General features: G+C 71.1%; 55 protein-coding genes (2 of these 55 only partly in view). 22 read left to right on the top strand and 33 right to left on the bottom strand.

Annotated elements, in window-relative coordinates; translation table 11 throughout:
- From paaC to paaA, 3 genes are all read right to left on the bottom strand, one after another.
- On the bottom strand, window positions 1–14 hold the 5' end (the start) of the coding sequence (gene paaC, locus O7631_RS06855) for a 1,2-phenylacetyl-CoA epoxidase subunit PaaC (RefSeq protein WP_278143499.1). It extends 712 nt beyond the left edge of the window; the window shows 14 of its 726 coding nt (coding positions 1–14); the start codon lies at window positions 12–14; its stop codon lies off the left edge, out of view.
- Between the two features lie 67 nt (window positions 15–81).
- Window positions 82–402 (bottom strand): 1,2-phenylacetyl-CoA epoxidase subunit PaaB, encoded by a 321-nt coding sequence (gene paaB, locus O7631_RS06850; RefSeq protein WP_278143498.1) that lies wholly within the window; start codon window positions 400–402, stop codon window positions 82–84.
- Window positions 399–1475 (bottom strand): 1,2-phenylacetyl-CoA epoxidase subunit PaaA, encoded by a 1077-nt coding sequence (gene paaA, locus O7631_RS06845; protein ID WP_278143497.1) that lies wholly within the window; start codon window positions 1473–1475, stop codon window positions 399–401. The genes paaB and paaA overlap by 4 nt, the downstream gene beginning before the upstream one ends.
- 368 nt (window positions 1476–1843) lie before the next feature.
- On the opposite strand from paaA, the gene O7631_RS06840 reads away from it, so the two are divergent.
- Together O7631_RS06840 and O7631_RS06835 are read left to right on the top strand one after the other, a co-directional pair.
- Complete coding sequence (locus O7631_RS06840) at window positions 1844–2833, top strand: hypothetical protein (RefSeq protein ID WP_278143496.1); 990 nt, start codon at window positions 1844–1846, stop codon at window positions 2831–2833.
- Window positions 2833–3795, top strand: a complete 963-nt coding sequence (locus tag O7631_RS06835) for a hypothetical protein (protein ID WP_278143495.1) — start codon at window positions 2833–2835, stop codon at window positions 3793–3795. The genes O7631_RS06840 and O7631_RS06835 overlap by 1 nt, the downstream gene beginning before the upstream one ends.
- 72 nt (window positions 3796–3867) lie before the next feature.
- Here O7631_RS06835 and O7631_RS06830 read toward each other — a convergent pair whose 3' ends face one another.
- The 3 genes from O7631_RS06830 to O7631_RS33260 form a co-directional block, all read right to left on the bottom strand.
- Window positions 3868–4719, bottom strand: a complete 852-nt coding sequence (locus O7631_RS06830) for a menaquinone biosynthesis protein (RefSeq protein ID WP_269681517.1) — start codon at window positions 4717–4719, stop codon at window positions 3868–3870.
- The gene (locus tag O7631_RS06825) at window positions 4671–5426 is read right to left on the bottom strand and encodes an MFS transporter (RefSeq protein ID WP_278143494.1); all 756 of its coding nucleotides are present in this window, start codon (window positions 5424–5426) and stop codon (window positions 4671–4673) included. The genes O7631_RS06830 and O7631_RS06825 overlap by 49 nt, the downstream gene beginning before the upstream one ends.
- 281 nt (window positions 5427–5707) lie before the next feature.
- Entirely contained in the window at window positions 5708–6304 is a 597-nt protein-coding gene (locus O7631_RS33260; RefSeq protein WP_347403496.1) for a hypothetical protein, read from the bottom strand.
- On the opposite strand from O7631_RS33260, the gene O7631_RS33255 reads away from it, so the two are divergent.
- Together O7631_RS33255 and O7631_RS06815 are read left to right on the top strand one after the other, a co-directional pair.
- Complete coding sequence (locus O7631_RS33255) at window positions 6297–6878, top strand: DUF222 domain-containing protein (RefSeq protein WP_347403495.1); 582 nt, start codon at window positions 6297–6299, stop codon at window positions 6876–6878. The genes O7631_RS33260 and O7631_RS33255 overlap by 8 nt on opposite strands.
- A 623-nt stretch (window positions 6879–7501) precedes the next feature.
- Window positions 7502–9742, top strand: coding sequence for an AAA family ATPase (locus tag O7631_RS06815; protein ID WP_278143493.1), 2241 nt, complete (start codon window positions 7502–7504; stop codon window positions 9740–9742).
- A gap of 231 nt (window positions 9743–9973) precedes the next feature.
- Here O7631_RS06815 and O7631_RS06810 read toward each other — a convergent pair whose 3' ends face one another.
- From O7631_RS06810 to O7631_RS06795, 4 genes are read right to left on the bottom strand one after another with little or no spacing between them, the layout of a single operon-like run.
- Entirely contained in the window at window positions 9974–10576 is a 603-nt protein-coding gene (locus O7631_RS06810; RefSeq protein WP_278143492.1) for a hypothetical protein, read from the bottom strand.
- Between the two features lie 4 nt (window positions 10577–10580).
- Window positions 10581–10994, bottom strand: a complete 414-nt coding sequence (locus O7631_RS06805) for a YbaB/EbfC family nucleoid-associated protein (protein WP_278143491.1) — start codon at window positions 10992–10994, stop codon at window positions 10581–10583.
- A 10-nt stretch (window positions 10995–11004) separates the two neighbouring features.
- Complete coding sequence (locus O7631_RS06800) at window positions 11005–11931, bottom strand: WXG100 family type VII secretion target (protein WP_278143490.1); 927 nt, start codon at window positions 11929–11931, stop codon at window positions 11005–11007.
- Window positions 11928–12347: a type VII secretion target gene (locus O7631_RS06795; protein WP_278143489.1), complete on the bottom strand. Its 420-nt coding sequence runs from the start codon at window positions 12345–12347 to the stop codon at window positions 11928–11930. The genes O7631_RS06800 and O7631_RS06795 overlap by 4 nt, the downstream gene beginning before the upstream one ends.
- Window positions 12348–12482: 135 nt before the next feature.
- Here O7631_RS06795 and O7631_RS06790 point away from each other — a divergent pair, with 135 nt between their 5' ends.
- The 5 genes from O7631_RS06790 (at window position 12483) to O7631_RS06770 (ending at window position 16002) form a co-directional block, all read left to right on the top strand.
- The gene (locus tag O7631_RS06790; protein ID WP_278143488.1) at window positions 12483–13127 is read left to right on the top strand and encodes a transporter; all 645 of its coding nucleotides are present in this window, start codon (window positions 12483–12485) and stop codon (window positions 13125–13127) included.
- Window positions 13124–13435 (top strand): transcriptional regulator, encoded by a 312-nt coding sequence (locus O7631_RS06785; RefSeq protein WP_278143487.1) that lies wholly within the window; start codon window positions 13124–13126, stop codon window positions 13433–13435. Before O7631_RS06790 ends, O7631_RS06785 begins: the two co-directional genes overlap by 4 nt.
- Entirely contained in the window at window positions 13432–14394 is a 963-nt protein-coding gene (locus O7631_RS06780; protein ID WP_278143486.1) for an ABC transporter ATP-binding protein, read from the top strand. The genes O7631_RS06785 and O7631_RS06780 overlap by 4 nt, the downstream gene beginning before the upstream one ends.
- Before the next feature lie 10 nt (window positions 14395–14404).
- Window positions 14405–15142 carry an ABC transporter permease gene (locus O7631_RS06775; RefSeq protein ID WP_278143485.1) on the top strand — a complete coding sequence of 246 codons (738 nt, stop codon included), beginning with the start codon at window positions 14405–14407 and terminating at the stop codon, window positions 15140–15142.
- A gap of 95 nt (window positions 15143–15237) precedes the next feature.
- Window positions 15238–16002 carry a VOC family protein gene (locus tag O7631_RS06770; protein WP_145785895.1) on the top strand — a complete coding sequence of 255 codons (765 nt, stop codon included), beginning with the start codon at window positions 15238–15240 and terminating at the stop codon, window positions 16000–16002.
- Here the strand turns inward: O7631_RS06770 and O7631_RS06765 are convergent.
- The 4 genes from O7631_RS06765 to O7631_RS06750 all read right to left on the bottom strand — a co-directional run bounded on the left by O7631_RS06765 (window position 15952) and on the right by O7631_RS06750 (window position 21208).
- Window positions 15952–16800, bottom strand: coding sequence for an ABC transporter ATP-binding protein (locus O7631_RS06765; RefSeq protein ID WP_278147864.1), 849 nt, complete (start codon window positions 16798–16800; stop codon window positions 15952–15954). The genes O7631_RS06770 and O7631_RS06765 overlap by 51 nt on opposite strands.
- Window positions 16801–16937: 137 nt before the next feature.
- Window positions 16938–18035, bottom strand: a complete 1098-nt coding sequence (locus O7631_RS06760) for an iron ABC transporter permease (RefSeq protein WP_278143484.1) — start codon at window positions 18033–18035, stop codon at window positions 16938–16940.
- Between the two features lie 13 nt (window positions 18036–18048).
- Entirely contained in the window at window positions 18049–18978 is a 930-nt protein-coding gene (locus O7631_RS06755) for an ABC transporter substrate-binding protein (protein WP_278143483.1), read from the bottom strand.
- A gap of 352 nt (window positions 18979–19330) precedes the next feature.
- Window positions 19331–21208 carry a M14 family zinc carboxypeptidase gene (locus O7631_RS06750; protein ID WP_278143482.1) on the bottom strand — a complete coding sequence of 626 codons (1878 nt, stop codon included), beginning with the start codon at window positions 21206–21208 and terminating at the stop codon, window positions 19331–19333.
- Window positions 21209–21419: 211 nt separating this feature from the next.
- On the opposite strand from O7631_RS06750, the gene O7631_RS06745 reads away from it, so the two are divergent.
- Entirely contained in the window at window positions 21420–22757 is a 1338-nt protein-coding gene (locus O7631_RS06745; RefSeq protein WP_278143481.1) for a C39 family peptidase, read from the top strand.
- A 102-nt stretch (window positions 22758–22859) separates the two neighbouring features.
- On the opposite strand, the gene O7631_RS06740 is transcribed toward O7631_RS06745, so the two are convergent.
- The 3 genes from O7631_RS06740 to mqnE form a co-directional block, all read right to left on the bottom strand.
- Complete coding sequence (locus tag O7631_RS06740) at window positions 22860–23141, bottom strand: DUF4229 domain-containing protein (protein ID WP_278143480.1); 282 nt, start codon at window positions 23139–23141, stop codon at window positions 22860–22862.
- A gap of 73 nt (window positions 23142–23214) precedes the next feature.
- Window positions 23215–23652: a hypothetical protein gene (locus tag O7631_RS06735; RefSeq protein WP_278143479.1), complete on the bottom strand. Its 438-nt coding sequence runs from the start codon at window positions 23650–23652 to the stop codon at window positions 23215–23217.
- A 23-nt stretch (window positions 23653–23675) separates the two neighbouring features.
- A complete protein-coding gene (gene mqnE, locus O7631_RS06730) occupies window positions 23676–24845 on the bottom strand; it encodes an aminofutalosine synthase MqnE (RefSeq protein WP_269681535.1) in 1170 nt (389 codons plus the stop codon).
- 239 nt (window positions 24846–25084) lie between these two features.
- Between mqnE and O7631_RS06725 the strand changes: the two genes are divergently transcribed.
- From O7631_RS06725 to O7631_RS06710, 4 genes are all read left to right on the top strand, one after another.
- Window positions 25085–26641 (top strand): C40 family peptidase, encoded by a 1557-nt coding sequence (locus tag O7631_RS06725; protein ID WP_278143478.1) that lies wholly within the window; start codon window positions 25085–25087, stop codon window positions 26639–26641.
- A 114-nt stretch (window positions 26642–26755) separates the two neighbouring features.
- Complete coding sequence (locus tag O7631_RS06720) at window positions 26756–28492, top strand: hypothetical protein (protein WP_278143477.1); 1737 nt, start codon at window positions 26756–26758, stop codon at window positions 28490–28492.
- Between the two features lie 197 nt (window positions 28493–28689).
- Window positions 28690–30582, top strand: a complete 1893-nt coding sequence (locus tag O7631_RS06715) for a DEAD/DEAH box helicase (RefSeq protein WP_278143476.1) — start codon at window positions 28690–28692, stop codon at window positions 30580–30582.
- 110 nt (window positions 30583–30692) lie between these two features.
- Window positions 30693–31322 (top strand): putative glycolipid-binding domain-containing protein, encoded by a 630-nt coding sequence (locus O7631_RS06710; RefSeq protein ID WP_278147863.1) that lies wholly within the window; start codon window positions 30693–30695, stop codon window positions 31320–31322.
- A gap of 36 nt (window positions 31323–31358) precedes the next feature.
- On the opposite strand, the gene O7631_RS06705 is transcribed toward O7631_RS06710, so the two are convergent.
- Genes O7631_RS06705 through O7631_RS06695 form a run of 3 tightly spaced genes read right to left on the bottom strand, consistent with a single transcriptional unit; the run spans window position 31359 to window position 33822 of the window.
- On the bottom strand, window positions 31359–32450 hold the full coding sequence (locus tag O7631_RS06705; protein ID WP_278143475.1) for a PLP-dependent cysteine synthase family protein: 1092 nt from the start codon (window positions 32448–32450) through the stop codon (window positions 31359–31361).
- A 32-nt stretch (window positions 32451–32482) separates the two neighbouring features.
- Window positions 32483–33313: an SDR family NAD(P)-dependent oxidoreductase gene (locus O7631_RS06700; RefSeq protein WP_278143474.1), complete on the bottom strand. Its 831-nt coding sequence runs from the start codon at window positions 33311–33313 to the stop codon at window positions 32483–32485.
- 50 nt (window positions 33314–33363) lie between these two features.
- Complete coding sequence (locus O7631_RS06695) at window positions 33364–33822, bottom strand: Lrp/AsnC family transcriptional regulator (protein WP_278143473.1); 459 nt, start codon at window positions 33820–33822, stop codon at window positions 33364–33366.
- 270 nt (window positions 33823–34092) lie between these two features.
- Here O7631_RS06695 and O7631_RS06690 point away from each other — a divergent pair, with 270 nt between their 5' ends.
- Entirely contained in the window at window positions 34093–34359 is a 267-nt protein-coding gene (locus tag O7631_RS06690; RefSeq protein WP_007454516.1) for a BldC family transcriptional regulator, read from the top strand.
- 104 nt (window positions 34360–34463) lie between these two features.
- Here O7631_RS06690 and O7631_RS06685 read toward each other — a convergent pair whose 3' ends face one another.
- Window positions 34464–35093 carry a UbiX family flavin prenyltransferase gene (locus O7631_RS06685; RefSeq protein ID WP_269681541.1) on the bottom strand — a complete coding sequence of 210 codons (630 nt, stop codon included), beginning with the start codon at window positions 35091–35093 and terminating at the stop codon, window positions 34464–34466.
- A gap of 150 nt (window positions 35094–35243) precedes the next feature.
- Here O7631_RS06685 and O7631_RS06680 point away from each other — a divergent pair, with 150 nt between their 5' ends.
- On the top strand, window positions 35244–36233 hold the full coding sequence (locus O7631_RS06680) for a terpene synthase family protein (protein ID WP_278143472.1): 990 nt from the start codon (window positions 35244–35246) through the stop codon (window positions 36231–36233).
- On the opposite strand, the gene mqnP is transcribed toward O7631_RS06680, so the two are convergent.
- On the bottom strand, window positions 36222–37133 hold the full coding sequence (mqnP, locus tag O7631_RS06675; RefSeq protein ID WP_278143471.1) for a menaquinone biosynthesis prenyltransferase MqnP: 912 nt from the start codon (window positions 37131–37133) through the stop codon (window positions 36222–36224). The genes O7631_RS06680 and mqnP overlap by 12 nt on opposite strands.
- Complete coding sequence (locus tag O7631_RS06670; protein WP_145785880.1) at window positions 37133–38593, bottom strand: menaquinone biosynthesis decarboxylase; 1461 nt, start codon at window positions 38591–38593, stop codon at window positions 37133–37135. The genes mqnP and O7631_RS06670 overlap by 1 nt, the downstream gene beginning before the upstream one ends.
- A 213-nt stretch (window positions 38594–38806) precedes the next feature.
- On the opposite strand from O7631_RS06670, the gene O7631_RS06665 reads away from it, so the two are divergent.
- Window positions 38807–39682 carry an alpha/beta hydrolase gene (locus O7631_RS06665; RefSeq protein ID WP_278143470.1) on the top strand — a complete coding sequence of 292 codons (876 nt, stop codon included), beginning with the start codon at window positions 38807–38809 and terminating at the stop codon, window positions 39680–39682.
- A gap of 145 nt (window positions 39683–39827) precedes the next feature.
- Here O7631_RS06665 and O7631_RS06660 read toward each other — a convergent pair whose 3' ends face one another.
- Complete coding sequence (locus O7631_RS06660; protein ID WP_278143469.1) at window positions 39828–40382, bottom strand: carboxymuconolactone decarboxylase family protein; 555 nt, start codon at window positions 40380–40382, stop codon at window positions 39828–39830.
- An 82-nt stretch (window positions 40383–40464) separates the two neighbouring features.
- Here O7631_RS06660 and O7631_RS06655 point away from each other — a divergent pair, with 82 nt between their 5' ends.
- The 3 genes from O7631_RS06655 to O7631_RS06645 all read left to right on the top strand — a co-directional run bounded on the left by O7631_RS06655 (window position 40465) and on the right by O7631_RS06645 (window position 43023).
- Entirely contained in the window at window positions 40465–40941 is a 477-nt protein-coding gene (locus O7631_RS06655; protein WP_278143468.1) for a MarR family winged helix-turn-helix transcriptional regulator, read from the top strand.
- Between the two features lie 380 nt (window positions 40942–41321).
- On the top strand, window positions 41322–41546 hold the full coding sequence (locus tag O7631_RS06650; RefSeq protein ID WP_278143467.1) for a hypothetical protein: 225 nt from the start codon (window positions 41322–41324) through the stop codon (window positions 41544–41546).
- Window positions 41547–41673: 127 nt separating this feature from the next.
- Window positions 41674–43023, top strand: coding sequence for a hypothetical protein (locus O7631_RS06645; RefSeq protein ID WP_278143466.1), 1350 nt, complete (start codon window positions 41674–41676; stop codon window positions 43021–43023).
- Between the two features lie 75 nt (window positions 43024–43098).
- Here O7631_RS06645 and O7631_RS06640 read toward each other — a convergent pair whose 3' ends face one another.
- The 7 genes from O7631_RS06640 to hemL all read right to left on the bottom strand — a co-directional run bounded on the left by O7631_RS06640 (window position 43099) and on the right by hemL (window position 50381).
- Window positions 43099–44157, bottom strand: coding sequence for an IS110 family transposase (locus O7631_RS06640; protein WP_278143465.1), 1059 nt, complete (start codon window positions 44155–44157; stop codon window positions 43099–43101).
- Window positions 44158–44407: 250 nt separating this feature from the next.
- Entirely contained in the window at window positions 44408–45376 is a 969-nt protein-coding gene (gene ccsB, locus O7631_RS06635; RefSeq protein ID WP_278143464.1) for a c-type cytochrome biogenesis protein CcsB, read from the bottom strand.
- Window positions 45376–47004, bottom strand: a complete 1629-nt coding sequence (locus O7631_RS06630; protein ID WP_278143463.1) for a cytochrome c biogenesis protein ResB — start codon at window positions 47002–47004, stop codon at window positions 45376–45378. Before O7631_RS06630 ends, ccsB begins: the two co-directional genes overlap by 1 nt.
- Window positions 47004–47822 (bottom strand): cytochrome c biogenesis protein CcdA, encoded by an 819-nt coding sequence (locus O7631_RS06625; RefSeq protein WP_278143462.1) that lies wholly within the window; start codon window positions 47820–47822, stop codon window positions 47004–47006. Before O7631_RS06625 ends, O7631_RS06630 begins: the two co-directional genes overlap by 1 nt.
- Entirely contained in the window at window positions 47822–48391 is a 570-nt protein-coding gene (locus tag O7631_RS06620; RefSeq protein ID WP_278143461.1) for a TlpA disulfide reductase family protein, read from the bottom strand. Before O7631_RS06620 ends, O7631_RS06625 begins: the two co-directional genes overlap by 1 nt.
- Window positions 48391–49038, bottom strand: a complete 648-nt coding sequence (locus tag O7631_RS06615; RefSeq protein ID WP_088986809.1) for a histidine phosphatase family protein — start codon at window positions 49036–49038, stop codon at window positions 48391–48393. Before O7631_RS06615 ends, O7631_RS06620 begins: the two co-directional genes overlap by 1 nt.
- 5 nt (window positions 49039–49043) lie before the next feature.
- The gene (gene hemL, locus O7631_RS06610; RefSeq protein ID WP_278143460.1) at window positions 49044–50381 is read right to left on the bottom strand and encodes a glutamate-1-semialdehyde 2,1-aminomutase; all 1338 of its coding nucleotides are present in this window, start codon (window positions 50379–50381) and stop codon (window positions 49044–49046) included.
- A 199-nt stretch (window positions 50382–50580) separates the two neighbouring features.
- On the opposite strand from hemL, the gene O7631_RS06605 reads away from it, so the two are divergent.
- Window positions 50581–50916: an STAS domain-containing protein gene (locus tag O7631_RS06605; protein ID WP_088951070.1), complete on the top strand. Its 336-nt coding sequence runs from the start codon at window positions 50581–50583 to the stop codon at window positions 50914–50916.
- A gap of 12 nt (window positions 50917–50928) precedes the next feature.
- On the opposite strand, the gene O7631_RS06600 is transcribed toward O7631_RS06605, so the two are convergent.
- Together O7631_RS06600 and O7631_RS06595 are read right to left on the bottom strand one after the other, a co-directional pair.
- The gene (locus tag O7631_RS06600; protein ID WP_088986812.1) at window positions 50929–51483 is read right to left on the bottom strand and encodes a response regulator; all 555 of its coding nucleotides are present in this window, start codon (window positions 51481–51483) and stop codon (window positions 50929–50931) included.
- Window positions 51480–55847, bottom strand: a complete 4368-nt coding sequence (locus O7631_RS06595) for a HAMP domain-containing protein (protein WP_278143459.1) — start codon at window positions 55845–55847, stop codon at window positions 51480–51482. The genes O7631_RS06600 and O7631_RS06595 overlap by 4 nt, the downstream gene beginning before the upstream one ends.
- Before the next feature lie 319 nt (window positions 55848–56166).
- Here O7631_RS06595 and O7631_RS06590 point away from each other — a divergent pair, with 319 nt between their 5' ends.
- Window positions 56167–56363, top strand: the start of a protein-coding gene (locus O7631_RS06590; RefSeq protein ID WP_278143458.1) for a SpoIIE family protein phosphatase. Its footprint extends 1879 nt past the window's final position; the window shows 197 of its 2076 coding nt (coding positions 1–197); it begins with the start codon at window positions 56167–56169; its stop codon lies beyond the right edge, outside the window.

Here is a 56363-nt window from a genome sequence, read left to right as displayed (position 1 = left end):
AACGGCTTGTTCACGCCACCACCTCGCTGCGCTCGGCGGCGACGCGAAGCGCCCCGCTGCTGAGCTGGCTGGTTCGCTCGCTCACAGGTGAGCCACCCCGTCCGGCACCTCGTAGAAGGTGGGATGGCGATAGACCTTGTCGGCGGCCGGGTCGAAGAAGGCGTCCTTCTCGTCCGGGCTGGACGCGGTGATCGCGCTGGCCGGCACCACCCAGATCGAGACACCCTCCTGGCGGCGGGTGTAGAGGTCCCGGGCGTTACGCAGGGCCAGCTCGGCGTCGGGGGCGTGCAGGCTGCCGACGTGGGTGTGCGACAGCCCGCGTCGGGCCCGCACGAAGACTTCCCACAGAGGCGAATGACTCGTCACGCCGGATTGCTCGGTTCGCTCACTACGCTCGCTCACGCGGCCGTCTCCTTGTGTCCCGCCCGCTTCGCGGCGTACGCCGCGGCGGCCTCGCGTACCCATGCGCCGTCGGCGTGCGCGGCCCGGCGGTGGGCGATCCGTTCCCGGTTGCACGGCCCGTCGCCGGAGATGACCCGCATCAGCTCGTCGTAGTCCGGCTGGGTGTAGTCGTACGCCTGCCGCTCCTCGTTCCACCGCAGGTCCGCGTCGGGGATGCGGAGCCCGAGGATCTCGGCCTGCTGTACGCACATGTCGACGAAACGCTGCCGCAGGTCGTCGTTGGAGAAACGCTTGATCTTCCAGGCCATCGACTGGGCGGAGTGGGTGGAGTCGCCGTCCGGCGGGCCGAACATGGCCAGCGACGGGTACCACCAGCGGTCCACCGCGTCCTGGGCCATCGCCTGCTGCCCCGGGGTGCCGTGCGCCAGGGTGTGCAGGATCTCGTAGCCCTGCCGCTGGTGGAAGGACTCCTCCTTGCAGACCCGGATCATCGCGCGGGCGTACGGGCCGTACGAGCAGCGGCACAGCGGCACCTGGTTGACGATCGCCGCGCCGTCCACCAGCCACCCGATCGCGCCCACGTCGGCCCAGCTCAGAGTGGGGTAGTTGAAGATCGAACTGTATTTCTGCCTACCGTCGAGCAGCAGCCGGACCAACTCGTCGCGGCTGATGCCGAGGGTCTCGGCCGCGGCGTAGAGGTAGAGGCCGTGGCCTGCCTCGTCCTGCACCTTGGCCAGCAGGATGGCCTTGCGCTTGAGCGACGGGGCGCGGCTGATCCAGTTGCCCTCCGGCTGCATTCCGATGATCTCGGAGTGGGCATGCTGGGCGATCTGCCGGATCAACGTCCGCCGGTACGCGTCGGGCATCCAGTCCCGGGGCTCGATCTTCTGCTCCGCGTCGACGACCTCGGCGAAGTACGCGGCGAGGTCGTCGTCGGGGGTGGGGCTGCCGCGACGACCGCGTGCCGCCGCGGCGCGCAGGTCGGCCTCGGCGGCCTCGACCTCGCCCAGCAGGCCGCTGCCGGGCCCCTCGTCCGGGGTGCCGTCCGGGACGGAGAAGTCGTTGCCATACATGAGGCTAAGTGTTACAGCTAGCACCACGATGCGCCAGGGGGTGTAACAGGAATCCGAGGGTCCCATCCGTAACGGAATGGACGCTTTACGTCACCTCGCCCTGCTGATTGCGCCGTGACTTAGGCCACGGAACAAAGATGAATCCCCGCAATAAGCGCATAGCGGTCCCATATCCCGCCTTTATCGCAGGTTGCCTAGTGTCGAGACCTGGCGCGTCCGGCAACCGGACGTAGACTTTCGCCGTCACACCGATCGGCTTCAGACGATTGCCGCGAACGACAGAGGCCACCTCCCCCGGCCTCGGTGATCAGCCGATCCCCAGACAACAGCCGGTCCCCCCGGCCCTGACACCTGGAGCTCACCCACTCATGCGATCCCGCGTGACCATGGTGCTCGCCATAGCGGCGGTCCTGCTCGGCGGCGTCCTCCTGGTCCCCGCCGCGTACGCCCGGCTCTCCGACGGCGACAGCGGCGGAGGCGGAGGCGGCGCCGCCTCGACCGTCGCCGCGCCCGCGCCCGCCCCACCGCCGCCGCCCACGCTGGCGGCCGGCCCGGTGTCGGTGAGCTTCAAGGGTGACTTCTTCTCCTGGGCACTGCTGGACCGGGGGACGGGCAAGATCTCCGGGTCACCGAACATGGCGGCTACCAGCTCCACCGAGTCGATGATCAAAGCGTGGATCGTCTCCGACTACCTGCGGCAGCTCGGCGACAAGGAGCCGACGGCAGCGCTGAAGGAGGCGGCCCGGGTCGCCATCATCGACAGCAACGACACCGCGGCGAACAAGGTCTACGCCGCCGCGGGTGGCTCCTACCGTGTGCTGCCGAACGGGCAGATCGGTCCGGTGATGCAGCGAGCCATCAAGATCTGCGGGCTGACCGACACGAAGCGCGGCAACGTCCCGAAGTACGAGGGCTGGTGGAGCTTCACCCGGATGTCGCCCCGTGACGCGGTCCGGGTCGGCGACTGCATCGCCGACGGTCGGGCTGCCGGCCCGAAGTGGACCAAGTGGGTGCTGGACCAGATGGCCAAGGTCAGAGGCACCACCGCGACGAAGGATCAACGGCCCACCTCGGGCGGTGGGCGCTGGGGCATCATCGACGGCCTCCCCAAATCGATCACCGCTCAGGGCCCGGTCGGCATCAAGAACGGCTGGACCCCGATCAACTACGACGGCAACTGGCACGTCAACTGCCTGGCCGTCAACGACAAGTGGAGCCTCGCGGTGATGCTGCGTTACCCGATCAGGAGCGGTCTCGACTACGGCGCGAAGGTCTGCGCGAGCGTGGCCACCCAGTTGGTCACCCCGCAGCCCGGTGCCGCGCTCAAGGTGCCGCAGCAGCCGGTCGGGAAGCTCTGATGGCCGGCAATCGTCGGTCCGGTCGGCGTCCGGGCGCTGACGCGTCCCCACTTCGGCTGGTCGCCATCGCGGTCATCCTGATCGGGCTGGTACTGGTCTCGCTGCGGCTGCTGCCCGGGTCGCCGTTCGAGTCCGCCGCCGCCGCCAAGTGGGGCGACGCCGGCACGTCGACCAGCGACCGGTCCACGGGTTCGGCCACCGACCGCAGCGCCCGCCAGCCGGCCCCACCGTCACCGAGCCCCAGCCCCTCGCTGGAGCCGCTGCCGTTCGTGGCCAAGAACCTCGACCTGGACATCCAGGGTTGGTATTCCTGGAGCGTGCTGGACCGGCGGACCGGGCAGATCATCGGTTCCAAGAACATGGGCGAGACCAGCACGACCGCCTCGTTGATCAAGTCTTGGATCGTCGCCGACTACCTACGACGGACAGCCGACGCCGGGCAGACGCCGAGCGACGCGAAGCTCGCCGACGCGACGCGGATCATCCGCGACAGCGACAACACCAGGGCCGAGCAGTTCTACAACCAGGTCGGCCGGGACGCCTCGATCAAGCGGCTGATCTCCATGTGCAAGCTGACCGACAGTAGCGTCGCCCCCGACAAGGGCTGGTCCCGGACGGCACTTTCCCCCCGGGACACCGCCCGGCTGGGCAACTGCATCGCCACCGGCACCGCCGCCGGGCCGAAGTGGACCAAGTGGCTGCTCAACGAGATGAAGCTGGTGCGCGGCGCCGGTGACTTCGGCATCCGCAAGGCCTTCCCGGCCGCCGAGCAGAAGCAGATCGCCATCAAGAACGGGTGGATCGACCGGACCAAGGAGCAGGAGATGCACATCAACTGCCTGGCGATCGGCGACACCTGGACGATGGGCGTGATGGTCAGGTATCCGATCGACCTGGGCTACGACTACGGCATGAAGAACTGCGAAAAGATCACCGAGGCGCTGTTGCGCCCCGGCGTCTGAACCGCGCTCCCCGTCGCGCCGCCCGACCAGACTGCTGGTCGGGCGGTTCGCGTTCCGGCCCCGGCTTGTCGGTCAGCCGGCGAAGAACTCCGGGCCGCCGTCGGGTAGCGCCGGGGCCTCGCCGATCGCGGTGGCCCGCCGGGCCCACTCCCGCAGGCCGGCGACCTGACGGTCACCGAGCGAGAAGTCCAGGGCCCGGAAGTACGTGGCAAGCGTCGCCGCGTCGAACGCCTCCCAGCGGGCCGCCGCCTCGGCGACCTGGTCCAACTCGGCCAGGCAGAGGTCCCGCGAACGCAGGAACGCCTCGTGCACCTCCTTGACCATGCCCGGGTGGGCGGCGGCGAAGTCGCGGCGGACCGCCCAGACCGCGAAGACCATCGGCAGCCCCGTCCACTCCCGCCACGCCTGCCCGAGGTCGGTGACGGTGAGGCCGCGCTGCGGCGCCTCGTAGTACGCCCGCAGCGCCACGTCCCCGATCAGCACCGCGGCGTCGGCCTCCAGCAGCATCTGGGTCAGGTCCGGCGGGCAGCGGAAGTAGTCGGGTCGGACGCCGTACTGCTCGGCGAGCAGCAGCTGAGCCGTCATCACCCCGGTCCGCGAGGTCGAGCCGAGCGCCACCCGAGCGCCGTCCAGCTCGCCCAGGGGTCGGGTGGAGACCATGTTGACCGAGAGCACCGGCCCGTCACTGCCCACCGCGAGATCCGGCAGGAGCAGCAGCTCGTCGGCGTGCCGCAGGTACTCCAGCAGCGTGATCGGGCCGATGTCGAGGTCACCGGCGACCAGCGCCGCGCTCAGCCGGTCCGGCGAATCCTTGTGCAGGTCGACGTCGAGCAGGGCTCCGGAGCGCATCAGACCCCAGTAGATCGGCAGGCAGTTCAGGAACTGGATGTGCCCGACCCGCGGGCGTGCGATGCGCTCAGCCATGACCCGACCGTATCCCCGGCCTCCGGTTCCGGCTCGGCGGGCCGGCTCGGAGTGGCCAACCCCGCACCATCGAGTCGTCCGTCGACCTCGCCCGACGACGGCCGTCGTACCGCGCGGGCGACGACCGGCACGAAGGCCAACACCACCAGGAGGCCGGCCAGGCCCGCTCCGGCGATCAGTGGGCGGGGCGAAACGGCCGTGAGCAGCGCACCGCCGACCAGGTAGCCGGCCATCGAGCCGCCCTGCACCGCAGCGCCGTAGCTGGCGTACGCCCGACCGCGCATCGCCTCCGGCACCCGGCGGGTGGTGAGCAGGTTGGCGAAGACGTTCTCGCCGCCGTTCGCCGCGCCGGCGACCAGCCAGAGCGGCACCAGCAGGCCGGCCGTCGGCACCCCAGCGGCGAGCAGCACCAGCAGGCTGCACACGGCCAGACTCGCCAACACCCCACGGATCAGGGCCGCGTCGTCGTCGAACCGGCGGGCGAGTCGTGCGGCGAGCCAGCTACCGGGCAGCATGCCGGCCATCCAGGCCGCGCCCACCAGGCCGTAGGTGGTCGCCGAACCGTCCAGCCTCGACCTGTTCGGCTGTCGCGCGGCTTCACCAGAGTCCTGCCGCGTGCGCGACGTGGGCCGCCGCATGAATGGGCGGGCGGGCAGCGCGGGCAGCGCGGGCAGCGCGGGCAGCGCGGGCAGCGCGGGCAGCGGCACCAGTCAAGTTGAGCTGGCCTCGGATGCGCAATGCGGGGGCATTTCTGCAACCCGGTCTACTGACGGCGCCCGTCACGCCCGACCGTCACGCCCGCTGCGGGCCCTGCCGCCTTGCCAGCCTCCGACGACTCGACGATGCATGGGCCCAGCATTGATCAACACGGATAAAAAATGTCGTACGCATGTTCTATTCTCTCTTCATGTTGAGGGCGTTGGCGCAGGCGGACGATGCCGTCGACGACTGCGCCCAAGCATCACTCTGGGCGCTCTCCGACAGCGAGTTACTCGCTTCTCTCGACAGGGCGCACGTGTTGGCGCAGCGGCTTGCCGCCGTCCAGCTCGGCCTGGTGCGTGAGTTGGACAGCCGCGGTCTGGCAACAGCGCAGGGCGCCTCGTCCACCGCCACGTGGCTGCGGGAGCGGCTCCGCCTCACCGGCCGTTCCGCGCGCCAACTGGTCCAGCTCGCCAGCACCATCGACGCCGCGCCACCGGCAGTGCGCGACGCGCTCTTCAGCGGCGCGATGTCCGTCGAGCAGGGTCGGGTGGTGGCGGAAACCATCGCCGCGCTCCCACTGAAGGCCGGCCCGGAGGTGGCGGACAAGGCCACCCAACTGCTGGTCGACTGGGCCGACCGCTTCGATCCGACCGTCCTGAGCCGGCTCGGGGAGCGCGTCCTCACGCATGTCGCACCGGCCTTGGCCGACGAGGCTGAGCTGGCCGCCCTCAAGCGGGCCACCGAGCGCGCCGAGGCCCGCCGGCACGTCACGCTCTCCGAACAGCAAAACGGGGAGGTACGCCTCAGCGGCAACCTCGACACCGAAACCGCGAGCCTGCTGCGAGAAGCGATCGATCCGCTCTGCGCTCCGGCCGGTGAACACGACGACCGCAGCCCCTGGTCAGCGGCGAGCGGACGCACTGGGCGAGGTCTGCCGGCTCGCGCTACGCACCGGCGAACTGCCGGACAACGGCGGCGACCGGCCGCAACTCGTGGTAACCGTTTCGTTGGACGAGCTGGTCAACGGCGTACGCGCCGGCACCCTGGAGACCGGCGAACCTCTCACGCCCGGTGCGATCCGGCGTCTCGCCTGCGACGCTGGCGTGCTGCCCGCGGTGCTGGGCGGCAACAGTCAGGTCCTGGACGTCGGACGCCAGCGTCGCCTCTTCAACGGCCCGTTGCGCCGCGCGCTGGTGCTGCGCGACGGCGGTTGTGCCTTCCCTGGCTGTGATCGGCCGTCCCGATGGTGCGATGGTCACCACGTGCGGCACTGGGCCGACGGTGGTGAGACAGCACTGGGCAACGCCGTGCTGCTCTGCGGCTACCATCACCGGCTGATTCATCGCGGAGACTGGACGACCCGCATCGCGCCAGACGGCCGACCTGACTTCCTTCCGCCCAGCTGGCTCGACCCGCTGCGCACGCCACGACGCAACGTCTACCACCGGCGCTGCTGATACCGGCCGCCACCGCCACCGGGCACCGGGCACCGGGCACCGGGCACCGGGCACACTCCCCGATCCCGCTCCCCGGGGTCACCAGCGCACCAACGCGCCCATGCCCCCGGTCGCGCGTCCGTACAGCCCTTGCCTCCGCTGCTCGGGGCGTCTGGCTGCTGGTGGTGATCCCGGCCCATGCCACCGCGTCGGCGCGGCCCCGCCCGAACCCGACCCGCCCGCCGAGGCGTCCGCACCCATCCGCAGGCCCATCCGCGCAGGCCAGCTGCCCGCCCGCGCCCGTCCACGCACGCCCACCCGCGCCCGCCCATCCACGCACGCCTGCCAGCCGCCCGCCACAACCGTGCACACGCAGCCCACAAACTCCGAGCGCACCACGCACACCACCGCACCCGGCACCCCCGCACCCGGCACCCCCGCACCGCTGCACGCGGCGACACGCCATCTCGTATGGGTGGTCGGTTGGGTAATTCGGTGGAAGGAACCGCAGCGGGAGCGTAGGGTTGCAGGCCGCTTGACGGCCGAGGTGAGCTGCACCGGAACGGACGTCTTCGCGCCGGGAGGCCGGCCATCCGCCCCCGGACACGCGAGCGCGCAGCAGATGTGAACGATGGGACGTCAGCATGCCCGCACTTGACCTCGACACCCACCTCGACACGGATCTGTCCGCCGAACGCGCTCACCTCGCAACCTCGCGGGCTGCGCTACGCCGGATGCGGGAACGGGCGGAGGCTCTCTTCGCCAGCGGCGACCAGGTTGCCGGCGATGCCTACGCGGCCGAGACGCTCGGACGGACCCTGGCTCGCCGGGTGGCCGAGCTGGCGGACGACCCCACCACACCACTCTTCTTCGGTCGCCTCGACTTCGCGGGAACGGTGAGTCCCGAGGCCACCGACGCCACAGCCACCCAGGCAACCGGCAGCGCAACCACCGGCGGGGCGACCACCAGCAACACGGCCCCCAGCAACACGGCCACCAGCGACACGACCGACGGCACCGCAACCACCAGCGCCACAACCGCCGGCACCACGACCGACGGCAACACGACCGCCGACGCAACCAGCGCCAACGGCGATCATGACGGCCGCCGGTACCACGTGGGCCGACGGCATGTCACCGACGAGCGCGGCGAGCCGTTGGTGCTGGACTGGCGTGCGCCGGTCTCCCGGTCGTTCTACCGGGCCAGCGCGCGGGATCCGCAGGGGGTGGCGGTTCGGCGGCGGTTCGGGTTCAGCAACGGAGTGCTGACCAGCTTCGAGGATGAGCGGCTGGATCGGGGCGAGGAGCTCGGTACTACCAGTCGGATCCTCACCGCCGAGATCGAGCGACCGCGCGTCGGCCCGATGCGGGACATCGTCGCCACCATCCAGCCGGAGCAGGACGAACTGGTTCGGGCCGACCTGGCCGACTCGATCTGTGTGCAGGGCGCGCCGGGCACCGGGAAGACGGCTGTCGGGCTGCACCGGGCCGCGTACCTGCTCTATCTGCACCGGGAGCGGTTGCGGCGGGCGGGAGTGCTGATCGTCGGGCCGAACCGGGCGTTCCTGTCGTACATCGCGGCTGTGCTGCCGGCGCTCGGCGAGGTCGAGGTCGAGCAGGCCACAGTGGAGGAGCTGATCTCCCGGGTGCCGGTGCGGGCGGTCGAGGCGCCGGCGGTCGCCGCGCTGAAGCACGACGTACGCATGGCCAGCGTGCTACAGCGTGCGGTGCGGGCGCAGATCGGTACACCGACCGAGTCGATCACCGTGTCGGACGGTTCGTTCCGGTGGCGGATCGGGTTGGAGCCGTTGCACCGGATCGTCGAGGAGACCCGCCGGGAAGGGCTGCCGTACAGCACCGGCCGGGAACGGGTTCGGGCCCGGGTAGTGAGCCTGCTACAACGCCAGGCCGAGGCCCGCCGGGCCGAGTCGCCGAGTGATGCCTGGTTGCGGCGGATGGGCCGTTGCCGGCCGGTCACCGACTTCCTGGACGCGGTGTGGCCGGCGCTCACCCCGGAAGGGCTGGTGCACGGCCTGCTCTCCGACCCGGCACGACTCGCCGCGGCGGCGGACGGGCTGCTCGACGACACCGAGCAGGCCCTGCTCCGGTGGGAGAAGCCGGCGCGGACCCCGAAGGCGACCCGTTGGACGGCCGCCGACACGGTGTTGATCGACGAGGCGACCGGACTGCTCGAACGGCCCTCCGGGTTCGGACACGTGGTGGTGGACGAAGCACAGGACCTCTCTCCCATGCAGTGTCGGGCCATTGCCCGCCGCAGCGAGCACGGCTCGATCACCCTCCTCGGTGACCTCGCCCAAGGCACCGCGCCGTGGGCGGCCACGGACTGGAAGGAATCGCTCGCCCATCTCGGCAAACCGGACGCTGTGGTGGTCCCGTTGACGATCGGCTTCCGGGTGCCCGCCGCGGTGGTCGCGTTCGCGAACCTGCTCCTACCGGCGCTCGCTGTGGACGTACCCGCCGCTGAGTCGCTGCGGCACGACGGCGGTCTGGCCGTGCGTACCGTGACCGACCTGATCTCGGCGACGGTGGCGGAGGTGCGCGCGGCGCTCGACCACGACGGCTCGGTGGGGGTGATCGCGGCGGACGACGCTGTCGACGGACTGCGCGCGGCGCTGGCCGATGCCGGCGTGGAGACCGCGACCGCCGACGACGTGTCGGCCGCGGAGCGGGTCACCGTGGTGCCCGCGACGCTGGTCAAGGGCCTGGAGTACGACCACGTGGTGGTGGTCGAGCCGGCCACGATCGTCGCGGCCGAACCGCGCGGGCTGCACCGGCTGTACGTGGTGCTGACCCGTGCGGTGTCCCGGTTGGCGGTGCTGCACCACGAGCCGCTGCCCGCGCCGCTGTCGACCGCGCAGCACTGACCACGGCGCAGCACCGACCGCGGCGCAGCACTGACCAGGCGCACGGACCCGGCGGGCAGGACTGACCACCGCGTGAGACTGACCGCCGCGCAGGACTGAGCAGCACACGGGACTGAGCAGCACACGGGACTGAGCAGCACGCAACGCAGCACCGACCCGGCGGGCAGCACCGACCCCGGTGGGCAGCACCGACCCGGCGGGCAATCGATGCGGGCCGGTGCGCCGGCGGGGTCAGCGGTCGGTGAGGGCTGCGGCGATGTCGCGCAGTGGCTTGCCGGGCTCGGCGATGGGCACGATGAACGCCAACCAAGAGCCGTCGGTGAACTCGATTCGGAGCCGCTTGGGGTTGAGCCGGTGCCAGCCCACCCGGGCACTGGCCACTGCGGCTCGGGGCGCCGACCAGACCACCCGGGTCTCGGCTGCCGCCTTTGCGTCGTCGGCCTGGCTGGACCAGAGCTTCATCGGCCCGGAGGCGCACACCAGCAGCCGCCGGTCGGTGACGGCGAGGATGGTGTCCTCGGTCGTGGTCGCCGGGGGCACCGGACGTCGGGCGTGTTGCAGGGCGGACGCGGCCGAACCCGGCCCACCCCGACCAGCGACACCGTAGAAGACCCGGTCGACGAGCCGGTCCCCCGCCGAAAAGGAGATCAGCGGCGAGATCAGGTTGAGCAGCACGCTGGAGACGACACCACCACGACCGCTACCGGACGACTCCGGGCTCTCGGGAGCTGGCATCTCTGCCGGCCGGGCACCCTGGGCGATCTCGGTCTTCGCGAAGGCGAGCACACGTTCGCCCGGCTCGACGAGCTGGCTCAGACGTTCCTGGTAGCTCACGGGCTCAGTACCAATCAGGACGGTCGTCGGGCAGCTGGCTGCCGGCGGCGGGCCGGCGTGCCTCGGCCGGTCGGTCGCCGCCGGGAGCGTCGGCCATCACGCCTCCACCGCCGGGAGCGTCGGCCATCACCTCACCGACCAGTTCGCGGACCCGGGCGGCGGCTGCCTCCTGGGCGCGTTTGGCGGCGGCGGTGAACTCCTCGGCGAGGGTGTACGAGTCGAGGCGCATCGCCCGGGCGTTCACCTCGGTCGAGACGATCGTGCCGTCCGCCGCGGCGGTGACCCGGACCAGGCCGGAGTCGCTCATGCCCTCCGCGCTGCTGTCTTCCAGCTCGGTCATCTTGCCGGCCAGCTCGCGCTGCCAGCTGTCCAGGTTGCGGGCCAACGCCTCGATGCGGTCCAGACCAGGAAAGGTCATGTCGGTCCCCTCAGGTCAGGATGGAGTCGAAGACATTCTGCACGCCCTTGGTGTAGGGGCCCAGGTCCTCGCGGTACGTGCCGTCCACCAGGTAGTTGCGGTCCTTCGTGCCGTCGGAGATGTCGTGCATGCCGACGCCGGTGTCGAGAAGGGCGCCACCGAGGCCGGGGATGTTGACCGGAGACGCCTGGTTGATCAGGAACTTGCCCGGGAAGAGAGTCTTGAACTTCTCGATCTGGAACGCCCTGGCCTCGGCCGTCCACCCGGACTTGTTCCACGCCCGGTACGCCTTCTTCGCCTTGCGGATCTCCAGGACCGCGCGACGGTACTTCATCAGCAGCTCGGCGACCTTCTGCATCTTGGCGGCCAGCTTCGTCAGGATCTCGGCGAACCGAGCGACGATCTTGACCATCCGACCGACGGTGGTGGCGAGTCGCGCCAGCACCCGGACCACAGTCGCCGCGAGCGAGATGCCGGCGCTCAGCGCCGCCGCCACCGCCGCGATGATCACCTCGGTGAGGAACCAGAGCAGGAACTCGAGGATCAGCTCGACCAGCAGGTTGAACGCGTCGACCGCGGCGTTGGCGGCGTCGACCAGCACCTCCTTGGTGCCGTCCAACCCCTTCGCCAGTTCCTCGATGGCCTCCTCCACCGACTCCATCGAGGCGTGGAAGCTCTCGGCGGCGTCACCCGACCAGGCGCCCCGTAGGCGAGCCCGGTGCTGGATCTGTTCGCCGGCGATCTCGCGCACCGCCGCGCCGGTGTCGAGGCAGAGCTGAGCGGCGCGCATCAGGTCGTCGGGCTCGCCCGCGACGAGTTCGAGGAGTTGCTCGAACGGCCAGAGCACCGCGTTGGACAGCGGCTTGAACGGGTCGGGGGTGCCGGACACGATCTGCTCGAAGTAGGTCTTGTTCCGCGTCAACGCCGCGGTGCTCATGCCGGCACCGACCCGGTGGTGCCGCCGGGGGACGAGGTGCCCGGCGACCAGGGGCCGGGCGCCAGAGGGCCGGGTGCGATGACGTCGGGCGCGGCCGGGCGACCGGGCACGAACATGTCGGTGTTGGCCACGTCGGTGCCGGTGTAGGCGCCAGCTGTGTCGTCGAGCCCTTCGGCGATGTCCGCCATCACCTCGGCACCGTCGGCCAGCCCTTGCAGGCACGCCTCGAACTGCTCGGCGTACGCCGCCGCGAGGCTGAACGACGCCGGCATCACCCCGAACGCGTGTCGCGGCACGTGCCCTTCGCCGAACGAGCGGTGCAGCTCGCGAAAGCGCGCCGCCCGGTCGGTGGACGCCTTGGCGAACGCCGTCAGCGCCTCCGGCTGGACCTCCAGCTCTCTGCTCGGGCTCGACACGGACCCTCCCCTGTGTCCTGTGCGGCGGATCAGCCGCCACGACTCCCCACCATAGGCACTGCTCGCCGCAATCGGTGACCCCGCCCGTGACGTCGGGGTCACCGAGGCTGGACTTTGTACCGTAAACTAGTTTGCGTGGACCTAGACGACGATCTCCCACCCACCGACGCGGCGGCGGCCCTGCGGCTGATCCAGGACCAGCGATCCGCGACAGCGCGTCGACTCGACCCCGACGTCCGCCTGCTCTACTGGCCCTGGGGAGTCGCCTGGTTGGTCGGCTTCGGGCTCTTCTTCCTGCGGTTCTCCCCCGGCGGGAAAGAGTTGCTTCCGCTGCCGAGCTGGCTGCCGCTGACCGTTCTCTTCGCACTGCTCCTGGCTGCGGCGGCGGTCCAGGCGGTGGTCAGCGTCCGGGCCTACGGCCAGGTGAGCGGAGAGTCCGCACGGCGTGGTCGCTGGTACGGGTGCGCCTGGGCCCTCGGTCCGGTGAGCGTCTACGCGGGGCTCGGCCAGGTCTCCGAGCACCTGCCGCACGACCTGGCGGCGCTGCTCTGGTCGGCGACGGCAGTCGGGCTGACCGGCGCGTTGCACATGGCCGGCGGGGCGATCTGGCTGGACCGGGACCTGTTCCGGCTGGGCGTCTGGATCAGTGTGATCAACCTGGTCGGCGTGTTCGCCGGGCCCGGCTGGCACGCACTCGTCGTGTCGGTGGCCGGCGGCGGCGGAATGCTGGTGGTCGGCGCGCTGGCCCGGCGGCAACAGCGACAGCGACAGCAGCCGTGACCGAACTGGACCCGGTCATCCACGCCCAGGCCCGACTGCGGGTGGTGGCCAGCCTCTCCGCTCTCAACGTCGGCGACAAGATCGCGTTCCCACGCCTGCAGGATCTGCTCGGGATGACCGCCGGCAACCTCTCGGTGCACCTGCGCAAGCTCGAGGACGCCGGCTATGTGGAGGTCACCAAAACCCATCGTGGACGCACCCCGGCAACCCTGGTCGGGCTCAGCCGACGAGGCCGGCTGGCGTTCGAGGAGTACACCGAAGCGATCCGCGCCCTGCTCGACCCCATCCCGTCGAAGGAGCAGCCATGACCCTCGCCCGAGCCGACCAGGCCAGCCGCCGGTACGGCGACGTCCTCGCCCTCGACCGCGTCGACCTCGACGTCCGGGCCGGTGAGCTGGTCGGCCTCCTCGGGCCGAACGGCGCCGGCAAGAGCACCCTGATGAACCTGCTCGTCGGCCTGCGTCGCCCCAGCTCGGGGCGGGTCGAACTGTTCGGTGGCGACCCCCGCGACCCGGCGAGCCGGCGACACGTCGGGGTCACCCCACAGGAGACCGGCCTGCCGGGCACGCTGCGTGTCGGCGAGGTCGTCGACTTCGTCTCCGCGCACTACCCGGACCCGGTGCCCCGCGGCGAGCTGCTCGACCGGTTCGGCCTGGGCGACCTCCTCCGACGGCAGACCGGTGGGCTCTCCGGGGGGCAGCGCCGTCGACTGGCGGTGGCGTTGGCGTTCGTCGGCCGCCCCCGGTTGGTGCTCCTCGACGAGCCGACAACCGGCCTGGACGTGGCCGCCCGGCACACCCTGTGGGAAGCGATCCGCGCGTTCCACTCCGACGGCGGCACCGTGCTGCTGAGCAGCCACTACCTGGAGGAGGTGGAGGCGCTGGCCCACCGGGTGGTGGTGATCGGGCAGGGTCGGGTGCTCGCCGACGACACTGTGGACGCGGTACGCGGCATCGTCGGCGTACGCCGGGTCAGCCTCGTCGCCGACCACCTGCCCGACCTGCCCGGGATCGTGCGCACCGAACGGATCGACGGCCGGCTCCACCTGCTCACCACCGACGCCGACGAACTGGTCCGAGCACTCGTCAGGGCCGGAACGGACTTCACCGACCTGGAGGTACGACCGACCTCGCTGGAGGAGGCGTTCCTCGCCATCACGAACGGGGACGGGTCCACCCCGGAGCAGAGCACCGCGCAGGACCGACCCGCCACCGCCGAGGACCGACCCGCCACCGCCGTTCCCGGCGGCCGACCCACCACCGTCTGAGGAGGCCGCCGTGCAGCTCGCCCTGGTCCACGCCCGATACCAACTCCTGGAGATCATCCGGATTCCGGTGGCGATCGTCGGGAGCGCCTTCTTCCCGGCCGCCGCCATGATCTTCTTCGTGGTGCCGTTCGCCGGTGACGACTCGGTCGGCGCCACCCTCGCCACCGCGTCGATGGTCACCTTCTCGGTGATGAGCGCCAACATCTTCCAGTACGGCGTCGGCGTCGCCGAGGACCGTGACCTGCCGTGGAACCCGTACACCCGGACCCTGCCGGCCGGCCCGGCACCCCGGTTCGCGGGCCGCGTCCTGGCCGGCCTGGCACTGACGTACCTCTCGCTGATCCCGGTCGTCGTGATCGGCGCGACGCTGACCGCGGCCGAGGCCACCCCGTCGGCGTTTCTGCTGGCCATCGGCACCGTGGCCGTGATCTCGGTGCCGTTCACGCTGATGGGCCTGGCCATCGGCTACTCGCTGCCGAGCAAGGCGGCGATCGTCGTCGCGCAGATCGTCTTCCTGCCCCTCGCGTTCGGCGGCGGGCTGCTGTCCGCGCCGGGCGACGCGCCCGGGTTCATCGAGACGATCGCCCCGTTCCTGCCCACCCGGGGCGCGGCAGAGCTGATGTGGGCGGCGGTCAGTGACTACCGCGTTCAACCAATGGCGCTGTTCATGCTCGGTGTCTGGGTGGTGCTGCTCGCCACGCTCGCCGGCTGGGCGTACCGACGGGACGAGGGTCGCCGGTTCAGCTGACGATTCGTCCGTTTCCGCCCCGAGCCGCGGCGGGACGGTGCCAGGATTCCCGCAGGGGGCCGTCGTGGTCGCCCCTGGGTGAGAGGGGTCCTGACGTGAGCACCGTCCCGCCGGGTACGCCCTGCTGGGCCGACCTGGCCACCCCGGACCTGGACGACGCGCGGCGCTTCTACCCGGAGCTGTTCGGTTGGACCGGTCGGGTGACACCGGAACCCGAGGCGGGTGGCTACACGGTCTTCCTGCTCGACGGGAAGCCGGTCGCCGGGGCCGGGCCGCCGGCGATCCCCGACCAGGTGCCGATCTGGTCGACGTACGTCGCCACCGACGACGCGGAGCTGGTCGCCGGCCGGGTCGAGCGGGCCGGCGGGCAGGTCGTGGTGCCACCGTTCGAGGTGTTCGACCGCGGCTGGATGGCCGTGTTCGCCGATCCGTCCGGCGCCACCTTCAGCGTCTGGCAGCCGCTGACGATGAGCGGTGCCGAGGTGTTCAACGTGCCGGGCGCGATGAGCTGGAACGAACTGGTCACGCCCGACCCGGAGGGCGCGAAGGTCTTCTACGAGCTGGTGTTCGGCTGGCAGCCGGACGACCAGGCGGTGGGCCCGATGACGTACACCGGCTGGCGGCTCGGGACCCAGATCGTCGCCGGGATGATGCCACCGCTGGCCGACGACTTCCCGGCCGATCTGCCCGCGTACTGGACCGTGTACTTCGCGGTGACCGACGCGGACGCCGCCGCGGCCCGCGCCGCCGAGCTGGGCGGGACGATCCTGGTCCCGCCCCGCGACATCCCGGCGGGGCGGTTCGCCGCGCTACGCGACCCCCAGGGTGCCCTCTTCTCCGTCATCGACCTGGGCCCCTGACCCGCGAGCCCCGAGCGGGTTGGAGCGGGTGGGACGGACGGGGACCACCAGGGGGCCGTGGGTGCCGGGGACCACCCGGACGCTGGCCCGGTAGTGGGTGGCGAGCAGGTGCTCGGTCAGCACGTCGGCGGGGGTCCCGGCGGCCACCACCTGACCGCTGGCGAGCATCACCATGCGGTCGGCGTACTCGCCGGCCAGGGAGAGGTCGTGCATCGTGGCGAGGACGGTCAGGCCGTGCTCACGACGTAGCTGGTCGACGACTTCCAGGACCTCCTGCTGGTGACCGATGTCGAGCGCGCTGGTCGGCTCGTCGAGCAGCAGCAGCGTCGCGCCCTGGGCGAGCGCCCGGGCGAGGAACACCCGCTGCCGTTCGCCGCCGGAGAGGGTGGCCAGCTCGCGGTGGTGGAAGCCGGTGAGGTCCAGCCGCCCGAGCACCTCGTGGACGGCGTCCAGGTCGGCGGTCGACTCCCGCCCCAGCGTCGGGATGTACGGGGTGCGGCCGAGCAGCACGTAGTCCAGCACCGACATGCCGGCCGGCACCACCGGGGACTGTGCCACGGTGGCCACCACCCGGGCGCGGTCCCGGCGGCGCAGCGCCGTGCTCGGCGTACCGAAGAGGGTGATCGCCCCCGGCGCGGGGAGCAGGCCGCCGACGGCGCGCAACAGTGTCGACTTGCCGGCGCCGTTCGGACCGATCACGGTGACCCACTCGCCGGCGGCGACGGTGAGGTCGACGCCGGTCAGGATCGGCGTGCCGCCGAGGCCGACGTGCAGGCCACGGACCTCGACGGCCGGCACGTCGCCGGAAGCACCGGCAGCGGACGAGCCGGAGACAGACGCGCCGGCAGCGGACGCGCCGGGAACAGACGCGCCGGCAGCGGACGCGCCGGGAGCAGACGCGCTTGCGGCGGACGCGCCGGGAACGGGCTCGCGGCTCACGTGAGCACCCGCCGGGCGGTGCGGAGCACGATCACGAAGAACGGGCCGCCCAGCAGGGCGGTCACCACGCCGATCGGCACCTCGGCCGGAGCGGCGGCGGTGCGGGCCACCACGTCTGTCAGGGCCAGGAACGCACCGCCGAACAGCAGTGACAACGGCAGGATCACCCGGTAGCTCGACCCGGCTAGCAGCCGGACGGTGTGCGGCACGATGATGCCGACGAAGCCGATCAGGCCGGTGGCGGAGACCGCCGCCGCGGTGCCCAGGGACGCGGCGGCGATCAACAGGTAGCGGGTGCGCTGCGGGTGCAGGCCCAGACTCTTCGCCTCGTCGTCACCCACCGCGAGGACGTCCAGCTCGCGGCGGTGCAGCAGCACGACGACAGTGGTCAGCGCGGCGTACGGCAGCACCAGCAGCACGTCGTGCCAACCGGCGGTGGCGAGCCGACCCAGCAGCCAGGAGTAGACCGGCTGGATGCTGTCGGCGTGCTTCTGCAGCAGGTACGTCTGCCCGGCGGAGAGGAACGCGGAGACCGCCACCCCGGCCAGGATCAGCATCGCCGGTGACTGGCTGCGCCCGCCGCCCGCGCCGAGCGCGTAGGTCATCGCGACGGCGAGCAGCGAACCGGCGAACGCGGCCAACGGAATGGTCATCGGCAGCCCGGAGATCGCGCCCTCCCGGCCGGCGCCGCCGAGGGCGATCACCGCGGTGACCGCGAGGCCGGCGCCGGCGGCCACCCCCAGGAGGTACGGGTCGGCGAGCGGGTTGCGGAAGACGCCCTGGTAGCAGCCGCCGGCGAGGGCGAGCAGACCCCCGACGAGCAGGGCCAGCACCACCCTGGGCAGCCGCAGCTCGGTGACGATCGCGATCTCCCGCTCGGAGAGCCCGCTGTCGAGGTGCACACCCGGGATCAGGTTGAGCAGCTCGGCGGCGACGCTGCCGGCGGGCAGGCTGACCGGGCCGAGGGACACCCCGGCGACGAGCGCGACGAGCACCGCGAACACGCCGGCGACCAGCCAACGCTTGCGCAGCCCGGCGGGCCGGGCCACCGGTGGTGACCCGGCGGACCGGGCCACCGACAGCGGCTTGGTCACTGACGGATCGCGGTCACGCCGGCACCTTGGCGACCGCGTCGATGATGACCCGGAGGAGGTCGACGACGCGCGGGCCCCAGCGGGAGGCGATGTCGTCGTCCAGCGCGATCACCTGGTTGTTCTTGACCGCGGTGAGCCCGGCCCAGCCGCTGCGTGCCTTCACCGCGTCGGCGTTCTGCTGGCAGCACTTGGAGTCGGCCAGGAAGACGAAGTCCGGATCGGCCTTGACGATGAACTCCTGGGACAGCTGCGGGTAGCCGCCGTTCTTGCTGTCCGCGTCCGCCGGGTCGGCGATGTTGGTGAGCCCGACCTGGTTGTAGAGCGAACCGATGAAGGTCTTGCTGGTGGCGCTGTACAGCTCCGGGCCCAGCTCGTGGAAGTAGGTGAGCTTCTCGGTGCGCTGCGGCAGGTCCTTGACCAGCTTGGCGATGTCGCCCTTCATCCGGGTGGCGACGTCGGCGGCCTGGTCGGCGTGCCCGGTGAGCGTGCCCAGCTCGGTGATCTGCCGGTACGAGTCGTCGAGCGTGGTGGCCGCCGGAGTCTGGTAGACCGGGATCTTCAGCTTGGTGAGCTGGTCGACGATCTTGTTGCGGTCGTCGGAGAGCACCACGAGGTCGGGGTTCTTGCCGGCGATCGCCTCGGCGTTGGGCTGGTAGGCGGAGAGGTCGGTCTTGGGCACGTCGGCCGGGTAGTTCGACTGGTCGTCGACGGCGGTCACCTGCGGGCCGGCACCGATGGCGAAGAGCATCTCGGTGGCGGTGGGCGACAGCACCACGATCTTCTCGGGGCGCTTGTCGAGGGTGAGCGCGCCGACCGTGACCGGGTAGGCGGCGGCCGCGGTGCCGGCGCTCGGCTTGTCGTCGGCCTTCTCGGCGCAGGCGCCGAGGGCGAGGGCGGCGACCGCGAGGGTCGCGGCGAAGAGCCGAGGGGTACGTCTGTTCATGGGGGCCTCCTGTCGGTCGAGGAGTGTGGTGCTTCGCCGACAGGGACTTTCGTACGCCCGCCCACGAGGCGCCCTTCCTCGAGAGCGCGTATCGCGACCGATCCGCAGGCGACCTGGCTCATCCCCACCGAGGTGGGGCATCACAGTTGCGGGACAGCGCCGGGTTTCGCACCGGCTTCGCTGCGGACTGGTCGCTAAGACGGTAGCGCACCGCCACGACGTGCCGGATCGATCAAGGGTCGATCAGCGTCGGTCGATCAGCGCAGCCATGACGCACGAGGGATATGTCCCGGATATGGAGGCTCGGGAGCGGGTGGTGGGGCCCCGCCGGGCGGAGCGGGGCCCCACCCGATCAGGAGGACGTGATGGTGACGTTGTCCACAGCCGCCTCTACCAGACTGGCGCCGGAGGCGTCCGCCGCCTCAACGAGGATGCGGACCGACTGGCCGGCGTACGGGCTGAGGTTGAGGCTGGCCACCGCCCAGCTTCCGTTGCGGTTGGTGGCCGCGCCGGCCTGGGTGAGCAGCGCTGTGGTGCCGCCGTTGTGCACCACGCTCACCCGCAGGTAGTCCGCCGACGAGGCGTTCGAGCCGTGCGCCAGATACCAGGCCAGCGAGAGCGTCAGCGTGCCGGACGACGGCAGGGTCACCGCCGGGGACCGGGCGCTTGTCACACCGCCGTCGACGTCGTAGTCACCGGCGGCCGATCCGGCGAGCCGACCGGTGACCAGGTCGTTGGAGCCGGCGTACGGGGTGAGCTGCTTGGCGCCGGAGGACGTGGTCGCCTGGGCCGCACCCCGTTCGAACGCGCCCGCCGTGGCGGTGTCGGTGCCGGACGGGTTGATGGTCCAGCCGGTGGCCGTCTCGAAGGTGTCCGACCAGACAGTGGTGCCACCACCGCCGCCGCAGTACTGCGCCTGCTTGCCGATCGCCCGGTACGGGCAGTCGGCGTACTCGCTGAGCATCAGCACCGCCTCCCGGTTGCGCGAGGTCTGCGCGGGGATCACCTCGTCGGGCGGGTAGAAGCCACCGCCGCCGGACGAGCCGGGATACATCTCGAAGGTGTACGCCCAGATGTTGTGGGTGGCCCACATCCAGTCGATGCTGTCCCCGTCGGTGATGTAGAGGTCGCTGGACTGCTGCGGTGTGTAGTTGTTGGTGGCCGCCATCTGCTGCCCGATGGTGGCGAAGGTGTTGTACTGGTCCGCGCTCATGCCGGCCGCGGTGTTCGCCGTGGTGTAGCCGTACGGCCAGAGCACCAGCTGCGAGTACGTGTGGAAGTCGATGTTCGCCTTGATCTGCTGCACGCCACCGACCACGCGACCGTTGACGAAGTTGCGCAGCGCCTGCGTCTCCGGGGCGGAGAACGCCGACGGACCCCGGTAGGTCTCCGACGAGGTGCTGCCGGACGAGCCGCCGCAGCAACCCCAGTTGTAGGACCAGTTGCGGTTCAGGTCGGTGCCCACGTTGGACGAACCGCTGTTGGGCTGCCGGTTCTTGCGCCAGGACCGGTACGACCCGGTGGCGATGTCGTACTCGCTGCCGTCCGGGTTGACCGTCGGCACGATCCAGATCTCCCGGCTGTTGACGATGTTGGTGATCCGGGAGTCGCTGCCGTAGCTGTCGGTGAAGAGGTTGAGCAGGTAGATCGCCATCTCGACGGTCAGGTGCTCACGGGCGTGCTGCTGGGCGTTGAACAGGATCTCCGGTTCGCTCTCGTCGGTGCCGACGTTGTCGGAGATCTTCACGGCCATCAGGTCGCGGCCCTCGTACGACGAACCGATGCTGATCTTGCGGGCGATCGCCGGATGGTCGGCGACGACCTGGTTCACGACGGCCGTCAGTTCCGCGTAGTCGTGGTAGTTGGAGTCGGCGGGCGGGAAGGCCAGCGTGCCGATCTCAGCGGCGCCGCGCTCGGCGTTGGGCGGCGGGGCCAGGGGTTCCAGCCGGAAGCCGAGCTTGCCGATCGCGGCGGCCTCGGCGGCGGTGGCCGAGATGTGCAGCACGCCGTGCTCGGAGTAGTCGATGGCGGCACCGGTGCGGGCCACCGCGTTGCGGTCGGCGAGGGTCCGGGGCCCGAGCACCCGGTAGCTGGCGGACGCCGACTCGGCGGTCCGGTCCGGTGCCGGTCGGGCGGCGACCGGACCGGCGGCGACGGTGACGATTCCCAGCCCGGTGACGACGGCGAGCACCAGGACGCGGCGGAGAGGGATGGGCGTGCGGAGGGCCATGGACTACCTCCTCGATGGGCGGGAGATCCCGCTCGGTGAAGGACACTTCACCACCTGTCACATGGTCATATCAATATCGTTCGCTGCCTTATGCATCCCGAGCCGATCATCCCGGCGGCAATGATTTTCTGGTCGGGAACATCTGGCGAAACTTCTCTCCAAGCGGAAAACTGACCAGCGACGATGCCCCTCTCGACACCGCGGAGCACCCATGGCCAGACCCCGCCGGTACACGGCCGCCCTCGCCGGCGTCACCGCGCTCACCCTGCTCGCCACCGTCGCGCCCGCGACGGCGGCCCGCCCACCCGCCGTCGACCACGACGAACAGATCACCTTCCAGGACTGGTCCGGCCCCGCCGACTGGCACCGGGGCGACCGGTCCGGCACCCGCGTCGTGCCCGGCGCCCGCGCGGGCCTCACCCTGGCCCACCCGACCGGCACGACGGAGTACGCCGACCCGCACACCGGGGTCACCCGCACCTGGGAGTACGGCACCTGGACCTCACCGGTGACCCGGATCGGCTTCGACGCCACCGAGCTGATCACCTCGTGGAACGCGGAGACCCCCGCCGGCACCTGGATCCAGGTGGAGATGCAGGGCAGCTACACCAGCGGGGACCAGACCCCGTGGTACGTCATGGGTCGCTGGGCGTCCGGCGACACCGACATCAGGCGGACCAGCGTCAACCGGCAGGGCGATCCCTGGTCGACGATCTGGACCGACACCTTCAGCATCGACGACGCCGCCGCCGGGGTGCTGCTGCGGTCGTACCAGTTGCGGCTGACCCTCTACCGGGCACCCGGGCAGACCGCCGCGCCGGTGGTCCGGATGCTCGGCGCGATGAGCTCCACGGTGCCGGACCGGTTCACCGTCACCCCGAGCGCCGGGCACATCGCCTGGGGCGTCGAGCTGCCCGTGCCGCGCTACTCGCAGAACGTGCACGCCGGGCACTACCCCGAGTACGACGGCGGTGGCGAGGCGTGGTGCTCACCAACCTCCACCGAGATGGTGGTCGAGTACTGGGGTCGCCGGCCGTCTGCGGCCGACACCTCCTGGGTGGACCCGACCTACCCCGACCCGACGGTCAACCACGCGGCCCGGATGACCTTCGACTACGCGTACGACGGTGCCGGCAACTGGCCGTTCAACACCGCGTACGCGGCCAGCTTCCCCGGCCTGGAGGGTCGCGTGACCCGACTGCACTCGCTGGACGAGCTGGAACGGTTCATCGCCGCCGGCATCCCCGTCGTGACCAGCCAGTCCTTCCTCGCCAGCGAGCTGGACGGCGCGAACTACGGAACCTCCGGGCACCTCTTCGTGGTGGTCGGCTTCACCGCCGAGGGCGACGTGATCGTCAACGACCCCGCCTCGTCCAGCAACGACGTGGTGCGCAACGTCTACAAGCGCGCGCAGTTCGAACAGATCTGGCTGCGGACCAAGCGCACCAACGCCAGCGGCGGCGTCTCGGGCGGCTCCGGCGGCGTGGCGTACCTGATCAAGCCGGAGTCCAAGCCCTGGCCGAAGGTCCAAGGCTCCACCAACTGGTAGGCCCACCCTCCCGCCTGCGCCCCACCCCCCGCCCACCCCGTCGATGTTGATCATGAGGTTAGCGGCCGCCACTCGGCGTGTCCGTGACCGCTAACCTCATGATCAACGCGGGGAGTCGGCGGGCGGATCGGCGGGGTTCTGGTCCTCGCCGGCCAGGGCCGAGCGGAGGCGCTCCTTCTCCGCGCGGCGGCGCTCGGTCGCGTCGGCCATCTCGCCGGCCATCTCGTCGCGCCAGCCGCGCAGCAGGAAGAAGGAGAGCGCGGCGGAGAAGACCAACGCCAGCATCAGCTTCAGGAACACGTTCATGTCGATCAGCCAGAGACCCGCCAGCACGGCGACGAACAGCCCGATCCGGCCCAGCGTGTACTTGAGCGCGGCGCTCACCAGCACCACTCCGTTCTCTCCGTCGCCCGCCGATGCCGGCGGAAGGTTCGATCCGCCCGGTGGGCGGTAGCGGTCAGCCGGTCCGGCGGGCCAGCCAGCGGACGCCCGGGAACCAGACCACCGCGTACGCCACTGTGAACGCCGCCGCCGCCAACACACCGGAGAGCAGCGGCGGCAACCCCGCGCCCAACCCGGCGATCAGCAGCCCGGCGAACACGCCCACGGCCGCGGCGACCACCGCCGCCAGCACCCGGGCCGCACCGAACTCCCAGGCCCGGAAGTCGTCCCAGAACAGCCACGCCGGCAGGATCACCGCGAGCCAGCCGTTGGTGTGCCCGAAGTCACCGGCACCGATCGAAGCGAACGCCCAGTCGAACAACACCAACGCCAACGCGCCGATGACGACCCCGGCCAGGCACACCCCGAGCAGGTCGCCGAGGGTGGCGACCCGCCCCTCGGCGTCCCGGCGGGGAAACCCGCTCTGCTGCTCGGAACCGCTCTTCTCGGTCATCGACTGCGAGGGTACGTGGTGACTCAGGCCCAGACCTGCTGCGGCTCGGCGCGCCGCTGCGCCAGCGACGGGGCCCTGTCGTACTCCCGGACCACGTTGTAGCGGGTGTCCCGCTCGACCGGCTGGAAACCGGCGTCCCAGATCAAATGCAGCAGGTCCTCGCGGTGCATGGTGTTCGGGGTGCCGTACGAGTCGGCGTCGTGCGTGATCTTGTATTCGACGACCGAGCCGTCCAGGTCGTCCACGCCGAAGTTCAGCGAGAGCTGGGCCACCGACAGCCCGTGCATCACCCAGAAGTTCTTCAGGTGCGGCACGTTGTCGAAGAGCAACCGGGAGACGGCGAACGTCTTCAGCGACTCGGCCGGCGACGCCATCGTGGTGCGCGCCTGGATCCGGTTACGGATCTTGCCGTCCGCCGAGTCGACGAAGTCGTGCTGGTAGCGCAGCGGGATGAAGACCGCGAAGCCACCGGTCTCGTCCTGGAGCTCACGCAGCCGCAGCACGTGGTCGACCCGGTGCCGAGGCTCCTCGATGTGGCCGTACAGCATCGTCGCCGGGGTCTTCATGCCCTTGCTGTGCGCCAGGGCGTGGATTCGCGACCAGTCCTCCCAGTGGCAGGCGTGGTCGACGATGTGCTGGCGGACCTCCCAGTCGAAGATCTCCGCGCCACCACCGGTCAGCGACTCCAGGCCGGCGTCCATCAGCTCGTCGAGGATCTCGTCGGCGCTCAGACCGCTGATCTTCTCGAACCACTGCACCTCGGTCGCCGTGAAGCACTTGAGCTTGACGTTCGGCAGCGCCGCCTTCAGCTCGCGCAGCACCTTCGGGTAGTAGCGCCAGGGCAGCGTCGGGTGCAGGCCGTTGACGATGTGCAACTCGGTGAGCTGCTCGTCCTCCATCTCCTTGGCCTTGCGGACCGCCTCGTCGATGCGCATCGTGTACGCGTCCTTCTCGCCCGGCTTGCGCTGGAACGAGCAGTACGCACAGGACGCCGAGCAGACGTTGGTCAGGTTGAGGTGCCGGTTGACGTTGAACATCACCCGCTCACCGTTCAGCTCGGTGCGCTTGTGGTGCGCCAGCCGCCCCAACCAGGTCAGGTCGTCACTCTCGTAGAGGGCGACCCCGTCCTCCCGGGTCAGCCGCTCACCGGCGTACACCTTCGCTTCGAGCTCACGCTTGAGTCCGGCGTCCATGGCACGTCCCTTCCACCTGCGGTCCCGGTCGAGCGTACGTCGGGACGCCGACCGCCCCGGCGGCACGGTCGCCGGCAGCGACCCACTTCACCGAACTCTCAGCCTCCCGTAACCCGCCCACGCATCGACAAGGTTGGCGAGGTGCGGTAGTAACAAGGTGGGGCGGAACACACACACTGGTACCGTCCCGGCGGCCGCGCCCACCGTGCGCGGCGAAGAGCAGCGGGACGAGGAGCGGCATGATCTACAGCGGGCGCGGGCGACGGCAGCGACGACGGAGCCCGGTGATCTCGCCGGTGCTGCGTCCGAAGCTCTGGGCCGCCCTGCTCGGCGCGATCGCCGCCGCTGTGCTGTCCACCCCCGCGTACGCCGAGCCCGGACTGCCCACGACGGTGCCCGACACCGGCGCCCGCCCTCCGGCGATCGGCACTGTCCAACTGCCCGGGGGCCCACCCGTCTCCGGCGTCCCGGCGCCGCCGGTGGCCACCATCGGCGCCGGTCCGCTGGCCGCGCAGATCTATGCCGGCGAAGCCCAGGTCGGCACACTCGGCGAAGCGCTCCTGACGATCAAGCAGAAGCAGTCCACCGCGAAAGCCCAGGTGGAGTCTGCCGCCAAGGTGCTCGCGAGCGCGCAGGACGCCCTGCTCCGCGCTCAGCAGGAAGCCGACGCGGCCGCCGCCGACGCCGTCAAGGCAGCCGCCGCGCTGCCGCCCGGGGACCTCGCTCAGGACATCCGGGAGCTGAGCCGCCTCCAACAGATCACCAGGGGCGAGAAGGTCGACGGCGGCACCACGGGCGTGGCCGGTGGGCTGTCCCGGGCCCGCGCGAGTGAGCAGGAGGCGTACCAGAAGCACGCCGAAGCCAAGAACCAGCTCGCCGCCGCCGACGCGGAGTTCACCGCCGGCGAGGGGGCCCTGCGCACGGCCGAGGCGAGCCTGCTCAAGCTGCGCCGCGACAACGCGACCCAACTGATCGAGATCGAACGTCAGCAGGAGGCCGCCGAGCAGCAGTACGGCACCGGCTACGTCGCCAACCAGAGCATCAGCGGCATGGCCGCGCACCCCCGGGCGCTGGCCGCGGTCCGCTACGCGCTCGCCCAGCTCGGTGACCCGTACAAGTGGTCCGAGGAGGGGCCGGACCAGTTCGACTGCTCCGGTCTGATGTGGGCCGCGTACCGGTCGCCCGGCGCCGACTACTTCGACCTGCCCCGGGTCGCCCGCGACCAGTACGCCGCCACCAGGGGGCGGACGGTGCCGCAGAGCGCGCTGCTCCCCGGCGACCTGCTCTTCTTCGCCTCGGGCAGCAGTTGGACGACCATCCACCACGTCGGCATGTACATCGGCGACGGCAAGATGGTGCAGGCACCCACCACCGGCGACGTCGTCAAGATCTCGGTCGTCCGCTGGACCCGGCTGTACGCCGCGACCCGGGTGATCGGCGCGGTGCCGGCACCGATCGTGTCCGTGCCGACCCCGCCGGTCACGACGCCCACCCCGACGCCCACGCCGACGAAGTCCGCCACGCCGACGCCCACCAAGTCCGCCACCCCGACGCCCACGCCGACCGGCTCGGCCACGCCGACGCCGACCCCGACCGGCAGCGCGACGCCCACGCCGACTCCCACGTCGACGCCGACCGAGACCCCCTCGACGACCACCCCGAGCAACACGCCGACCACGCTGCCCTCGGCGCCCACCAGCGCACCGAACACGACGCCGCCGGCGACCACGCCGAAGGCCACCACGAGCGCGACGGGCGGCGACAGCCCGTCGAGCAGCGCCAGCAACGCTGGTTGATCCGCCACGAGCCGCTCCGGCTGTCCGCTCGGGAAGATCTGTGGCACGGTGACAACCAGGCACATCCGGCCCGACGTCACGGGTCCGGGTGCGAGCACGGCGCGGAGGGCGGAAATGGCCGAGCAGAGAGATCCGGTGGAGACTGTCGACCCCGTGGTCGACCGACCCGACCCGGCACGGCTCGGCACCGCCGACCCGGTGTCGGCCACCGACGCCGACCCGGCCGCCCCGGGCGCTGACCAGGGCTCCAGCGCCACGGCCACGGCCACGTCCGACGAGACCGCGTCCTCGGACGAGAGCGCGCCCTCCGACGGCGACTCCGCGCTCTCCGACGACGACTCCGCAGCCCTCGATGGCAGCTCGGCGGCTCCCGACAACGACTCCGCAGCCCTCGATGGCAGCTCGGCGGCCTCCGGCGGCGGCTCCGCTGACGTCGGCGCCGCCGCCGACACCGACGACACGGACACCCCCGCGGCCGCGGCGGACGCTCCCGCCGCCGACACTGGCGCTCTCGCCGCCGGCGCGGGCCCCCTCGCCGGCACGAACACTCCCCCCAAGGCCGTGGGGAAGGCCACGGCGGCCGTGGCCGTCGCGCACACCACGCCTGTTGATGCCATCCCCGAGCAGCCCGCCGCGCCGGTACGGGCCCGCGCCAGCGTCGCTACCGCCGGGGCAGCCCGCAGCGACCTGCCGGCCAGCGCCCCGGTCACCGCCACCACCTACCGCGCGACCGGCTCGGCCGACGTTCCGGTGCCCGAGCAGCGCAACGACTCGACCGCTCCGGCCCGGGCCAGCGCCACCGTTCCCACCAGCAGCCGGGTCACGGCCGGTGCGATCGGCACGCCGGACCCCCGGGGCAGCACGCCAACCGTCTACGGAGCCGGGCCGGTGAACACCGAGCCGCCCGAGCCGGCGCAACCCCCGCAGCCCGCCCAGCCTCCGGAGCCGTCGACTCCGGAGCCGAGGCCCGAGCCCACGCCGCCCGGCCCTGGGCCGGCCCAGCCCGCACCACCCGAGCCGGAACCCGCGCCGGCCCCGGGCCCGTACCCACCCGGCCCGATGCCGACGCCACAGCCCCGGCCCACGCCACAGCCCGGCCCGGTCCCGCCCGTTCCGGGTCCGCCCGTGCCGCCGCCCTCGCCGGTGCCGCCAGTCCCGGGTCCGCCCGCGCCACCCGTCCCAGGCCCACCCGTTCCACCCCCCGTACCGCCGGTACCCGCCCCGCCCGGTCCGATGCCGGCGCCGCCGTTTCCACCGCCGCCCGCGGTGATCGACACGCCCGGTGTACGCGCCACCGCACCGGTCTCCGCGCCGCCGGCCGGATGGTCGGCCGCCGCCGGGACGACCCGCCCGGGCGGCGGGTGGGCCGAGGCACCCGTCTCCGCGCCGCCGGTGGTGCCCGCCCCGGCGCTGCCCAGTTGGCCGCCGTCCAGCGTCGGCACTCCCCCCTCGCCGGCAAGCGGCTCCGGAAACTCCCGGCCGACCGGGCCGACCGGGCCGACCGAGCCGACCGGCGGTCCGGCGGTCACCTCCGGACCGACTGCGGCAGGTGCTCGTGACGGGCGACGCGGCCGTGGCTCCGACCTGGCCGGCACCGTCTACGGCAGCGGTGAGGGGCCGGGTTTCGCCACGATCGCGATGCCCACCAACGCGGTGGAGACGTCCGGCTCGCTGACCGGCCACATCCTGGCCCAGGGCTGGGCGGACGGCCCGGCCGAGCGCTCCCGCAACACCCGGGTGGTGATCGTTCTGGCCGCTGCCCTGGGGCTGCTGGTCGCGATCAGCGTCATGATCGTCCTGCTTGCCGGTGACGCACTGGACGGTCTGGTGGGCGGCGTGCTCAACGGGTGAGCCGACGAGTGGACGCGATGGTGAGTCCGCCCACTACGGTCGGGCAACCGGCTGGCGGGTTCGCCGGACCGCCGTACACTGGGTCAGATCACTGACCCGGCGCGCGTGGTGTGCGCCCCTGGGCGATCTTGCGGGCGATCCGGCGGCACAGCCGCGGCAGGCCATCGCGAAGATGCGCCCCGCTCGAAAGGTTTTTGTTGACCACCTCTGCTGACTCCAGCACCGTCACGTCCGTTTTCGACCCCACTCCGGCGGCCGACACCGCCGAATCCATCGACTTCGCCGCGCTCGGCCTCCCCGAGCCGCTGGTTCGCGCGTTGGCGCGGCAGGGCATCACCAGCCCGTTCGAGATCCAGCGGGCCACCGTTCCGGACGCGCTCGCCGGCCGGGACGTGCTGGGCCGTGGGCAGACCGGTTCGGGCAAGACCCTCGCCTTCGGTCTGCCGCTGCTGGCCCGGGTCGCCGCCGCCAAGCCGGCCCGCCCGATGCGCCCGCGCGCCCTCGTCCTGGTTCCGACCCGGGAGTTGGCCATGCAGGTCAACGACGCACTGTTGCCGCTGGGCAAGGCGCTCAACGTGTTCCTGAAGACCGCCGTTGGCGGTGTCCCGTACGACCGTCAGATCGACGCGCTGCGGCGCGGCGTGGAGATCATCGTGGCCACCCCCGGCCGGCTCGGCGACCTCATCGAGCGGGGCATCTGCCAGCTCGACGACGTCGAGGTCACGGTGCTCGACGAGGCCGACCAGATGGCCGACATGGGCTTCCTGCCCGAGGTGACCGAACTGCTGGCGAAGACGCCCGCGAACGGTCAGCGGCTGCTCTTCTCGGCCACCCTGGACGGTGACGTCGACGCGTTGGTCAAGCGGTTCATGAACGACCCGGTGACCCACTCCACGGCGCCCTCCACCGCCTCGGTGTCCACCATGGACCACCACATGCTCCTGATCCCACCGCACGAGAAGTTCCCGGTGGCGGCCTCGATCGCCGCCCGCGACGGCCGGACGATGGTCTTCGCCCGTACGCAGCTCGGGGTGGACCGGCTGGTCGAGCAGCTCGCCGCGGTGGGCGTACGCGCCGGCGGTCTGCACGGCGGCAAGACCCAGCGGATGCGCACCAAGACCCTCGCGGAGTTCCGTGAGGGCCGGATGAACGTGCTGGTCGCCACGGACGTGGCGGCTCGGGGCATCCACGTCGACGGGGTCACCCTGGTGCTGCACGTCGACCCGCCGAAGGACCCGAAGGACTACCTGCACCGGGCCGGGCGCACCGCTCGGGCGGGCGAGTCCGGCGCGGTCGCCACGCTGGTGCTGCCCAAGCAGCGCCGGACCACGCTGGCGATGATGGAGAAGGCCGGCGTCGCGCCGGCCGAGACCCGGGTCCGGGTCGGCGACCAGGCGTTGGCCGAGTTGGTCGGCGCGCGGGAGCCCAGCGGTGTTCCGGTTCGCGTCGAGGCGGAGCCGCGCGGCTACGGCGACCGTTCCGGCGGCCCGCGCCGGTTCGGCGACCGTCCGCAGGGTGAGCGCCGCTACGGCGACCGGCCCAGCGGTGAGCGGCGCTACGGCGACCGGCCGACCGGCGACCGGGGCTACAGCGACCGCCCGCAGGGCGAGCGCCGGTTCAGTGACCGCCCGCAGGGCGAGCGCCGGTTCAGTGACCGCCCGCAGGGCGAGCGCCGGTTCAGTGACCGCCCGCAGGGCGAGCGGCGTTACGGCGACCGGCCCACCGGCGAGCGCCAGTACGGCGACCGCCCGCAGGGCGAGCGGCGTTACGGCGATCGGCCTGCCGGCGACCGGGGCTACGGTGACCGGCCGGCCGGCGAGCGGCGGTACGCCGATCGGGACTCCCGGGGCTACGGCGACCGTCCGCAGGGCGAGCGTCGGTTCGAGGACCGGCCGCGGTTCGGTGACCGGGACGGTCGGGGCGACCGGCCGCAGGGCGAGCGACGCTTCGGTGACCGGGACTCCCGGGGTGGTTTCCGCCCGGAGAGCCGTGGTCGGGATGACCGTCCCCGCGAGGACCGGGCCCGCGACGACCGCCCGCGCGACGACCGGCGGGGTTTCGGCGGGCGACCGCCGGCGCGTACCCACTGATCCACTGATCCACTGAACGAACGCCGTCGCGGAGCAGATGCTTCGCGGCGGCGTTCGCGCATGCCCTGCCGAGGCGGGCTGGGTCGCGTAACGTCCGGCTCATGCCGACCATGCCGACCATGCCGCAGTCAATCTTCTGGTCCCGGACGGACACCGCCGGCAGCGAGCAGGTCCTCTTCGACGACAGCCGCGGCTTGGCGGCCCGGGGCACCCTGCTCGCCGTGGACCCGATCCCCTGGACCGCCCGCTACCAGCTGACCGCCGCACCGGACTGGTCCACGACCCGGGTCGAGGTCGAGGTCGAGGGGCTGGGCTGGCAGCGCAGGGTGACCCTGGATCGGGCGACGGACCGGTGGCGGGTGACCACCGCGGAACAGGGCGACCTGGACCGGGCCCTGGTCGACGCCGGTCATCCCCGGGCCGGCCTGCCGGGCACCGACGACCCGGACCGGCTGGCCGACGCGCTCGACGTCGACCTGAGCGGCTCGCCGCTGTTCAACACCCTGCCGGTCCACCGGCTCGGGCTGGCCGCCGAGCCGGCCGACATCGCCCACCGGATCACCGTCGCGTGGGTGCTGCTGCCCGGTCTGGAGGTGGTGCCGGCCGAGCAGATCTACACCGGGCTCGGGCCGGGCCGGGTGCGCTTCGCCAGCGGCACCTTCACCGCCGACATCGACCTTGACGACAACGGCTACGTGGTGCGCTATCCCGGGCTCGCGGAGCGGATCGACCCGCGCTGAACAGGTGCCCAGCCGGGCCAGGCCCAGCGGAGCGGTTCAGCCGGGCCAGGTGCCGCTGGTCAGGAAGCGTTCGATGGTGGCCAGGTGCGGCGTCAGGTCGAGGCCCTGGGCGTTCACCCAGTCGTCGGAGTAGTAGGTGTCGGCGTACCGGTCACCCGGGTCGCAGATCAGGGTGACCACCGAGCCGGTCCGGCCCTCGGCGAGCATCCCGGCGATCAGGCCGAACGCGCCCCACAGGTTGGTGCCGGTGGAGCCGCCCACGCGTCGGCCGAGCACGGCCGAGCCGGCGCGCATGGCGGCCAGTGACGCCGCGTCCGGCACCTGGACCATCCGGTCCACCACCGAGGGCAGGAACGAGGCCTCCACCGTCGGACGGCCGATCCCCTCGATCCGGGAGCCCTTCCCGGTACGCACCGACCAGTCGGCGGCCAACCAGGCCGGGTAGAACGCCGAGTTCTCCGGGTCGACCACGCAGAGTTTGGTGGCGAGTCGGCGGTACCGGGCGTACCGGCCGATGGTCGCGCTGGTGCCTCCGGTGCCGGCGCCCACCACGACCCAGGCGGGGATGGGGTGCCGTTCCAGTTCGAGCTGGGCGTAGATCGACTCGGCGATGTTGTTGTTGCCCCGCCAGTCGGTCGCCCGCTCGGCGTAGGTGAACTGGTCCATGAAGTGCCCTGCGGAGTCCTCGGCCAGCCACCGGGCCTCGACCACCACGCTTGCGGGGTCGTCCACCAGGTGGCACCGGCCGCCCTGGAACTCGATCTGCGCGATCTTCTCGGGCGAGGTGGAGGCGGGCATCACCGCGATGAAGGGCAACCCGAGCATCCGGGCGAAGTACGCCTCGGAGACCGCCGTGGAGCCCGACGACGCCTCGACGATAGTGGTGCGCGGCCCGATCCAGCCGTTGCAGAGCCCGTAGAGGAACAGCGAGCGGGCCAGCCGGTGCTTCAGCGAGCCGGTGGGGTGGGACGACTCGTCCTTGAGGTAGAGGTCGATCCCCCAGGTGCGGGGCAGCGGGAACGGCAGCAGGTGGGTGTCGGCCGAGCGGTTCGCGTCCGCCTCGACGGCGGCGATCGCCTCCGTCACCCAGGTTCGGCTGGCCTCGTCGCACCGGTCGAGATGAGTCACGCCGGAAACGTAGCAAGCAGTCCCACCGGTGGTCAGCGCCGGTAGGGGCGGGTGCTCCGGCGGTGTTGCCGACGCTGGCCGGCGCGGCCGGCGGCCTGGACCAGCGGGGTCAGCGCGACGGCCAGCCGGGGTAGGGCGTCCAGCAGGCGTACCTGCGCTCCCCGCCACCGGGGCAGGCTGACCACCGGACGGGGTCGGTGAGCCAACCGGACCGCCCGGGCGGCCACCTGCCGCGCGGTCAACATCGAACCCGTGAACGACGCCACCGCGCCCGGGTCGTCCAGCCGGTCGTGCAGCATCGGCGTCCAGATGCCGTCCGGGCAGAGGCAGGAGACGTGCACCCGGCGGTAGCCCGCGATCCGTAGGTCGGACAGGGTGCCGAGGCTGAACGCCAGCAGGGCGTGCTTGCTGGCCGCGTACACCGTCTCGCCGGGCGCGGCGATCAGCCCGGCCAGCGAGACGACGTTGAGCACGTGACCGTGGCCCTGCCGGCGCATCACGGCCAGCGCGGCGAGGGTGCCGTTCATGGCGCCGAGGGTGTTGACGTCGAACATCCGGCGGCGGGTCGGCTCGTCGTGCTCCCACGACGGGCCGGTGGTGAGGACGCCGGCGTTGTTCACCCAGAGCGCGAGGTCGCCCCGCTCCGCGGCGCTCGCGGCGACAGCGGCGCAGGCGGCCTCGTCCCGGACGTCCAGGGCCGCCGACCAACCCCCGAGGGGCGCTGCGGCGACGGCCACCGCCGCCGGGTCGAGGTCGGTGAGGAGCACCGACCAGCCGTCGGCGTGCAGCGCGGTGGCAATGGCGTGGCCGAGGCCGCCGGCAGCGCCGGTCACCACTGCCACGCGACGTCCCGGCGGGGTCATCGGCGCACGCTACCGCCGTCCGACCGGGCGGCACCAGGGGTACGCGGCGGTCAGGTCGAGGGCTGGCCGACCGGCTGCGGGCGGTTCTCCCACTTGGTGGAGAGCGCGATGGCGGTACGGGTGGAGGCCACCCCCGGGGTCCGGTTCAATCGCACGATCAACTGCTCCAGTTCGGCGATCGTGCCGACCCGGGCCTTCAGCAGGAACGACTCGACACCGGCCATGAAGTAGCAGGACTCGATCTCGGGCAGCACCCGCAGCGACTCGAGCATGTCGTCGGAGTCGGCGCCGGAGTCCTCGACGATGCCGATCAGCGCGGTGACACCCAGGCCGATCGACTCCGGGGCCACATCCGCGCGGTAGCCCCGAACGACGCCGCTGCTCTCCAACTTGCCGACCCGTTCGTGCACCGCCGGGGCCGAGAGGCCCACCTGTCGGGCCAGCTCGGCGTACGAGAGACGGGCGTTGCCGCGCAGCAGGTCGACGAGGTTCAGGTCGATGGCGTCCACAGAGAGTGACCCTAGCCGCTGAGGCATAACGTGCGGGCTTCGGCATCCGTTGGACTGAGTGGTGAGTCACTGTTGATAAACCGCCGGTCAGGGCGGAGGTAGCACAAGTACCATTACTAACTCCTCACTCAGTGCATTTTTCGCGTTTGGGCGGACAGCTCATGTCCGCGGTGCTGTAATTGCCATACGTCCCTCATGACGGCTCTGGGCTACGCACCAGCCGGGGGCAGTGTGTTCAGCCGGGGGCTTCGTCGACGCGAGGAGGGGGCTGTGGACACTGGAGATCGCCTGCTGACACCGGGTGAGGTCGCCGCGCTGTTTCGGGTAGACCCGAAAACTGTGACGAGATGGGCGGCGGCCGGCCGGATAGGAAGCATCCGGACTCCAGGCGGGCATCGCCGGTTTCGGGAATCCGAGGTGCGGGCCCTGCTTGAGGGGGAGGGCATGCTGGACGAGGTGGACGAGGTCGGAAAGCCACGAAATGTGGGGCCGGCCGCATCCACGGGGCCGGGTCCGGCCAACGCCGGCATGTACTGAACTGGTGCGGACATCGCTACGCGGACCGGACTTCGGCCCGGTCCGCGTCCCGCTTCGGCCGACCGCCGGGCGGCGTCGCGGCGAGTGACATGTGTGTTCGGCGCTCAGCTTCGGGCTGCGCCGAGCTGGCCGGACCACCGGCGGAACAGGGTGTGTGGGACGCCGAGCGCGTCGAGCACCTTGCCGGCCACGAAGTCGACCAACTGCTGGGCGCTGGCGGCCGCGCCGGCTCCGTAGAAGCCGGGGCTGGCGGGCAACACGACAGCGCCTGAGTCGTGCAGGGCGATCAGGTGCTCCAGGTGACTGCGGGTCACCGGTGTCTCCCGGGGGACGACCACCACCGGGCGGCGTTCCTTGAGGTTGACCTCGGCGGCGCGCTGCAGGAGATCCTTGGAGAGCCCGATCGAGATGCCGGCGCAGGCTGCCGTGCTGGCCGGGACCACGGCCATGCCGCGTACCCGGTAGGAGCCGCTGCTCGGCCCGGCGGCCAGGTCACCGGCCGGCCAGTGTCGTACGTCGGCACCGGTCAGGTCCCGGTCGAGCCAGGCGGCGAGATCCTCGGCCCAGTGCCCGTCGCGGAACGGTCGACCGGTTTCGTCGAGCACTGTGAGTCGTGCCGCGCGGGACACGATCAGATCGACCGGCTCGCCCGCGTCGAGGAGTCCTCCGATGACGGCCGCAGCGTACGGCGTCCCGGATGCTCCGGAGACCCCGACCACCCATGGTTCCCGCATGCCCCCAGCCTGCCTGGTCCGGCTGGGCCGTTGGTGAGCACCCCCGGGACACGCCGCTGCGGCATGACCGGCGGGGTAGGTGGGCATTCCGTCGACCTGACATGCTGCTGCTGGGGATTCGCATCGGATCATCTCGCGCAGGAGGCATCGGTGACGACCGGCGAGGCCCTACGGGCGCTGCGTGCCGAATGCCCGATCCCGTCCCGGCTCTCGCCGTACGCCGACGGTGTGCAGGAGTGGCTTCTCGGCCTGCTGCCCGACCTCGGCCTCGCCCTGGACGACGCGGCGTTGCACCGGCTGGCCCGGGGGGCGTTCGCCAGGTACGCCGGACGGCTCTACCCGGACGCCTCCGAGGCCGATCTCCGGGTGTTGACCGTGCTGTTCACGTGGTTCTTCCTGGTCGACGACGCCTGCGACGGGCCGGGCCGGCTGACCTCGGAGCAGATCCGGGCTCTGCGCGACGGCACGCTGGCGCTGCTCCACGACGCTCGGCTGCGCCCGGCCGGGCTCACCGAACCGCTTCGGCGGCTACTGGCGCTGGCCTGGCGGGAACCGCGCCGCCGGATGCCGGCCCGGTGGCGGTCGCGTTTCGCCGACGCGGTGGCCCGGCATCTCGACGGCACCTGGCAGGAGGCGGTCAACAAGGAGACCGGCCGCCGGCCCGGCGTCGGCGAGTACGTGGAGCTGCGGCGGGCCACCTCGGCTGCGGAGGTGTCGTACACGCTCGTGGAGTTCGCGGGCGGCCGGCCGTTGCCCGACCCGGTCTACCACCATCCGCTGCTGCGGCAGATCGCCCAGCTCGGAAACGACCTGCTCTCCTGGTACAACGACCTGGCCTCGTTGGAAAAGGACCGCGCGACCGCAGGCGGGCACAACCTGGTGCTGGCCATCGAAGCCGAACTGGCGGTGCCGTCGGCGGAGGCGGTGGCCCTGGCGGTCGAGCGCTGGAGGGAGTCGATGCGGCGCTTCGTCGCGCTGCGGGCCGGGGTGCCGTCGTTCGGCCCCGCGGTGGACCGGGCGGTCGGCGACCAGCTCGACGTGGTCGCGTACGCCGTCCGGGGCACCATCGACTGGACCTTGGAGAGCGCCCGCTACCCCACCGGGGAGGACGAGCCGGTGATCAGCCGGTCAGGGCCGTAGGTCGAGCCGGATCACCAGGTCGAGCAGCGCGAAGACGAACAACGCGATGCCGACGAACCCGTTGGCGGTGAAGAACGCCCGGTTGACCTTGCTCAGGTCGGTCGGGCTGACCACCAGGTGCTGATAGGCGAACGCGACGGCGGTGAGCGCCAGCCCGATCCACCACAGCCAGCCGAGGCCGATCAACGCGCCGAACCAGACGAACAGCGCGAAGGTCACCACGTGCGCGATCGTGGAGGCGTGCAGCGCGAAGCGCCGGCCGTACCGGGCGGGCACGCTGTGCACGCCGATCTCCTGGTCGATCTCGGAGTCCTGGCAGGCGTAGATCAGATCGAAGCCGCCGATCCACAACCCGACCGCCGCGCCGAGCACCCAGGCCGGCCCGGAGCCGTCCAGGGTGCCGGTGACCGCCAGCCAGGCGCCGACCGGGCCGACCATCTGGGCGATCCCCAGGATGGCGTGCGGCCAGTTGGTGAACCGCTTGCCATAGGGGTAGACGACCAGCGGCACCACCGCGAGCGGCGCGAGCACCAGGCAGAGCGGGTTGAGCAGGGCTGCGGCGGCGAGGAAGACCACCAACGCGACGGCCGCGCCGGTCCAGGCCGTCCGCACGCTCACCGCACCGGTGACCAGTTCCCGCCCGGCGGTACGCGGATTCCGCGCGTCGATCCGCCGATCGAGGATCCGGTTGGCGGCCATCGCGAACGTCCGCGCCCCGACCATCGCCACGGTGATCAGCAGCAGGTCGAGCCACCGCACCCGCCCACCGTCGACCTGCATGGCGCTCAACGCCGACAGGTACGCGAAGGGCAGCGCGAACACCGAGTGCTCGATCGCGACGAGCTTGAGGAAGGACTTGACCCGGCCCGGCTTCTCGGCGGGAGCGTCGAGGACGGCCATCAGATCCCGTACTCCTTCCAGCGCTTGTCGACCAGGGCCGAGACCTCCGGGCTCATGCTCATCTCCTCCGGCCAACCGCGGGTGTAGCCCTCGGTCGGGAGTTTGCGGGTCGCGTCGACACCCGCCTTGCCACCCCAGAACTGCTGGTACGACGAGTGGTCGAGGTGGTCCACCGGCCCCTCGGTGAGCAGCAGGTCGCGCGCGTAGTCGACGTTGCCGAAGGCGCGGAAGGCGACCTCGTTGTAGTCGTGCACGTCGCAGTCCTCGTCGACGATCACGATGAGCTTGGTCAACGACATCAGGTGCGCACCCCAGATCGCGTTCATCACCTTCTGCGCGTGCTTCGGGTACCGCTTGCGGATCGACACGATCGCGCAGTTGTGGAACACCCCGGCGGCCGGCAGGTCGTAGTCGACGATGTCCGGGATCATCAGCTTGAGCAGCGGCTGGAAGATCCGCTCGGTGGCCTTGCCGAGGCCGTGGTCCTCCTGCGGCGGCTTGGAGGTGACGATCGAGTGGTAGACCGGCTTGCGCTGCATCGTCATCGCCTCGACGTGCAGCACCGGGAACGGCTCGACCGGGGTGTAGAAGCCGGTGTGGTCGCCGAACGGCCCCTCGGGCAGCCGCTCACCCGGCTCCAGGTAGCCCTCCAGCACGATCTGCGCGTGCGCCGGCACCTGCAAAGGGACGGTGAGGCAGTCGACCATCTCCACCCGCTCGCCGCGCAGGAACCCTGCGAACAGGTACTCGTCGATGTCGCCGGGCAGCGGCGCGCTGGCCGCGTAGGAAACGACCGGGTCGCAGCCGATCGCGATGGCGACCGGCAGGCGCTGCCCGAGCCGCTCGGCGACCGCGTGGTGGGCGGTCGAGTCCTTGTGGATCTGCCAGTGCATGCCCAGGGTGTTGCGGCCGTGCTGCTGGAGCCGGTACAGGCCGAGGTTGCGCTTGCCGGTCTCCGGGTGCTTGGTGTGGGTCAGCCCGTAGTTGTGGAAGATCCCGCCGTCGCCGGGCCAGACCTGCAACCCCGGCAGCCGGTTGAGGTCGACGTCCTCACCCCGGTAGACGACCTCCTGGCAGGGCGCGGTCTTCACCTTGCGCGGTGGCACCGACTTGAGCTGCATGACCTTGCCGAGGCCCTCGCGGATGCCCGACCAGCCGACCGGCAGCTCAGGCTTGATCAGCGAGCCGATCCGGGCACCGATCTCGTCCAGCGAGTCGACGCCGAGGGCCATCGCCATGCGCTTCTCGGTGCCGAACAGGTTGATCGCCACCGGCATCTCGCCCCGGGTCGGGCGCTCGAAGAGCAGCGCCGGCCCGCCGGCCCGCACCGTGCGGGTGACCACCTCGCTGATCTCCAGGGTGGGGTCGACCGGGACGTCGACCCGGCGCAACTCTCCCGCGCGCTCCAGCGCCGCGAGAAAGTCCTTGAGATCGGTGTACGGGAAGCCACGAGCCGCCATACCCGCCAGTCTCCCGCACCGGGTGCGGTGTGGCCCAAGCCGGGTGCTGTGACACCGGCGACGACCCCGTGCGCGCCCACGCACACTCCATGCCCGCCACCCCCGGTGCGCCCGGCGCGCCCGGCCTTGATCCACCAATGTTCGGGCGCAGCGCCCGTAGGCATGGCCCTCGGTCGAGCGGGTAGCCGGGCAGCACGCGGACGGAGGCGGCCAATGGGTGGGGATCGGGTTCCGGCAGGGTTCACCGAGCAACGAGCACGGGTCGGCCAGATCACCATGAACTACGTCCGTGGCGGCAGCGGCCCGCCGCTGGTGCTGCTGCACGGATATCCGCAGTGCTGGTACATGTGGCGACACCTGCTGCCCGAGTTGGGGCGTTCCTTCGACGTGGTCGCGCCCGACCTGCGTGGGTTCGGGGGCAGCGACGCCCCAACCGACGGGTACGACAAGAAGACCGTCGCCGCCGACCTGCACGGACTACTCGACCAGCTCGGCCTGGCCGGTGACCTCCGGCTGGTCGGGCACGACCTGGGGACCATGGTGGCGTACGCGTACGCCGCCGCCCATCCGCAGCGGGTGAGCCGGCTGGTGCTCACCGAGGCGCCCATCCCCGACGAGAGCCTCTACACGTTCCCCGCGCTCACCCCGGCCGGCCCAGGGGTGTGGAACTTCGGCTACTTCTCCATCGGCAACGGTCTGCCGGAGGAACTGGTCGACGGGCGGGAGTCGCTCTGGGTGGACAAGTTCACCGACGCACTGATGGTGCGCAAGGGAAGCATCGCCGCGCCGGACGTCGAGGAGTTCGCCAGCCACCTGCGCGACCCGGCGCATCTGCGGGCGAGCTTCGCCTACTTCCGGGCGTTCGATCGGGACATCGCCGACAACGCGACGTACCGGACCACGAAGCTGACGATGCCGGTGCTGGCCGTCGGCGCGGCGGCCAGCCTCGGCGGGCAGGTCGCCGAGCAGGTTCGTCAGTACGCCGACGAGGTCCGCGGTGAGGTGATCGAGGACTGCGGCCACTGGCTGTACGAGGAGCGCCCCGACGAGATGCTCGCCCTGCTGCGCGACTTCCTCGGGGCGGCCTGAGCGCCGCCGTCCCGCTCCCGACTTGATCCACTCGGGTTCCAGGAAGTTGCGGTGTCCTGCGGCTGGGACACCCCCGTTTCCCGGAGCGCGAGTGGATCAGGGCTCGCGCCGAGACGGCGACCAACGGTGCACGGGGTGCGACGGGTCAGGCGGCGGGTGCCCAGGCGTGGGCGGCCAGCGGTGGGTCCAGCGGCGTTCGGGTGAGGCGGTTGGCGAAGGTGGACATCGTGTACGCACCGACGCCGAGCACCACGTCCAGCGCGTGCCGGGGCAGGTAGCCGGCGTCGAGGAAGTCGTCCAACTCGCCGTCGGGCACCGCGCCGCGGTGGTCGAGCACGGCCAGCGTGAACCGGCGTAGTGCCTCCTGCCGCGGCTCGGGCAGCGCCGAGCCGGCGCGCAGTGCCGTGATCAGCTCGGCACTCCCGCCGAGCTGGGTGAGCTTGCCGGTGTGCAGGGCGACGCAGAAGTGGCACTCGTGGGTAGCCGAGACGGTCAGGATGACCACCTCCCGGTCCAGGGGCGAGAGGTCGGTCTGCTCGAAACCCGCGTTGGCGGCGAGGAACCCGGTGAGCAACTGCGGCGACTCGGCCATCAGCGCCACCGCGCTGGGCAGCCAGCCGAACCGGCCGCGTACGCCCTCGATGGCTCGTCGGGCGGCGACGGGTGCGGTTTCGGCGGTGTGAGCGGTGAAGACGGGCATGGCTGCCTACTTTCGAGCGCTTGGATCGGATGACGTAAGATGGTCAACGTGGTTGACGAAATAGTAAATGTGGTTGTCGAACATGGCAACCGTTGATCCCGCGCGCCCCGGCTTCCAGTTGCCGCTGCTGCTGCTGGCCGGCTTCCGGACGCTGATCGACGACCTGCACGCCGAACTGGCTCGGCAGGGGCATCCGGAGCTACGGCCGCTGCACGGGTTCGTGCTCCAGGCCGTCGGGATGGACGGCACCACAGCCACCGAGTTGGGGCAACGCCTCGGCATCTCGAAGCAGGCCGCCGGCAAGACCGTTGACCGACTGGTCGAGGTCGGCTACCTGGAACGGGTCGACGACCCGCGCGACGCCCGCCGGCGCCTGGTCCGGGTCACGCCGCGCGGCGCCGACGGGTTACGCCGATCGGCTGAGGTCTTCGACGAGCTGCGTCGACAGTGGACTGAGCGCCTCGGCGAGGACCGCGTCGACGCCATCGAGGACGACCTTCGCACGATGGCCTCCACCAACTGGTTCCGCCTGGACATGCCAGGCTGGTTCGGCGGCTGAGCAGCCAGAGCGACCGGCACCCGACCGAAACCGATGGCACGGCCGACAGCCCGGTACGACCCCCGACGGCACGGCCGACACTCTGGCATGACCCCCGACCGCATGGCCGAACCGATGGCGCAGCCGACAGCCTGGGCATGATCGACACTAGATCGCCGAAGTGGTGCCATCCTCTGCGCCGGAAGCCACCACATCGCCGACCTGGAGTGGATCACGCCGCTGGCCACCGCCACATCGCCGACCCAGCGCTGACCACGCCCGCCGGAGGGCCAGCCCGGCACCGACCCAGCCCGTCGTGCACGAAGCCGCCGTCAGTCAAGGTCTCCGGGCACATCCCACCTGTCGTGGCGTGGTGGTGGGGTTGGGCGCAGGCTGGTGGGATGTCGGATGCCTACGTCGTCGGCGACCCGGACGGGTTGTCGCCCCTGCTGATCGCGGTACGCGACGCGGTCGCCCGCGAGCTGCACGCACAGGTGGCGCTACGCGGTGAGCGGATCGAGCTGGCCGATCTTCCGGAGGTGTCCTACCAGGTCACAATCCAGGTCGAGCGGGCACTGCGCGCCTGGCGGCCTGGGCCACAGGCGCCAGGCGAGGCCCTCGCGTAGGACGAATGCCGCACGGCCGGCCCATCGAGAACCGTCACAGGTGATCTCTAGGATCGGGGCTGCCGGTCGGGGCCGGGGCATCGATCCCGGCTTCTTCCGATCGGCTCATCCCTTCTCAAGGAGATCGATGAGATCTGTGCACGTGACGCGCGGGCTGACCGCGCTCGTCGTGATCGTCGCTGGGATCAGCGTGGCGGCTGGACCGGCTGCGGCAGAGGACGACCCCGGCTGGGTTGGCGGCTGGTTGGGTGATGTCACTATCGGTGCCTCCGGCTCACCCGGCCGCACGATGCCGCTGACCCTGAACAGCTCACGGGCAATCCAGCCCCGGGTGACGGTCGACCTGACCGGCCTGGCCGGGGTGGCCAACGCCAGTTTCCCCTCCTGGTGCGTCACCGAGGGCACATCGGTCACCTGCCCGATGCCATCGACGGCCAACCCGGACGAGTTCGGCTCGACCACCGGCGACGTGCCGGTGACCTTCCGAGCCGCCCCCGGCGCTGCCGACGGCGCGACCGGCACCCTCGCCTACACCACCTTCGGCGAGCAGACCGAGCCGAACACCGGACAGGCGCTCGTCACCGTCCGAACCGGGCCCGACCTGCTTGACATGGTCAACGAGGACGTCGCCGGCGTCGATGTCGGTGACAGTTACGCGATGCCGGTGGCCGTGGTCAACGCCGGCGACCAGCCGGCTGTGGACCTTCGCCTCACCTTCCGCTTTCCGGTCGGCCTGGTTCCGGCCAGTTACCGCAACTGCCGCTACGGCACCGACCAAGCGCTCGGCACCAGGGTCGCCTGCACGGTGCGGGGCACCTTCGCACCCGGCCAGCGGCACGAACTGCGCGGTGGCTTCCTCACCGCTCTCGGTCCGGCCGCCCTCGGCAGTAAGCGAATCAACCAGATCGTGGAGCCGCTGGCCAGTGCCGAGCCACTTCCGAGCAACGTGGAGTTCAAGAGCCGCGACGCCGACCAAACACTGCGCCTACGGCCGGTCGGCGCACCGCTCGACGTGGTCCCGGTCGAGGTGACCAACGCCAGCGGCGGGACCTACCTGGATCAGATCCGGGGCGCCTTCGACATCGTGGCCGAAGGTGCCGCAGTTGCCGGAGCCGTCGGTGACACCGTCCAGGCCACCGTGGGCCTACGCAATGTCGGGCCGGGCGTGCCGGACGGAACCAACTCCGGCGACGTCGTCGGCGCGTTCTACTTCACCCCACCCGTCGGCGTCACCGTCGTGGGCCATCCGTCAGACTGCTGGCCGTTCGGCAACGACACGGACATTCCGGATGCCCTGACATCCTGGTACTGCGACGGGCGGGTGTCCGTGTTCCTCGCCGGGACCAGCCACACGGTCACGTTCGACCTGCGGATCGAGCGACTCGGCGGCGCTGCCGGACAGGTCGAGCCGCATGGCCGCTATCCGCGGGTGGACGACAACCCGGGCAACGACGTCGCCCCGGTGACGGTGGGCTGACCGCACCCGACACGACGGCGCGGGCCGGTCACCGACGAATCGGTGACCGGCCCGCGTTCCACGTCCAGGACGCTCCTATGACGCGTCAAGTGGCTGGGGAGGGTTTTCGAGGCGTCGGTAGAGGTCTCGGGCGACGTAGCGTTTGAGGCAGCGTTTGATCTCGCGATCGGTTCTGCCTTGGGCGCGGCGGCGCTCGGCGTAGGTGCGGGTGGTCTCGTCGCGTTGTAGGCGGGTCAGGACGATGGTGTGTAGGGCGCGGTTGAGTTGGCGGTCGCCTGAGCGGTTGAGCCGGTAGCGGATGGTCTTGCCGGATGAAGCGGGGATGGGTGCGGCGCCGGCGAGCATGGCGAACGCGGCGTCGTTGCGGCAGCGTCCGGGGTGCGACCAGGCGGTGAGTACGGTGGCCGCGACGATCGGTCCGACGCCGGTCAGCTGCAGCAGGTCCGGGCGCCAGGAACGCACGATCGTCCGGATCGCCTTCTCGTGCTCAAGGGCTTCGGCTTCGAGGAAGCGGACGCGGCGGGCGAGGTCCCGCAACACGCTCAGGCAGGTGAACACGTCGACATCCGCGCTGGTGGTGGGGCGTAGTCGGGTGGCGGTCGTGAGCATGAGGCGGGTGCTCTGGCCACGGAAGCGGGCTCGCACCACCTCGGGGGCGGTGATCACCAACGCGTGCAGCTGCCGCTGGGCGTCCGAACTGGCTTCCACAGCTGCCCGGCGGGCGGTGAGTCGTGCCTGCAACGCCGCCCGCTCGGATCCCGTCTTGGGCTGCGCCAAGCGGGTGCGGGCCAGTGCGTCGCGGGCAGCCCGTTCGGCGTCGATCGGGTCGGACTTCGCCCCCGCGCGGCGCGCCGGTCGCACCGGCCGGTCCAGCTCTACGACCAGCTCACCGGCGTCGGCCAGGTGCCGGGCCAGGCCGGCGCCGTAGCCGCCGCAGCCCTCGAGGGCCCAGGCCCGCAGCCCTGAGTGCTGTCCGGCCAGAGCCACCAACTCGGCATAGCCGTCCGGGTCGGTGTTCACCGTGGCCCTGGCCAGGACACCACCGGTGCGGGTGTCGAGCACCGCGGCGGTGTGCGTATCTCGGTGCGTGTCGACGCCGATGACGACCTCGACCAGATCTGCCAGCATGGACATGCGTTCTCTCCTCACCGTGGGGACGCAATGGTCCGGTCCGGTGCGGAGATGGCAGGACTGTGATGAGACACGCCGCCGCTAACTGGCGGTCAAGCTCCTGATCAGGCCAAACGTCTCCCGCCGGGCCGGCGCAGGCAGCAGCAGACGGACAAGTCCGGTCAAGGGCACGAAGCCAGTCAGGCCAAGAGTCACGCCCACCGCTGCCAGCTATCAGCTCACCACTGCTGAACCGACCCCGCCATGCTCACAGTCAGTCCAGGCCACCGTACGAGTGGAGGCCGGTGAAGAAGATGTTCACGCCGAACAGGTTCATCAGCATGGTGAGGAAGCCGAGCACCGCGAGCCAGGTCGCCACGTTGCGACGCACGCTCGGCGTGGCCCGGGCGTGCAGGTAACCGGCGTACACCACCCAGGAGATGAACGCCCAGGTCTCCTTCGGGTCCCAGCCCCACGGCCGGCCCCACGCCGCCTCGGCCCAGATGGCGCCGGCGATCACCGCGAACGTGAAGATCGGGAACGCGAACGCGTGCAGCGCGAAGGTCAGCCGCTCCAGGCCGGCCGCGCCGGGCAGGCGCTTGGCCAGGGTGTACGGGAAGCTTCGCTTGCCCTTCTCGTACCCGTTGCGCATCAGGAAGCCGACCGCCGGCACCGCACCGAGCAGGAAGATGCCGGACGCGAACACGATGGTCGAGACGTGGATGATGAACCAGTACGAGTTCAGTGCCGGCACCAGCGGCACGATCGGCACGTACAGGACCAGCTCGGCGGTGGCCACGAGCAGCACCATCACCAGCGTGAGGAACAGCCCGAGCTTGCGCAGCGACGGTCGCTTCCAGAGCACCACCAGCCAGGCGGCAACTCCGATGAACGTCACGGTGAGCACGAACTCGTACATGTTGCCCCAGGGCATCCGGTCGGCCGCGAGGCCGCGGGTGACCAGGGCCGCCAGGTGCAGCACGGCGGCCACAGCGGTGGCGCCGACCCCGAACAGGCCGGCGAGGCGGGCACGCCGCGCGGAACGATCCACGGGCGGCTCGGCGACCGGCGCGGGCGGCTCCTTGACCACGCCACCGCCGGCACCGACCAGTTCGCGGACCGGGGCCGCCGTGGCGACCCGGGTACGGGCGTTGCCCAGCGCGTACTCGACGGCGTGGCCGATCATCGCGATCAGGTACGCCAGGATCGCGAAAGTGACCAGATTGTCGGAGAGTGCGGACATCACTCGGCTCCTTCTCGCACGCCGGCCCGGTCGGCGACTGGGTCAGCATCACCCTTGACCGCAGCGATGAGCTGGGTGAACTCGTCGGCGAACCCCGGATAGTCGGTACGCGGCAACCCGCCGACCTCCATCAAGCTACTACCGCTCGTCGGAGATCCTTCTCCGGGGTCGGCCGGCACCACCCGGAAGAACACCCGACGACGCCGCCCGAACAGCGAACCCATCAGCCCGACCAGCAGGACACCACAGCTGATCAGCAGCGGCGTCGCACCGGGGTCGTGTCGGACGGAGAGGGTGACGTACCGCTCGGTGCCCAGGAACTCGACTGTGGTGCCGTCGGCCAACGTCCAGGTCTCGCCCTTCTTGAGCAGCTTGGTGCCGACCTCCTTGACCTTGCCGGCACGCACCTGACGCTGGTCGAGCTGGTAGACCGAGCCGGGGATGCCGGCGTCCATACCGAGGTTGCCCTGGTAGGCGACCAGGTTCAGCACCGGGTTTCGCTCGGTCGGGTACTGCGAGCGGACGAACGGCCCCTGCTCGGGCGCAGTGGGCAGGTAGATGCCGGTGAACGCCATCTGCCCGTCCGGGCTGCGCTGGCCGGTGGCCGGGTCGACGTTCGCGTCCGGGAACGCGGCCAGGCCCTCACCGGTCAGGCCCATGTCGCCGGTGGTCAGGAACGGCTCGTCGCTGACCTGGCTGTTGCCGAACCGGTCGGTGTAGCGGATCACCGGGGCGTACCCGTGGCCGAGCAGGTAGACGTTCGCGTCGGCCAGGCGCAGTGGCGAGTTCACCGAGAAGTCGGCGCTGCGGGTCGGCTCGTCCGGGCCGTCGACGGTGACGGTGGCGTTGAAGAACTCCGGCTGACCGGACGGCAGGAACCGGGCCTCGAAGTCGTCCAGCCGCAGGCAGAAGCGGGGCAGGTCGGCGCTGTCCACCCGCGGGCCGAGCTTCGCCTCCGCGTACTGCTGGCGGGTGTTGCAGAAGGCGTTGTCAGCGCCCGCCACCAGCAGTCGGTTGCCGCTCCAGCCGTACCACGAACCGAGCGCGACACCGATCAGCACCGCGATGAGCGACGTGTGGAACAGCAGGTTGCCGGTCTCCTTGAGGTAGCCCTTCTCGGCGGAGACCTCGTCGCCGCGCACCTCCACCCGCCAGCGGCGTTTGCGCAGCACGTCGGCGATCGCCGCCACCCCACCGGCCGGGGCGGGCACCACGGTGTGCTGTGGCAGCCGGGCCATCCGCTTCGGCGCGGCCGGCGGCCGGGACCGCAACGCCCGGACGTGGTCGCGCAGTCGGGGCGTGATGCAGCCGATCAGGGAGGTGAACAGCAGCAGGTAGATCGCGGAGAACCAGACAGACCCGAAGACCTCGAACGCGCCGATCCGGTCCAGTCGGGGAGCCCAGTCCGGGTGGTCGACGAAGTACTCGTTGACCTTCTCCGGGCTGATCCCGCGCTGCGGCAGCACCGAACCGGGGATGGCGGCGACAGCGAGCAGGAAGAGCAGGATCAGGGCGGTACGCATGCTGGTCAGCTGCCGCCAGGAGTTGCGCAGTAGGGCCAGCAACCGGTTCGGCCGGCGGCGTGGCGCCGGCGCCACGGTCTCCGGCCGGTCGTCGACGACCGTCATCAGATGCTCACCTCGCCCACCCCGACGGTGGTCTGCAGCCAGATCACGAAGCTCTGCCATCCGCCGGTGACCAGCGCCAGGCCGATCAGGATGAGCAGGGCGCCGCCGACCCGGGTGACCCAGCGGCTGTTGCGCCGGACGGCGCGGAAGACCCCGAGCAGGCGTTCGAAGCCCAGCCCGAAGACCACGAACGGTATCCCCAACCCGAGGCAGTACGCCACGGCGAGCACCACGGCGCGGTCGCTCTGGCCGCTCGTCGCCGCCATCCCCATCACCGCGCCGAGCGTCGGACCGGTGCAGGGCACCCAACTGAGTGCGAAGACCGCCCCGAAGACCGGTGCGCCGAGCAGCCCGGCCGACGGCAGCCGGGAGATCCGGAACTCCCGTTGCAGGGCGGGGATCATCCCGAGGTAGCCGAACCCGAGCACGATGATCAGCACGCCGACGACGATTTCGAGCTGCCGCTCGTACTCGAAGAAGACCCGGCCGATACCGGCGAACAGGATGGCGGTCGCGACGAAGACGACCGTGAAGCCGGCGATGAAGAGCAACGTGCCCGCGAGCACCCGGCCCTTGACGGCCACCGTGGCGGCCCGTTCGCGGACCGCCACCCCGCCGTCGCCGTCGGGTGCCGGGTCCGCCGGGGCCCGGCGGCCTTCGAGGTCCGCGCCAGCGAGGCCGGTGACGTACGACAGGTAGCCGGGGACGAGCGGGAGGACGCACGGGGAGAGGAAGCTGACCAGACCGGCAAGCGCCGCCGCACCGATGGCGAGCAGCAGCGGCCCGTTCACGGCCAGGTCCTTGAAGGTCTCGCCCATCAGTTCGGCGCCGGCTTCTCGGCCGCGATCCGCTCGACGATCGGTTGCAGGCCCTCCTGCTTGACGGCGGCCCGGATCACCGAGGCGATCCGCCCTTCCCGGTCGAGCACCACCGTCGCGGGGACGGTGTTCGGCGGGATGTCCAGGTCGAGCGCCAGCCGGCTGGCCGGGTCGAACAGGCTCGGATAGGTGACCCGCCCCTGCTCGAACGCCTTGGCCTTGTCCCGCGAATCCTGCACGTTGATGCCGAGGAAGGTCACCCCGGAGTCCTTGGTGGCCTGGTAGACGGCTTCCAGGTCGTCCGCCTCGGCGCGGCACGGCGCGCACCAGGAGCCCCAGAAGTTGACCACGACGACCTGGCCCCGGGCCTGGGTGACGTCATAGGTGCCGCCGAGGAGCAGCTCCCCGGCGAGTTTCGGAGGGGCCGAGCGCTGGTCCGGTGCGCACTCGAAGATCCCGTCGGTGGTGGTCGTGCAGGTCTTCTCCTGCCCCTTCGACGACGTGCAGCCGACAAGCGCCACCGCGGCGACGGTGGCGAGCAGGCCGGCGGTCCACCTCCGGGCGTTCATCAGGCCCCCTTGGCCGTCCGGGCTGTCGCGGAGAGGGCGATCAGGTGCGCGGCCGGCTCGCTGTAGCCGATGCCCACCACCTTCGCGCCGTCGAAGTGGAACGAGGTGAGACTCGCCAGCCCGCACTGCCGCTTGCGCGGGTCGTGCCAGAGCCGCTTGCGCTCGACGTGGCGACGTAGCGTCCAGATCGGCAGCTGGTGCGACACCAGCACCGCCTCGCGCCCCTCGGCGGCGACCCGGGCGGCCTGCACGGCGGCGAACATCCGCTCGGCGATCACCCGGTACGCCTCGCCCCAGGACGGGGTCACCGGGTCGCGCAGCACCCACCAGTTGCGCGGGTCACGGAACGAACCGTCGCCCGGGGACACCTTCTTGCCCTCGAACCAGTTCGCGCTCTCGATCAGCCGCTCGTCCACCCCGACCGGCAGCCCGAACTGGGCGGCGATCGGCTCGGCGGTCTGCTGGGCGCGTTCCAGCGGGCTGGCCACCACGTGCACGATCTCCCGCTCGGCCAGGCCCTGCGCGGCGGCCTTGGCCATCTGCACACCCAGCTCGGAGAGGCGGAAACCGGGCAACCGGCCGTACAGAATCTGATCCGGGTTGTGCACCTCGCCGTGCCGCAGCACGTGGACCACCGTCTTACTCACGTTGACTACCCCCCGTGACCGGCCGCCGCCGCCGCGTTCGCCGCCGTCGGCAGCGCGTCGGCGATGTGTTCCAGAGCGGCGTCGTCCAGCGCCGCCGACACGAACCACGACTCGAACGCGCTCGGCGGCAGGTAGACGCCGGCGGCGAGCATCGCGTGGAAGAACGCCTTGAACGCGGGCACCTGCTGGGTGCGCGCGCTGTCGTAGTCGACCACGTCGGCGTCGGTGAAGAAGATCGAGAACATGCTGCCCGCGTACGACAGACGGTGCGGGACCCCGGCGGCGGCCAGCGCGTCGGAGGCCAGCTTGCCCACGACGGCGGCCGTGTCGTCGAGCTTGCGATAGAGCGCGTCGTCGGCGAGCCGCAGGGTCGCGAGCCCGGCGGCGCAGGCCAGCGGGTTACCGGAGAGCGTGCCGGCCTGGTAGACCGGGCCGGCCGGGGCGAGTCGCGCCATGATGTCCGCCCGCCCGCCGAAGGCCGCGGCGGGCAGACCACCACCCATGACCTTGCCGTACGTCCACAGGTCGGCGTCGGAGGCGTCGAGGCCGTGCCACCCGGCGCGGGACACCCGGAACCCGGTCATCACCTCGTCCACCACGAGCAGGGCGCCGTGGGCGTGCGCGATCCGGGCGAGCTGCTGGTTGAAGCCGTCGCGAGGGGCGACCACACCCATGTTGCCGGCGGCCGCCTCGGTGATCACCGCCGCGATGTGCGGGCCCTCGGCGGCGAACGCCTCCTCGACGGCCCGGATGTCGTTGTACGGCAGCACGATCGTCTCGCTGGCCGCCGCGCCGGTCACGCCCGGCGAGTCGGGCAGGCCCAGGGTGGCCACGCCGGACCCGGCGGCGGCGAGCAGCGCGTCCACGTGCCCGTGGTAGCAGCCGGCGAACTTGACGATCTTCGAGCGGCCGGTGAAGCCGCGAGCCAGCCGGATCGCCGACATGGTGGCCTCGGTGCCCGAGTTGACCAGGCGGACCTGCTCCATCGGGGTCCGGTCGACCAGCTCGGCGGCCAACTCCACCTCACCCGGGGTGGGAGTGCCGAAGCTGGTGCCCCGGGCGGCGGCAGCCTGCACGGCGTCCACCACCTCCGGGTGGGCGTGCCCGAGGATCAGCGGACCCCAGGAGCAGACCAGGTCGACGTAGCGGCGGTCGTCGGCGTCGTACAGCCACGCGCCCTCGCCACGGACCATGAAACGTGGGGCGCCGCCGACCGCCTGGAAGGCGCGCACGGGAGAGTTGACCCCGCCCGGCACGATGGCGCGGGCGCGGTCGAACAGGGCCTCGGAGGCCGGCGCTTCGGCCGGGTAGCGGCCGGATCCGGCGGGAAAGATGTCGGTCACGATGCCGCCATTGTGTCAGCGGCGAACGGCCCACCAGCAGCCACCCCGCAGTCGGGTTACCAGGCTCACCCCCGGCCGGCGCCCGCCGGCCGCGCCGACAGGAGGGCTCACGGTGTGGGCGGCGACGGCTCACGGCCGGCACGGCGACGGCTCACGGCCTCGACAGGCCGGACCGGCCGGATCGCGCTAGGCTGACCGGGTGGATCGTGCCGAACTGTCCATCACGCTACACCGGACGGGCGACGAAGCTGTGCTTCGCCTGGCCGGTGAGATCGACATGCTCACGGCTGCGCAGCTCTCGACAGTGGTCAACGAGGTGCTGGCCGACCCGCCGCCGAAGATCGTCCTCGACCTCGGCGGCGTCACCTTCTGCGACTCGCAGGGCCTGGGCACCCTCGTCGTGCTCAGCCGCAAGGCCAGCCACGCGCAGAGCCTGCTGATGCTGACCCACGTGGGCGATTTCCTCATCCGGGTCCTGGACATCACCGGCCTCCGCAGCGCCCTGATGATCCGCAACGACCAGCCCACCGGCTGACCACCCGCCACGTCAGGCGGTGTTGCCCCAGCGGGCCTGCTCCAGCATGCGTACCGCCCGCTCTCGGGCCTCCCCGTCGTCGGAGCGCAGCACTGTCGTCGCCTCGTCGACCGCGTCGGTGAGCCTCCGCCACTGCGTGTCGCGCTCCCGGACCAGGTCCGACTGGGCGGCCAACTGCCGGGTCTTCACCCACAGCTCGACGAAGACCGACACCTTGGCCCGCAGCACCCACGGGTCGAACGGCTTGGTCAGATAGTCCACGGCGCCCACCTGGTAACCCCGGAGGGCGAGCTGGGCGTCCCGGTCGGCAGCCGTCAGGAAGATGATCGGCACGTGCCGGGTCCGCTCGCGGCGCTTGATGTGACTCGCCGTCTCGAAACCGTCCATGTCCGGCATCTGCGCGTCCAGCAGGATCACCGCGAAGTCGTCCACCAGGAGCTGCTTGAGCGCCGCCTCGCCACTCTCCACCGCGACGGACTGGACCGGCAGGCCCTGGAGGATGGCCTCCAGGGCCGTCAGGTTCTGCCGCCGGTCGTCCACGAGCAGCGCCTTGGCCATCTGGGTCACGAAGTCTCCTCGGTGCGGTTGCCGTTGATCCAGGACGACATCAACTCGATCAGATCGTCCAGGTCGACCGGCTTGGTGATGTAGTCGCTGCCCCCGGCAGCGAGCGCCGACTCACGATCACCAGGCATGGCCTTGGCGGTCAGGAAGACCACCGGCAGGTCGGCGAAGCGGTGGTTGCGGCGAATCTGGCGCGTGGTCTCGTAACCGTCCTGGTCGGGCATCATGGCGTCCATCAGCACGATGTCCACCTCCGGATGCTCGGCCAGCAGGCGGACACCGTCCGCCCCGTTGTCCGAGTACAGCACGGTCATCCCGTGTAGCTCCAACGCGCTGGTCAAGGCGAAGACGTTCCGGACGTCGTCGTCCACGATCAGCACCGTGGCGCCGTCCAGTTGACGGGTGGCCGGCGCCTCCGGCCGCTCGGGCAGCAGCTCCAGCGGCGGCATGAGCAGCGACGACGGCAGGCCGGCCCGCTGCGGAGACGGCGGCTGGGGCGCGACCACCGCGTCCGGAGCCAGCACCTGCGGCACGAACAGCGTGAACGTCGAACCCTGGCCGGGCGCTGACGACACGGTGATGGTGCCGCCGATCAACCGGGCCAGGTCACGGCTGATCGACAGACCCAGGCCGGTGCCGCCGTAGCGGCGGCTGGTCGTGCCGTCCGCCTGCTGGAACGCCTCAAAGATGATCGACAACTTGTCGTCGGAGATGCCGATCCCGGTGTCGATCACGGTGAACGCGATCACCTGCTGGGCGTTGGTCAGCGCCGGCACGTCGAACACCGCGTTCTCCGCCGCCGGGGCGATCCGCAGCGTCACCGCACCGTTGTCGGTGAACTTCACCGCGTTGGAGAGCAGGTTGCGCAGGATCTGCTGCAACCGCTGCGCGTCGGTCACCAACGCCGGCGGCAGATCCTTGCTCACCCGTACCTGGAAGTCCAGGTTCTTCTCCTCGGCCTGCGGCGCGAACGCCTGCTCGACGAAGCCGCGCAGCTCGGTGAAGCGGATCTCGGTCGGCTCGACGTCCATCCGACCCGCCTCGATCTTGGACAGGTCGAGGATGTCGTCGATCAGACGCAGCAGGTCGGAGCCGGACCCGTGGATGGTCCGGGCGAACTCGATCTGCTTCGGGCTGAGGTTCTGCTCCGAGTTCTCCGCCAGCAGACGGGCCAGCAGCAGCAACGAGTTCAGTGGCGTACGCAGCTCGTGGCTCATGTTGGCCAGGAACTCGGACTTGTAGGCCGACGCCCGGGTCAACTGTTGCGCCTTCTCCTCCAGGCCCAGCCGGGCAAGCTCGATCTCCCGGTTCTTCGTCTCGATGTTGCCCTTCTGCTCGGAGAGCAGCGTGGCCTTCTCCTCCAACTCGGCGTTGGTGCGCTGCAACTCCGCCGACTGCTCCTGCATCTCGTGCGCCAGGCGCTGCGACTGGGCCAGCAACTCCTCCGTACGCCGGTTGGCCTGGATGGTGTTGACCGCGATGCCGATGGTGAGCACCAACCGCTCCAGGAACGCGAGGTGCAGCTCGGAGAACGCCGACACACTGGCGAACTCGATCACCCCGAGCAGCTCGCCCTCGAACAGGACGGGGAGCACCACCAGGTCGGACGGGGGTGTCTCGGCCAGACCGGACCGCAGGGTGAGTCGGCTGTTCGGGGAGGCGCTGACCCGGATCGTGCGGCGGGACAACGCGGTCTGCCCGACCAGCCCTTCACCCGGCCCGAAGGTGACGTCGGTGCCCCGTGCCACGTACCCGTAGGAGGAGGTCAGCCGCAGTCGCATGCTGCCGTCGGTGTCGTCGGCGAGGAAGAAGGCGCCGAGCTGGGCATCGACCAGCGGCGTCACCTCCGTCATGATCATGCGGCAGACCTCGCCGAGGTCGCGCTGGCCCTGCAACAGGCCACCGATGCGGGCCAGGTTGGAGTCCAGCCAGCCCTGCTCGGCGTTCTTCTTCGTCGTCTCCCGGAGGGTGACGATCATCTGGTTGATGTTGTCCTTCAGCTCGGCGACCTCGCCCTGCGCCTTGACCGCGATCCGCTGGGTCAGGTCGCCCCTGGTCACCGAGGTGGACACCTGGGCGATGGCCCGCAGCTGCGTGGTCAACGTCGAGGCGAGCTGGTTGACGTTCTCGGTGAGGTCCCGCCAGGTGCCGGACACGCCCTTCACCTGGGCCTGACCACCGAGCTTGCCCTCGATGCCGACCTCGCGGGCCACCCGGGTCACCTCGTCGGCGAACGACGACAACTGGTCGACCATCGTGTTGACAGTCGACTTCAGCTCCAGGATCTCGCCCTGGGCGTCCACCGTGATCTTCTGCGAGAGATCACCCTTCGCCACGGCCGTGGTCACCGAGGCGATGTTGCGGACCTGGCTGGTCAGGTTCGACGCCATCGAGTTCACGTTGTCGGTCAGGTCACGCCACGTGCCGGAGACGCCCTTCACCTGCGCCTGACCACCGAGCTTGCCCTCGGTGCCCACCTCACGGGCCACCCGGGTCACCTCGTCGGCGAACGACGACAACTGATCCACCATCGTGTTGACAGTCGACTTCAACTCCAGGATCTCGCCCCGCGCGTCCACGGTGATCTTCTGCGACAGGTCACCCTTCGCCACCGCCGTGGAGACCTGAGCGATGTTGCGGACCTGGGCGGTCAGGTTCGAGGCCATCGAGTTCACGTTGTCGGTCAGGTCCCGCCAGGTGCCGGCGACGCCGCGTACCTGGGCCTGGCCGCCGAGCTTGCCCTCGGTGCCCACCTCACGGGCCACCCGGGTCACCTCGTCGGCGAACGACGACAACTGATCCACCATCGTGTTGACAGTCGACTTCAACTCCAGGATCTCGCCCCGCGCGTCCACGGTGATCTTCTGCGACAGGTCACCCTTCGCCACCGCCGTGGTCACCGAGGCGATGTTGCGGACCTGGCTGGTCAGGTTCGACGCCATCGAGTTCACGTTGTCGGTCAGGTCCCGCCACGTGCCCGACACGCCCTTCACCTGCGCCTGACCGCCCAGGTTGCCCTCGGTGCCCACCTCACGGGCCACCCGGGTCACCTCGTCGGCGAACGACGACAACTGATCCACCATCGTGTTGACGGTGTTCTTCAACTCCAGGATCTCGCCCTGGGCGTCCACCGTGATCTTCTGCGACAGGTCACCCTTCGCCACGGCGGTGGAGACCTGGGAGATGTTGCGGACCTGGCTGGTCAGGTTGCCGGCGAGCTGGTTGACGTTCTCGGTGAGGTCCCGCCAGGTGCCGGAGACGCCGCGCACCTGGGCCTGGCCGCCCAGCTTGCCCTCGATGCCCACCTCACGGGCCACCCGGGTCACCTCGTCGGCGAACGACGACAACTGATCCACCATCGTGTTGACGGTGTCCTTCAGCTCCAGGATCTCGCCCTGCGCGGCCACCGTGATCTTCTGCGACAGGTCGCCGCGCGCCACCGCCGTCGAAACCTGCGCGATGTTGCGGACCTGGGCGGTCAGGTTCGACGCCATCGAGTTGACGCTGTCGGTCAGGTCCTTCCAGGTGCCGGCCACGTTCGGCACCTCGGCCTGACCACCGAGCTTGCCCTCGGTGCCCACCTCGCGGGCCACCCGGGTCACCTGCTCGGCGAAGAGCCGCAGCGTGTCGGTGAGGTAGTTCATCGTGGCGGCCAGCTCGGCCACCTCGCCGCGCGCGCCGACAGTGATCTTCTGCGACAGGTCGCCCTTGGCCACCGCCGTCGCCACCTGCGAGATCGACCGCACCTGGCCGGTCAGGTTCGACGCCATGGTGTTCACCGAATCGGTGAGGTCCTTCCAGGTGCCGGCGACACCCCGGACGTCCGCCTGACCGCCCAGCTTGCCCTCGGTGCCCACCTCACGGGCCACCCGGGTCACCTCGTTGGAGAACGAGGACAGCTGGTCCACCATCGTGTTCACGGTGCGCCCGATGCGCAGGTACTCACCGCGCAGCGGCCGGCCGTCGATCTCCAAGGCCATGTGCTGCGACAGGTCACCATCCGCGACCGCCACGATGACCCGGGCGATCTCGGTGGTCGGTCGACCCAGGTCGTCGATCAGCGAGTTGATCGCCCGCTGCCCCTCCGCCCAGGAGCCGTCCAGCCCTTCGTCGTCCAGCCGCTCGGTGAGCCGGCCGTCCCGACCGACGATCCGGCTGATCCGCCGCAGGTCCAGGTACTGCCGCTCCTGGAGCGAGACCACCTCGTTGAAGGCGTCCGCCACCTCACCGGCCGCGCCGGCGCGGCGGGGAAGCCGGACCTTCAGGTCGCCGCGACCGATCCGCCGCAGTGCCTCGGTCAACTCACCGAGGAGCGCCTCGTGGTCGGGCGCGGACGGATCCGCCACCGACTGCTTCGCCGTGGTCATCATTCCTCGCTCAACTCGGGGGCACCGGTCCGTGCGACACACCGGCACCCCATATTGTGCCCGCGCGAGCCGTAGTGCCAGGGTGCGCGACCCGCGAGGTGGCCGGGATCCCCACCGGGACCGTCTCGATGACGCTGGATCGGGCACGGCCCGCCGCAGACCTCGCAGGCGTGACCAGCAGGTCCGGAATGCCTGTTCCGTGCGGGAGCTCACGGCGAGGCGGAGTCCGGACACGGCTCGATCGCTCGCTCCGGCCGGCGGAAGGCTCGCGAGGGTGATCGGCTTGGCACCCGGCAGGGGGACGGTAGAGGATACGGGGGTGTCAGCCGAGACGGGGACGGCGACGACCGGGGCCCGGGACGGGGCGGTCCGGCGTGTACGGCTGCCCGCTGATCGCCGTACGCCGGCCGCCGCCCGCGCCGTGGTCCGTTCGGTGTTGACCGAGTCACACCTGGACGAGCTGGTCAACGAGGCACTACTGCTCACCACCGAGCTGACCACGAACGCCGTGGAGCA

The sequence above is a fragment of the Micromonospora sp. WMMD967 genome, from assembly GCF_029626165.1.
GTDB classification, from domain to species: Bacteria; Actinomycetota; Actinomycetes; order Mycobacteriales; family Micromonosporaceae; genus Micromonospora; species Micromonospora taraxaci.
Note: the sequence above shows the minus strand (reverse complement) of the source record. Positions and strands in the feature narration are given on the sequence as shown.

What these genes read in the sequence shown, in the direction of transcription:
- paaA (WP_278143497.1), bottom strand. Translation starts at nt 1,475, where the DNA reads ATGTATGGCAACGACTTCTCCGTCCCGGACGGCACCCCGGACGAGGGG.
- O7631_RS06840 (WP_278143496.1), top strand. Translation starts at nt 1,844, where the DNA reads ATGCGATCCCGCGTGACCATGGTGCTCGCCATAGCGGCGGTCCTGCTC.
- O7631_RS06835 (WP_278143495.1), top strand. Translation starts at nt 2,833, where the DNA reads ATGGCCGGCAATCGTCGGTCCGGTCGGCGTCCGGGCGCTGACGCGTCC.
- O7631_RS06830 (WP_269681517.1), bottom strand. Translation starts at nt 4,719, where the DNA reads ATGGCTGAGCGCATCGCACGCCCGCGGGTCGGGCACATCCAGTTCCTG.
- O7631_RS06815 (WP_278143493.1), top strand. Translation starts at nt 7,502, where the DNA reads ATGCCCGCACTTGACCTCGACACCCACCTCGACACGGATCTGTCCGCC.
- O7631_RS06805 (WP_278143491.1), bottom strand. Translation starts at nt 10,994, where the DNA reads ATGACCTTTCCTGGTCTGGACCGCATCGAGGCGTTGGCCCGCAACCTG.
- O7631_RS06800 (WP_278143490.1), bottom strand. Translation starts at nt 11,931, where the DNA reads ATGAGCACCGCGGCGTTGACGCGGAACAAGACCTACTTCGAGCAGATC.
- O7631_RS06780 (WP_278143486.1), top strand. Translation starts at nt 13,432, where the DNA reads ATGACCCTCGCCCGAGCCGACCAGGCCAGCCGCCGGTACGGCGACGTC.
- O7631_RS06755 (WP_278143483.1), bottom strand. Translation starts at nt 18,978, where the DNA reads ATGAACAGACGTACCCCTCGGCTCTTCGCCGCGACCCTCGCGGTCGCC.
- O7631_RS06750 (WP_278143482.1), bottom strand. Translation starts at nt 21,208, where the DNA reads ATGGCCCTCCGCACGCCCATCCCTCTCCGCCGCGTCCTGGTGCTCGCC.
- O7631_RS06745 (WP_278143481.1), top strand. Translation starts at nt 21,420, where the DNA reads ATGGCCAGACCCCGCCGGTACACGGCCGCCCTCGCCGGCGTCACCGCG.
- O7631_RS06735 (WP_278143479.1), bottom strand. Translation starts at nt 23,652, where the DNA reads ATGACCGAGAAGAGCGGTTCCGAGCAGCAGAGCGGGTTTCCCCGCCGG.
- mqnE (WP_269681535.1), bottom strand. Translation starts at nt 24,845, where the DNA reads ATGGACGCCGGACTCAAGCGTGAGCTCGAAGCGAAGGTGTACGCCGGT.
- O7631_RS06725 (WP_278143478.1), top strand. Translation starts at nt 25,085, where the DNA reads ATGATCTACAGCGGGCGCGGGCGACGGCAGCGACGACGGAGCCCGGTG.
- O7631_RS06720 (WP_278143477.1), top strand. Translation starts at nt 26,756, where the DNA reads ATGGCCGAGCAGAGAGATCCGGTGGAGACTGTCGACCCCGTGGTCGAC.
- O7631_RS06710 (WP_278147863.1), top strand. Translation starts at nt 30,693, where the DNA reads ATGCCGACCATGCCGCAGTCAATCTTCTGGTCCCGGACGGACACCGCC.
- O7631_RS06700 (WP_278143474.1), bottom strand. Translation starts at nt 33,313, where the DNA reads ATGACCCCGCCGGGACGTCGCGTGGCAGTGGTGACCGGCGCTGCCGGC.
- O7631_RS06685 (WP_269681541.1), bottom strand. Translation starts at nt 35,093, where the DNA reads ATGCGGGAACCATGGGTGGTCGGGGTCTCCGGAGCATCCGGGACGCCG.
- mqnP (WP_278143471.1), bottom strand. Translation starts at nt 37,133, where the DNA reads ATGGCCGTCCTCGACGCTCCCGCCGAGAAGCCGGGCCGGGTCAAGTCC.
- O7631_RS06670 (WP_145785880.1), bottom strand. Translation starts at nt 38,593, where the DNA reads ATGGCGGCTCGTGGCTTCCCGTACACCGATCTCAAGGACTTTCTCGCG.
- O7631_RS06665 (WP_278143470.1), top strand. Translation starts at nt 38,807, where the DNA reads ATGGGTGGGGATCGGGTTCCGGCAGGGTTCACCGAGCAACGAGCACGG.
- O7631_RS06660 (WP_278143469.1), bottom strand. Translation starts at nt 40,382, where the DNA reads ATGCCCGTCTTCACCGCTCACACCGCCGAAACCGCACCCGTCGCCGCC.
- O7631_RS06655 (WP_278143468.1), top strand. Translation starts at nt 40,465, where the DNA reads ATGGCAACCGTTGATCCCGCGCGCCCCGGCTTCCAGTTGCCGCTGCTG.
- O7631_RS06650 (WP_278143467.1), top strand. Translation starts at nt 41,322, where the DNA reads ATGTCGGATGCCTACGTCGTCGGCGACCCGGACGGGTTGTCGCCCCTG.
- O7631_RS06645 (WP_278143466.1), top strand. Translation starts at nt 41,674, where the DNA reads ATGAGATCTGTGCACGTGACGCGCGGGCTGACCGCGCTCGTCGTGATC.
- O7631_RS06640 (WP_278143465.1), bottom strand. Translation starts at nt 44,157, where the DNA reads ATGTCCATGCTGGCAGATCTGGTCGAGGTCGTCATCGGCGTCGACACG.
- ccsB (WP_278143464.1), bottom strand. Translation starts at nt 45,376, where the DNA reads ATGTCCGCACTCTCCGACAATCTGGTCACTTTCGCGATCCTGGCGTAC.
- O7631_RS06630 (WP_278143463.1), bottom strand. Translation starts at nt 47,004, where the DNA reads ATGACGGTCGTCGACGACCGGCCGGAGACCGTGGCGCCGGCGCCACGC.
- O7631_RS06625 (WP_278143462.1), bottom strand. Translation starts at nt 47,822, where the DNA reads ATGGGCGAGACCTTCAAGGACCTGGCCGTGAACGGGCCGCTGCTGCTC.
- O7631_RS06620 (WP_278143461.1), bottom strand. Translation starts at nt 48,391, where the DNA reads ATGAACGCCCGGAGGTGGACCGCCGGCCTGCTCGCCACCGTCGCCGCG.
- O7631_RS06595 (WP_278143459.1), bottom strand. Translation starts at nt 55,847, where the DNA reads ATGACCACGGCGAAGCAGTCGGTGGCGGATCCGTCCGCGCCCGACCAC.